General features: G+C 37.1%; 56 protein-coding genes. 30 read left to right on the top strand and 26 right to left on the bottom strand.

Annotation, left to right across the window (positions count from 1 at the left end; all coding sequences use genetic code 11):
* Positions 1-283: 283 nt before the first annotated feature.
* Positions 284-1,087 (bottom strand): helix-turn-helix domain-containing protein, encoded by an 804-nt coding sequence (locus tag FFS26_RS20325; RefSeq protein ID WP_137905971.1) that lies wholly within the window; start codon positions 1,085-1,087, stop codon positions 284-286.
* A gap of 214 nt (positions 1,088-1,301) precedes the next feature.
* On the opposite strand from FFS26_RS20325, the gene FFS26_RS20320 reads away from it, so the two are divergent.
* From FFS26_RS20320 to FFS26_RS20310, 3 genes are all read left to right on the top strand, one after another.
* Entirely contained in the window at positions 1,302-2,558 is a 1,257-nt protein-coding gene (locus FFS26_RS20320) for a TolC family protein (RefSeq protein ID WP_137905970.1), read from the top strand.
* A 5-nt stretch (positions 2,559-2,563) separates the two neighbouring features.
* On the top strand, positions 2,564-3,610 hold the full coding sequence (locus tag FFS26_RS20315; RefSeq protein ID WP_137905969.1) for an HlyD family secretion protein: 1,047 nt from the start codon (positions 2,564-2,566) through the stop codon (positions 3,608-3,610).
* A 273-nt stretch (positions 3,611-3,883) separates the two neighbouring features.
* Positions 3,884-5,446: a hypothetical protein gene (locus tag FFS26_RS20310; protein ID WP_137905968.1), complete on the top strand. Its 1,563-nt coding sequence runs from the start codon at positions 3,884-3,886 to the stop codon at positions 5,444-5,446.
* A 2-nt stretch (positions 5,447-5,448) separates the two neighbouring features.
* Here the strand turns inward: FFS26_RS20310 and FFS26_RS20305 are convergent, their stop codons facing one another.
* Together FFS26_RS20305 and FFS26_RS20300 are read right to left on the bottom strand one after the other, a co-directional pair.
* The gene (locus FFS26_RS20305; RefSeq protein ID WP_110010285.1) at positions 5,449-5,958 is read right to left on the bottom strand and encodes a hypothetical protein; all 510 of its coding nucleotides are present in this window, start codon (positions 5,956-5,958) and stop codon (positions 5,449-5,451) included.
* 17 nt (positions 5,959-5,975) lie between these two features.
* Positions 5,976-7,655, bottom strand: coding sequence for a hypothetical protein (locus tag FFS26_RS20300; protein ID WP_137905967.1), 1,680 nt, complete (start codon positions 7,653-7,655; stop codon positions 5,976-5,978).
* 190 nt (positions 7,656-7,845) lie between these two features.
* On the opposite strand from FFS26_RS20300, the gene FFS26_RS20295 reads away from it, so the two are divergent.
* Positions 7,846-9,207 carry an aldehyde dehydrogenase gene (locus FFS26_RS20295; protein WP_137905966.1) on the top strand — a complete coding sequence of 454 codons (1,362 nt, stop codon included), beginning with the start codon at positions 7,846-7,848 and terminating at the stop codon, positions 9,205-9,207.
* A 73-nt stretch (positions 9,208-9,280) separates the two neighbouring features.
* Positions 9,281-9,478 (top strand): bacteriocin-like protein, encoded by a 198-nt coding sequence (locus tag FFS26_RS23000; RefSeq protein WP_409193520.1) that lies wholly within the window; start codon positions 9,281-9,283, stop codon positions 9,476-9,478.
* A gap of 39 nt (positions 9,479-9,517) precedes the next feature.
* Here FFS26_RS23000 and FFS26_RS20290 read toward each other — a convergent pair whose 3' ends face one another.
* The gene (locus FFS26_RS20290) at positions 9,518-10,084 is read right to left on the bottom strand and encodes a thioredoxin family protein (protein ID WP_110010288.1); all 567 of its coding nucleotides are present in this window, start codon (positions 10,082-10,084) and stop codon (positions 9,518-9,520) included.
* 80 nt (positions 10,085-10,164) lie between these two features.
* Here FFS26_RS20290 and FFS26_RS20285 point away from each other — a divergent pair, with 80 nt between their 5' ends.
* The 3 genes from FFS26_RS20285 to FFS26_RS20275 all read left to right on the top strand — a co-directional run bounded on the left by FFS26_RS20285 (position 10,165) and on the right by FFS26_RS20275 (position 12,786).
* Positions 10,165-11,049 (top strand): lysophospholipid acyltransferase family protein, encoded by an 885-nt coding sequence (locus FFS26_RS20285; protein ID WP_110010289.1) that lies wholly within the window; start codon positions 10,165-10,167, stop codon positions 11,047-11,049.
* A 6-nt stretch (positions 11,050-11,055) separates the two neighbouring features.
* Complete coding sequence (locus FFS26_RS20280) at positions 11,056-12,033, top strand: glycosyltransferase family 2 protein (protein WP_137905965.1); 978 nt, start codon at positions 11,056-11,058, stop codon at positions 12,031-12,033.
* 198 nt (positions 12,034-12,231) lie between these two features.
* Positions 12,232-12,786 (top strand): 3'-5' exonuclease, encoded by a 555-nt coding sequence (locus FFS26_RS20275; protein ID WP_062675053.1) that lies wholly within the window; start codon positions 12,232-12,234, stop codon positions 12,784-12,786.
* Between the two features lie 66 nt (positions 12,787-12,852).
* Here the strand turns inward: FFS26_RS20275 and apaG are convergent, their stop codons facing one another.
* From apaG to glgB, 9 genes are all read right to left on the bottom strand, one after another.
* On the bottom strand, positions 12,853-13,242 hold the full coding sequence (apaG, locus tag FFS26_RS20270) for a Co2+/Mg2+ efflux protein ApaG (RefSeq protein ID WP_137905964.1): 390 nt from the start codon (positions 13,240-13,242) through the stop codon (positions 12,853-12,855).
* A gap of 80 nt (positions 13,243-13,322) precedes the next feature.
* The gene (odhB, locus tag FFS26_RS20265; protein ID WP_110010291.1) at positions 13,323-14,576 is read right to left on the bottom strand and encodes a 2-oxoglutarate dehydrogenase complex dihydrolipoyllysine-residue succinyltransferase; all 1,254 of its coding nucleotides are present in this window, start codon (positions 14,574-14,576) and stop codon (positions 13,323-13,325) included.
* A gap of 39 nt (positions 14,577-14,615) precedes the next feature.
* A complete protein-coding gene (locus tag FFS26_RS20260; RefSeq protein WP_137905963.1) occupies positions 14,616-17,432 on the bottom strand; it encodes a 2-oxoglutarate dehydrogenase E1 component in 2,817 nt (938 codons plus the stop codon).
* 125 nt (positions 17,433-17,557) lie between these two features.
* Positions 17,558-18,598, bottom strand: a complete 1,041-nt coding sequence (locus FFS26_RS20255; protein ID WP_137905962.1) for an SRPBCC domain-containing protein — start codon at positions 18,596-18,598, stop codon at positions 17,558-17,560.
* Positions 18,599-18,863: 265 nt separating this feature from the next.
* On the bottom strand, positions 18,864-19,826 hold the full coding sequence (locus tag FFS26_RS20250; RefSeq protein WP_110010294.1) for a hypothetical protein: 963 nt from the start codon (positions 19,824-19,826) through the stop codon (positions 18,864-18,866).
* A 308-nt stretch (positions 19,827-20,134) separates the two neighbouring features.
* On the bottom strand, positions 20,135-21,403 hold the full coding sequence (locus tag FFS26_RS20245) for a glucose-1-phosphate adenylyltransferase (protein ID WP_110010295.1): 1,269 nt from the start codon (positions 21,401-21,403) through the stop codon (positions 20,135-20,137).
* A 14-nt stretch (positions 21,404-21,417) separates the two neighbouring features.
* The gene (locus FFS26_RS20240) at positions 21,418-21,954 is read right to left on the bottom strand and encodes a hypothetical protein (protein ID WP_137905961.1); all 537 of its coding nucleotides are present in this window, start codon (positions 21,952-21,954) and stop codon (positions 21,418-21,420) included.
* Between the two features lie 4 nt (positions 21,955-21,958).
* Positions 21,959-23,365 (bottom strand): glycogen synthase, encoded by a 1,407-nt coding sequence (locus tag FFS26_RS20235; protein WP_137905960.1) that lies wholly within the window; start codon positions 23,363-23,365, stop codon positions 21,959-21,961.
* Between the two features lie 3 nt (positions 23,366-23,368).
* The gene (gene glgB / locus FFS26_RS20230; RefSeq protein WP_171006363.1) at positions 23,369-25,315 is read right to left on the bottom strand and encodes a 1,4-alpha-glucan branching protein GlgB; all 1,947 of its coding nucleotides are present in this window, start codon (positions 25,313-25,315) and stop codon (positions 23,369-23,371) included.
* Positions 25,316-25,513: 198 nt separating this feature from the next.
* On the opposite strand from glgB, the gene FFS26_RS20225 reads away from it, so the two are divergent.
* From FFS26_RS20225 to FFS26_RS20180, 10 genes are all read left to right on the top strand, one after another.
* Positions 25,514-26,635 carry an alpha/beta hydrolase gene (locus FFS26_RS20225; RefSeq protein WP_137905972.1) on the top strand — a complete coding sequence of 374 codons (1,122 nt, stop codon included), beginning with the start codon at positions 25,514-25,516 and terminating at the stop codon, positions 26,633-26,635.
* 90 nt (positions 26,636-26,725) lie between these two features.
* A complete protein-coding gene (locus FFS26_RS20220; RefSeq protein WP_137905958.1) occupies positions 26,726-28,141 on the top strand; it encodes a leucyl aminopeptidase family protein in 1,416 nt (471 codons plus the stop codon).
* Between the two features lie 141 nt (positions 28,142-28,282).
* Entirely contained in the window at positions 28,283-29,497 is a 1,215-nt protein-coding gene (locus FFS26_RS20215) for an acetyl-CoA carboxylase biotin carboxylase subunit family protein (protein ID WP_137905957.1), read from the top strand.
* A gap of 2 nt (positions 29,498-29,499) precedes the next feature.
* The gene (locus FFS26_RS20210; RefSeq protein WP_110010302.1) at positions 29,500-29,778 is read left to right on the top strand and encodes a hypothetical protein; all 279 of its coding nucleotides are present in this window, start codon (positions 29,500-29,502) and stop codon (positions 29,776-29,778) included.
* Positions 29,779-29,805: 27 nt separating this feature from the next.
* Positions 29,806-30,519, top strand: a complete 714-nt coding sequence (locus FFS26_RS20205) for an alpha/beta hydrolase-fold protein (RefSeq protein ID WP_137905956.1) — start codon at positions 29,806-29,808, stop codon at positions 30,517-30,519.
* A 53-nt stretch (positions 30,520-30,572) separates the two neighbouring features.
* Positions 30,573-31,526, top strand: coding sequence for a RimK family alpha-L-glutamate ligase (locus tag FFS26_RS20200; RefSeq protein WP_079241894.1), 954 nt, complete (start codon positions 30,573-30,575; stop codon positions 31,524-31,526).
* Positions 31,527-31,558: 32 nt separating this feature from the next.
* The gene (locus tag FFS26_RS20195) at positions 31,559-32,680 is read left to right on the top strand and encodes a carboxylate-amine ligase (RefSeq protein ID WP_137905955.1); all 1,122 of its coding nucleotides are present in this window, start codon (positions 31,559-31,561) and stop codon (positions 32,678-32,680) included.
* 32 nt (positions 32,681-32,712) lie between these two features.
* On the top strand, positions 32,713-33,546 hold the full coding sequence (locus tag FFS26_RS20190) for a type 1 glutamine amidotransferase (RefSeq protein WP_137905954.1): 834 nt from the start codon (positions 32,713-32,715) through the stop codon (positions 33,544-33,546).
* A gap of 227 nt (positions 33,547-33,773) precedes the next feature.
* Positions 33,774-34,952 carry a hypothetical protein gene (locus FFS26_RS20185; RefSeq protein ID WP_137905953.1) on the top strand — a complete coding sequence of 393 codons (1,179 nt, stop codon included), beginning with the start codon at positions 33,774-33,776 and terminating at the stop codon, positions 34,950-34,952.
* Positions 34,953-34,975: 23 nt separating this feature from the next.
* A complete protein-coding gene (locus FFS26_RS20180) occupies positions 34,976-35,434 on the top strand; it encodes a hypothetical protein (RefSeq protein WP_137905952.1) in 459 nt (152 codons plus the stop codon).
* 185 nt (positions 35,435-35,619) lie between these two features.
* Here FFS26_RS20180 and FFS26_RS20175 read toward each other — a convergent pair whose 3' ends face one another.
* The 3 genes from FFS26_RS20175 to cphA form a co-directional block, all read right to left on the bottom strand.
* Positions 35,620-36,039, bottom strand: a complete 420-nt coding sequence (locus FFS26_RS20175) for an N-acetylmuramoyl-L-alanine amidase (protein ID WP_171006362.1) — start codon at positions 36,037-36,039, stop codon at positions 35,620-35,622.
* 270 nt (positions 36,040-36,309) lie between these two features.
* Positions 36,310-36,459 carry a bacteriocin-like protein gene (locus FFS26_RS22660; RefSeq protein ID WP_171006361.1) on the bottom strand — a complete coding sequence of 50 codons (150 nt, stop codon included), beginning with the start codon at positions 36,457-36,459 and terminating at the stop codon, positions 36,310-36,312.
* Between the two features lie 171 nt (positions 36,460-36,630).
* Positions 36,631-39,261, bottom strand: a complete 2,631-nt coding sequence (gene cphA, locus FFS26_RS20170; protein WP_137905950.1) for a cyanophycin synthetase — start codon at positions 39,259-39,261, stop codon at positions 36,631-36,633.
* Between the two features lie 201 nt (positions 39,262-39,462).
* On the opposite strand from cphA, the gene FFS26_RS20165 reads away from it, so the two are divergent.
* The 3 genes from FFS26_RS20165 to FFS26_RS20155 all read left to right on the top strand — a co-directional run bounded on the left by FFS26_RS20165 (position 39,463) and on the right by FFS26_RS20155 (position 41,818).
* Positions 39,463-40,350: a cyanophycinase gene (locus FFS26_RS20165; protein ID WP_002979057.1), complete on the top strand. Its 888-nt coding sequence runs from the start codon at positions 39,463-39,465 to the stop codon at positions 40,348-40,350.
* 289 nt (positions 40,351-40,639) lie between these two features.
* Positions 40,640-41,482, top strand: a complete 843-nt coding sequence (locus FFS26_RS20160) for an isoaspartyl peptidase/L-asparaginase (RefSeq protein ID WP_110010930.1) — start codon at positions 40,640-40,642, stop codon at positions 41,480-41,482.
* A gap of 99 nt (positions 41,483-41,581) precedes the next feature.
* Complete coding sequence (locus tag FFS26_RS20155) at positions 41,582-41,818, top strand: YtxH domain-containing protein (protein ID WP_110010931.1); 237 nt, start codon at positions 41,582-41,584, stop codon at positions 41,816-41,818.
* 92 nt (positions 41,819-41,910) lie between these two features.
* Here FFS26_RS20155 and FFS26_RS20150 read toward each other — a convergent pair whose 3' ends face one another.
* From FFS26_RS20150 to FFS26_RS20120, 7 genes are all read right to left on the bottom strand, one after another.
* On the bottom strand, positions 41,911-42,702 hold the full coding sequence (locus FFS26_RS20150) for a class I SAM-dependent methyltransferase (protein ID WP_137905949.1): 792 nt from the start codon (positions 42,700-42,702) through the stop codon (positions 41,911-41,913).
* A gap of 60 nt (positions 42,703-42,762) precedes the next feature.
* A complete protein-coding gene (locus FFS26_RS20145) occupies positions 42,763-43,299 on the bottom strand; it encodes a PH domain-containing protein (RefSeq protein ID WP_137905948.1) in 537 nt (178 codons plus the stop codon).
* A gap of 63 nt (positions 43,300-43,362) precedes the next feature.
* Entirely contained in the window at positions 43,363-44,010 is a 648-nt protein-coding gene (locus FFS26_RS20140) for a GNAT family N-acetyltransferase (protein WP_137905947.1), read from the bottom strand.
* A gap of 17 nt (positions 44,011-44,027) precedes the next feature.
* Positions 44,028-44,876 carry a PH domain-containing protein gene (locus tag FFS26_RS22830; protein ID WP_110010934.1) on the bottom strand — a complete coding sequence of 283 codons (849 nt, stop codon included), beginning with the start codon at positions 44,874-44,876 and terminating at the stop codon, positions 44,028-44,030.
* A 99-nt stretch (positions 44,877-44,975) separates the two neighbouring features.
* The gene (hisS, locus tag FFS26_RS20130; protein ID WP_110010935.1) at positions 44,976-46,346 is read right to left on the bottom strand and encodes a histidine--tRNA ligase; all 1,371 of its coding nucleotides are present in this window, start codon (positions 46,344-46,346) and stop codon (positions 44,976-44,978) included.
* A gap of 123 nt (positions 46,347-46,469) precedes the next feature.
* A complete protein-coding gene (locus tag FFS26_RS20125; protein ID WP_228406545.1) occupies positions 46,470-46,925 on the bottom strand; it encodes an HRDC domain-containing protein in 456 nt (151 codons plus the stop codon).
* A 14-nt stretch (positions 46,926-46,939) separates the two neighbouring features.
* Complete coding sequence (locus FFS26_RS20120; protein ID WP_062675086.1) at positions 46,940-47,272, bottom strand: single-stranded DNA-binding protein; 333 nt, start codon at positions 47,270-47,272, stop codon at positions 46,940-46,942.
* 350 nt (positions 47,273-47,622) lie between these two features.
* Between FFS26_RS20120 and FFS26_RS20115 the strand changes: the two genes are divergently transcribed.
* On the top strand, positions 47,623-47,997 hold the full coding sequence (locus tag FFS26_RS20115; RefSeq protein WP_228406546.1) for a helix-turn-helix domain-containing protein: 375 nt from the start codon (positions 47,623-47,625) through the stop codon (positions 47,995-47,997).
* A 195-nt stretch (positions 47,998-48,192) separates the two neighbouring features.
* Here the strand turns inward: FFS26_RS20115 and FFS26_RS20110 are convergent, their stop codons facing one another.
* The 3 genes from FFS26_RS20110 to FFS26_RS20100 form a co-directional block, all read right to left on the bottom strand.
* The gene (locus FFS26_RS20110; protein WP_137905946.1) at positions 48,193-49,224 is read right to left on the bottom strand and encodes a methyltransferase; all 1,032 of its coding nucleotides are present in this window, start codon (positions 49,222-49,224) and stop codon (positions 48,193-48,195) included.
* Positions 49,225-49,324: 100 nt separating this feature from the next.
* Entirely contained in the window at positions 49,325-49,600 is a 276-nt protein-coding gene (locus tag FFS26_RS20105; protein ID WP_137905945.1) for a hypothetical protein, read from the bottom strand.
* 26 nt (positions 49,601-49,626) lie between these two features.
* On the bottom strand, positions 49,627-50,115 hold the full coding sequence (locus FFS26_RS20100) for a hypothetical protein (RefSeq protein ID WP_137905944.1): 489 nt from the start codon (positions 50,113-50,115) through the stop codon (positions 49,627-49,629).
* A gap of 378 nt (positions 50,116-50,493) precedes the next feature.
* Between FFS26_RS20100 and FFS26_RS20095 the strand changes: the two genes are divergently transcribed.
* The 8 genes from FFS26_RS20095 (at position 50,494) to FFS26_RS20060 (ending at position 56,706) form a co-directional block, all read left to right on the top strand.
* The gene (locus FFS26_RS20095; protein WP_137905943.1) at positions 50,494-51,399 is read left to right on the top strand and encodes an arginase family protein; all 906 of its coding nucleotides are present in this window, start codon (positions 50,494-50,496) and stop codon (positions 51,397-51,399) included.
* Positions 51,400-51,993: an HPP family protein gene (locus FFS26_RS20090; RefSeq protein WP_137905942.1), complete on the top strand. Its 594-nt coding sequence runs from the start codon at positions 51,400-51,402 to the stop codon at positions 51,991-51,993.
* A gap of 5 nt (positions 51,994-51,998) precedes the next feature.
* Positions 51,999-52,343 (top strand): hypothetical protein, encoded by a 345-nt coding sequence (locus tag FFS26_RS20085; RefSeq protein WP_110010942.1) that lies wholly within the window; start codon positions 51,999-52,001, stop codon positions 52,341-52,343.
* 25 nt (positions 52,344-52,368) lie between these two features.
* Positions 52,369-53,274 (top strand): TIGR01777 family oxidoreductase, encoded by a 906-nt coding sequence (locus tag FFS26_RS20080; RefSeq protein ID WP_137905941.1) that lies wholly within the window; start codon positions 52,369-52,371, stop codon positions 53,272-53,274.
* Between the two features lie 38 nt (positions 53,275-53,312).
* Entirely contained in the window at positions 53,313-53,894 is a 582-nt protein-coding gene (gene nudK / locus FFS26_RS20075) for a GDP-mannose pyrophosphatase NudK (RefSeq protein ID WP_110010944.1), read from the top strand.
* Between the two features lie 118 nt (positions 53,895-54,012).
* Complete coding sequence (locus FFS26_RS20070) at positions 54,013-54,696, top strand: DUF2306 domain-containing protein (protein ID WP_171006360.1); 684 nt, start codon at positions 54,013-54,015, stop codon at positions 54,694-54,696.
* Between the two features lie 548 nt (positions 54,697-55,244).
* Positions 55,245-56,009, top strand: a complete 765-nt coding sequence (locus tag FFS26_RS20065; RefSeq protein WP_110010946.1) for a hypothetical protein — start codon at positions 55,245-55,247, stop codon at positions 56,007-56,009.
* 250 nt (positions 56,010-56,259) lie between these two features.
* A complete protein-coding gene (locus tag FFS26_RS20060) occupies positions 56,260-56,706 on the top strand; it encodes a KTSC domain-containing protein (RefSeq protein WP_089692357.1) in 447 nt (148 codons plus the stop codon).
* The last annotated feature ends 186 nt before the right edge of the window (positions 56,707-56,892 follow it).

Genomic DNA, 56,892 nt, shown 5'->3' with positions numbered 1-56,892 from the left:
TATTGCCACGTTTAAGTAAACGTTTATCGGCTAATTCCCTGAAATTTCTTGTCATAATACTAAATAACAATAAATGTATAAAACTAGGAATAATTGTGTCCACACGATAGTCCTCTGGAGGGGAATGTAGGAAAGCTTAACTGCTATTACTCGTTACATAAGCTTTTCGTAACCTTACCTGTAAGAACAGGCAAGAAAGTTTATCCCGCACTATAAAACCCGTTACCTCGTAACACGCACCCCGTAACCCTCAAACCCTCAAACCCTCAAACCCTCAAACTCACTACTTATCCCCTCTCAATTTATGCTGATACTCCGTAGGTGCCATTCCGATTACCTTTTTGAAGATATTACTGAATGACGAGAGGCTGTTGTACCCAACCATCATGGCAATCTCATACATATTGTATTTTCCTTCCAGCATCAGCTCAAGGGAACGGGTAATTCTCAACGCTCTCAGAAAGCGAACGTAATTCATGCCCAGAATCTCTTTAAATTTCCTTGAAAGGGTTCTTGTACTCATTCCGAATTCTTTTGCCGTAGATTCAATCGTGAGGGGCTTCTCAAGGTTAGTATGAATATATCTTGCAATCTTCAGCAATGTTTCATCTTTTGGAAAAGGGTGTTGTATCGGAAATGCCAGATGTTTATGTTTCTTTTCCTGTAAAACTCCTTTAAGAGCTTTGAGAAAATAATATTTTGAGGTATCATTTTTTGTGATTTTTCCATCCCAGTCTTTAGTATAGAAAATCATCTCACGAAGGAGATTATTGACAGAGTAAATATTGATTTCATCAAAAAAGCCACTTTCATTTTCTTCTTTCTTAAAATAAAAGTTATACAAATCGACTTTGGGGCTGGTTGAAAAAATATAATGCGGTGTACCGGCAGGAATCCACATAAAGCATCTGGCAGGAAGATACCAGTGTTTCTGATCCGTAAAAACATGCACAATACCGCCTTCTGCATAGACTAATTGTGCTGAACTGTGATAATGAATCTCTGTGGTAACATTTCCTGTGAGCACATGATAGATGTAAAATTCGGCATCATCTTCTTCTACCGCTTTAAAATGGCTGTCGTTCATACTCTAAAGGTAAGAAGAATTTTTAAATTGGCGTAAATGAGCAAATATTTTTCTGTTTTCACAAATAGGGTCTGTAGCTTCTCATCGTAACTTTGCTGCATCAAAATCATTTTAGCAAAAATCCTTTAATTAATTTATGAATATCATATTGAACGCATGCCGGTATATGTGCATTGCGTTGTGCTTATTATTGAGCAGTTTTTTACATTCACAGATGATCGATTACCAGCATCTCGGCTTACAGCAAGCTGTAGAGATTGGTTTGAAAAATAATAAAAACATACAGATCAGTCATCTGAAACAGGAAATGTCCGTGACCAAAGAGAAAGACCTCAAGATGGAGAAACTCCCAGATATTGAATTTCATACGAGCTATAATCAGGTAACCAACCTGTTCCAGCATCAGAATGGCGTATTTAATAAAGCGACCAAGTACGATGTGATTAATGGAATGTATGATTTTACATTATCCGCTTCCATTCCGGTGTACATGGGAGGAAAAATTAAAAATACAGAAAGGAAAGCGGCTATTGACACTGAAATTTCTGCTTTAAAAACCCATCTTGACGAAAGACAGCTTAAAATGTCCATCATTACGGCTTTTCTACAGATCCATCATTTAAAAGAGCAGCAGAGCCTTATTAATGATAAAATGAAGGAAGATTCCGTCAACATCAGGCAGGTAAAAGCATTGAAAGCTAATGGTGTTGTAACGGTCAATGAAGTCTTAAGAACTTCACTACAGCTATCCAACCATAAAATGAGCTGGACGGAACTGGATAACGATATTCAGATTGCAGAGCACAAACTGAAAACAATTCTTTCGCTTCCGGAAAATCAGGAAATGCACGTCAATACAGAAGATCTTATTTCAGACAATGCTGCTATTCCTTATGTTGATGAGCTTACAGAAACAGCTTTAAACAAAAATGAGTCTGTTGAAATCACCCATAAGAATCTTTCTCTTAAGGAACTGGATCAAAAGATTACCAAAGCGAATTATTTACCCAAAATTACCGCTGGCGGAGAATATTTCCTAAAGTATCCGAACATGATGTTTTTCCCTCCGGAACCTTATGCGTATCGTTTGGGAATGGTGGGGGTAAATCTTACCTATCCTATCGAAAATCTGTACAAAAATAAATACAGAATGCAGGAAGCACGGGAAAATATTGATCTTGCCAAACTTCAGATTGAAGAAAACGAGGAAAATGTAAGACACAATGTTTATGAGGCTTATAAAAAGTTTGAAGAGACAGACCAGAAGGTAAAAATTGCTGAAGAAGCGATTAATCAGGCTAAGGAAAACTACCGCATTGTAAAAACAAAATATGCCAATAAGCTAAGTCTCATCACTGAACTGATAGACGCAGACAATGCTTATCTGGAAGCTGAATCTAATCTTATTTCCGTTAAAATCAACAGACAACTTAAATACTACCAACTCCAATATACGATTGGGAACTTATAAAAACTATGGCACAGAAACAATTGACACAAAAGGAAAAAAGAATCAACAAGTCCATTACTTTACTGGCCTGGATTCTGATCATTAGCGGTATCACGGGAATGATAAGTTTTTATCTTTTTTCGAGAAAGAATGTGACAACGAATGATGCACAGATTGAGCAATATATCACGCCTGTATCCAGTAAGGTATCAGGTTTCATCAAAACGATACGGTTTAACGAAAATCAGTTTGTACATAAAGGCGACACTTTAATTGTCATCGACAACAGAGAGTTTGTCAATCAGGTACACATGGCTGAAGCGAATCTTCACGCTAATAGGGCAACCATCAGTACCATTGAAAGCGGTGTCAGCACCAAAGAAAGTGATACAAAGATTATTGATGCTAAAATTGCCTCTGCAAAAATTGATATCTGGAGAACGGAACAGGATTTTAAAAGATATAAAAACCTTTTGGCAGAAGATGCTGCTACCGAACAGGAATTTGAAAATGTAAAAGCTTCTTATGAACAATCAAAAGCCAATCTTTTAGCATTGGAACAGCAGAAAAATGCAGTAAAAGCCGGAGCGAACGAACAACAAACCAAAGTGGCTCCCGTAAAAAGCCAGATCCAGCAGAGTTCTGCCAATCTTAACAATGCGAAGCTTTATCTTTCTTATACTGTAATTACGGCTCCTTATGACGGATGGGTCGGAAAGAAGACCATTCAGGAAGGGCAATTGATTAAAGAAGGCCAGGCCTTGGTACAGATTGTCAGCAAAGAGAAATGGATCATTGCCAATTACAAAGAAACACAACTTGGACAGATTGATCAGAGCAAGGAAGTAATTATTACTGCGGATGCTTATCCCGATGTTGAGTTTAAAGGGAAAATTCTTTCCGTTTCTCCTGCATCAGGTTCTCAGTTTTCTTTGGTAAAACCGGATAATGCCACCGGAAATTTTGTGAAAATAGAACAAAGATTTCCTGTAAAAATTATTCTGGATAATAACAAAAACAATGAAAAGCTGCTTTCCGGAATGAATGTTCTGGTGAGCGCGAAGAAGATTTAAGTTTGAAAGTGGGAGCATTTTAGGGTTATAGAGTATAAAAATATCATGTGTTATTACCATTTTCAAATTCTCTCATTTTCAAATTTTCAAATTAAATTATTTTTTTAGCGAAAAGGCAAACCGCAAAATAGCAAATCTGCCAATTTTTTCTTCGAGCATATTGGCCGTTTTACCTTTTACTTTTACACCCTTTTACCCTTTGTCTTTTCGCATTTTTCATTCAGATTAAACAGCAGAAAAACGATTTTTTGCTTTTTATCCACCATAAAAATTATGCAACATAATACAGTTTATCATAAATGGGTACCACAATGGCTGAAACTGCCACTTCTTATACTGGCATTGTTTCCCCACCTGATGTTGTTGTCGCTTTTACATTCGAACAGCGCCTTCACATCTTCTTTTATGGATGTCGATTCAGATGACATCCAGTATTTAATGATTTTGATGTACGGGACATTTGTGGTTACCCTTTTAGTATTACAGAGGTTTATGGCCTATTTCAGCGTGAAATACTATGTTTTGCTGATGGCCTCTATTTCGGTGATTATTCTTTATGTTTTATCAGTCACCAATGATTATCATGTCATATTGGTGATCCGGTTTTTAGAAGGAATTTTCGGGTTGCTGGAAGGTGCTATTTTCCTGCCTTTAATTATTGCAGAATTAAAAACAAAGCACGCCAAAGTCTTAGCATATCTTTTTATGTATACGATTATGCTGACCGGAGGAACTATTACGACTTCCCTGTTAAAATCAAGTATTGAAGATTATGATTTCCAACATATGGTTCTGATGATGGTCTACTTCCATGTGTTTGTACTGATCATCGGTATTGCTCTGTTCAACAGAAACCGTTTTTTTCCTAAAAAACCTTTGTATCAATTGGATATTACAAGCTGGTTTCTTCTTTGGGTATGCCTGCAGGCTGGCGGCTATGCCATTATTTATGGAAAAAGACTGATGTGGTTCCAATCTGATACCATTATCATGTGTCTGTTTATATTTCTTCTTTCCGGAGGTTTATTTATGTTGAAACAAAGAAATTCCAAGAGACCGTTGTTCCATTTCGAAGTTTTCAGTTCCAAAAATGTCATTGCGGGAATGATCCTGTTTTTCATTTTTTATCTGATCCGTTCCGGGTTGAATAATGTCTACAGCATCATGGCTACCGTATGGAAATGGCCCTGGGATTATATTGTGAACATCCAGTACTGGAATGTGGCAGGAACTCTTTTGGGTATTTTGTTGTCAGGAATCTGTCTGGTTCGGGGAATTTCCTCAAGGTTTGTTTTCTTTACAGGATTTCTTTTACTGGCCATTGACTGTGCATGGTTTACCTATACTTTTTATCCTGACACTACCCTTTCTACCATCTGTCCGCCCTTATTTCTACAGGGAGCTGCTCAAGGATTATTGTTTACGCCGCTTGTTTTCTTTTTAATTTCAGGAACACCGGAAGAATATGTATCCAATGCTACCGCGCTGGGAACCACCACCCGTTTCTGGACAACCGCTATCGGTTATGCTTTGATGCAAAATCTGATGTTATTTTTAACATTAAAACATTCCGACAGTCTTAGCGCTAATCTCACAGATACGAATCCTGTCTTCTATAACCAGTGGAATCAAATCTTTGGAGCCAATATTTCCAAACTACAGGTTAACGATTCTTTATCCATGACAGCCGGTGCTTTTAAAGCTAAAATAACCGCTCAGTCAATTCTTCTTTCCAATATGGAAATTTTCACGGGTCTGTTCTGGCTGGCTCTTATTACTGCAATTGGGCTGCTGTTGTATCATCCTGTAAAAATTGCGGTACGAAATATCATGTAGAATTATTCTCCCCAAAAAGACCAGACTGTTCCGTTGAAAACTGCTAATTGCTTTTTCTGGGTATCATAAACCATCATACCGGCTGCAGGAGAAATAATATTGAGGTGAGGAGAAGCTACTTTCGGTAAAATCATGGCTTTATTACTGTCTTCAAGCACAAGAATTCCTGAAACGGAAGATGGTGCGCCTACGGAAACTTTTGCATCAGGCTGATCTGCCAGACTATCCTGCAGACTTGTATCCGCAGTACCTGTTGTATCTACGGAAAGATCTTTCCAAAGGTTATTCTGATACACTTTCACCTTCATATCCGAAGTATCAAAAACCAGAGTACCATTCACAGGATTCTGAATGCCCGAGGTATTAGTTACCCAGGGAAGAACAAGCCCGCGGTTCTCACTCCCGAATTCAATAGATGATGAAGCCGATTCTAAAACAGTTTTCCCTAAAGCAACCTGTGCATTCAAAATTCCGGAAGCCGCTATTGTAATGATTAAGACTATTTTTTTCATAACGATTCAGTTTTTGGTTAATCCGGGCAGGTTTGGGTATTGAAACATTTCCAGCCTGCAGCTGTTCCGTCAATATTAACCTGCAGACAATTTTGAGTCGTATTGTAAACCATCATTCCTTCTTTAAGATCTGCCTGTGGAATGGCTGCTACCTGAGCATCGGAAAGTCTGTTAAGAACAAAACCTTTATTTTTTGATTCCAGTACAGCCCACGCTCCTTTTCGTACACCCGGCCAGTTGTTTCCTCCTTTATCTGCCCTGCCTAATGAAGTAATTCCAAAATCCGGAGAAAGAACAGTTCCTGCTGTAGCTGCAGGTTTATAACAAGGTACAGTCCCCTGAATCGTAACGGTTACTGTTGCCGTATCACAATTTGACGGAGAAGCAGTCTGACAGATTTGATAGACTAAAGTATAATTACCTGGAGGCGTTCCCGGAGCTACCAGAATATGTCCATCCGTAGTATTCAATGAAATATTGGGATTTGAGGTGGATACCTGAGATAAGATAACATTGGAAAGGGTTGCCTGTGCTCCGCCATACGTTTCAAAGTCGTTACCCAGTACAATTCCCACAGAAGATCCTCCTGCAGCAATAGTATAGGTATCATCTACCGCCATTGGAGGAAAATCTCCATTAATGGCAGGACAAAATCCGGGATTAATGATCAGAGGCGCACTACAGCTGTTGGTAGAAGCGCAATCATAGGTAACATTCGTCAGAAAACTTGGATTACTGTTCATGAAAACCGTGCCTGGGTCAGAAACACCTGTTGTTCTTCTGAAATCAAGATTGGGCCCCACAGCCACATTTCCCACCTGAATAGGATTTTGCAACACTATATATCCTTTTTTTGTGGATGAAGAAGGTCCCTGAATGGCAGCATTTCCCCCTTGATACTGGTTCAGCGCCAGTTCTCCTTCATTATAAATAACAGCATCAGCAGGGGCATTATTCATATTTCCCGTAGAGGTAAAAAGTCCAAAATTAAAAATTTCGCTGCTGCTTCCGGACAAATTAATATCTCCCCCAACTGTAAAAATTCCAGTATTGATAATTTTACCGCCATTAATATTAAATCCGTTCTGAGAGATAATGGTTCCACAATTGACATATACACTCTGTTCGTTATTCCCGTAATTACCGCCAATAAATATCAATCCGCCTCCTTCATTCCGGAATAAAGTGGTAGCAGAGCTGCTCATATTCAGGTTTCCGTTAATATTCAGATTTCCAAAATTATCAATCTTATTGGTGGAATTATCCCCTAATTGCAAAACTCCCATTTCTATAAGTCCCTCATTGACAATTTCATTGATCTGTCCGTCTATGGTGAGATTTCCATTCCCTCCGCCTACTGCTATATTCCCGGTATCATAAACATGAACATTGAGATTGGCAACACTCGTTATGGTCTGATTAAAATTGAGTGTTCCATGCACTTCAAGGCTTACAGGTGCATTGGCCGCTCCGCTTATACTATTCTGAAACTGCAAGGTAACACCGGAAGCAATGCAAATCTTAGCATTTGTCCCGAACGTCGGATTATTGAATGTCATATCGGAAGTAAAGCAGACTGTTGTATTATCAGGAAAATGATAATTGGGATCGGTAGGGTTTTGAACACCGCAGCCTGTACATTGTGCGTAACTGAAATAATAAAAGAATACAGGGAATAAATAGAGTAATTTTCTCATCCTTACATTTTATATAAATAAAACTACAAAATTTTTATCACCAAATAATGATTTTTATAATATTTATCATTATATTAATTAAAAAATAATATAAGATGATTTTATTCAAATCAATATTTAAATATTATTAATAAATTTCCAACCTATACGATCCTGAAAATAAGAACGTTCAATATTATAAAAGTCACCGATGGAAATTGAGAGTATTCTACTGAAGCAAAGAGATTTTTTCAAAACACAGCAGACCAAAAGCCTTGCTTTCCGGAAAATGTATCTTGAAAAGCTTAAAAACCTTATTATTTTTCATGAAAACATGCTGTATGAGGCTATTAACAAGGATTTTGGAAAATCAAAATTTGACACTTTTACTACCGAATTGTCTTTTATTCTGAATGATATCAATTATTATCTTAAGAACCTAAAATCCCTTTCAAAGCCTAAAAAAGTCAGAACCAATCTTGTCAACCAATTGGGAAGCAGTAAAATTTACGCTGACCCGCTTGGCTGTGTACTCGTCATCGGAGCCTGGAATTATCCTTATCAGCTATCACTTTCTCCCATTATTGCAGCAATGGCTGCCGGAAACTGCTGTATTCTGAAGCCTAGTGAAATAGCAGAGAATACAATGAAAGCAATGGCAGCAATCATCAATGAAAACTTTCCGCCTGAATATCTGTATGTGTATGAAGGTGGTATTGATGAAACCACAGCTCTTTTAAAACTAAGGTTTGATAAAATATTCTTTACCGGAAGCACGAAAGTCGGAAAGATTGTGTACAAGGCAGCTGCAGAGCATCTAACTCCTGTAACCCTGGAACTGGGTGGAAAATCTCCGGCTATTGTTACAAAAAATGCCAATCTCGAAATGGCTGCCAAAAGAATTGTGTGGGGAAAATTCCTCAATGCCGGACAAACGTGTGTAGCTCCCGATTACCTCCTGGTGGAAGAAACCATTCAGGAGCAGTTTCTGGAAATGCTCAGAAAATATATTAAAGAATTCAAATACGATCATGGCTCTGAACAATATACAAGAATTATCAACCAAAGGAATTTTCAGCGCCTTATACATCTTATCAATAAAGAAAAAATCTATTCAGGAGGAAATTTTGATGAAGAAAAACTCTATATAGAACCCACTATTCTGAATCATATAGACTGGAATGATGACATTATGCAGGAAGAAATTTTCGGACCGCTCCTGCCTGTCATCAGTTTTCAAAATTACAATGCAGCTCTTAATTCTGTTTTAGAACTTGAAAAACCGCTGGCCGCTTATCTTTTTACCAATGATTCGGAAGAAAAAGAAAACTTCACCCGTAAATTGTCATTCGGAGGAGGCTGTATCAATGATACCGTGATGCATTTAAGCAATGATCATCTTCCTTTTGGAGGAGTGGGCAATTCAGGGATTGGGAATTATCATGGAAAATATGGTTTCGAAACCTTTTCACACCCAAAAGCAGTTCTTGAAAAAGCAAGCTGGGGAGAACCGAATATCAAATATCCGCCTTATTCAGAGAAAAAATTAAGCTGGATAAAGAAATTAACGTAATTAATCCCAAAATGGAGAATTTTAAAAATAATATTGTACTTTTATTTCTGTTAATCAACAAAATAAAAACATTATGAAAAATTTCAAAAAATTATCCCGTGAAAAATTGAGATCAATTTCAGGTGGAAAATCATGCGCATCTTCTTGCTCCGATGGATCTATGGTATATGTTAGTTCATGCAGTTCTTGCATTAGTTATTCCGGAGGTGCGGCATGTTATGATGCTAATGGAAGAGGAGCAATACATGTAGAATTATGTGAAAGCAATTAAAAAACACCCCCTTTCAAAATTTGAAAGGGGGTTAATATTTTAACTAGGTTTCCATTTTTCTAAGAATTCTTTTACTTTTTCCAAGCTATACCCTTTTCCTTCTTCTAAAACATCGCTTTGCTGAATATGAACTTTTTTCCCATTTTTATCTAAAATAATAAAGAATGGATAAAATTGCTGCTCTTTTACATTGATATACTTCCCGAAAACTGTCTCATTCTTATTCTCAGGAGAATAATTCAAATGATAATATTCGTAGTTTTTATCTACTAATTCCTTCAGTTCAGGAGTAGTCTGTACGTAATTATTAAAACGAAGACACCAGATACACCAGTTTCCACCAGCCTGGATCATCACATTCTTTCCTTCTTTCTTAGCTTGAGCAACCAGTTTATTAATATCAGCCTGAGCATCTGCTTTTGGGTCATAAGGTTTAGGAAGCTTAGCCTTTTCTTCAGCTGCCTTTTTCTGAGCCTCTAATTTTGCCTGTTCTGCAGGCACTATAAGAGCTGTTTTTTGTTTTCCGTTATCAGGCGAATTCTTTACTTCTTGTGAAAAAGCAAAAGCACTTAATCCCAGAGAAGCGAATATTATCAATTTTTTCATAATATAAAAGTAAAAAAATAACATATATCCCTCAGCAAAAATAGAACCATAATTTTATTATCACTAAATTTGCGTGTTTTATGAATTTTCTAATCAAAATATTATTCCTGATCTCAAAGCTTCCGCTGAAAATACTCTATGTTTTTTCGGATGTTATCTTCTTCCTGAATTATTATATTGTGGGATACAGAAAAGAGGTTATTACTCAAAACCTTAGAAACTCTTTTCCGGATAAATCTGAAGAAGAAATTAAAAAGATCCGAAAGAAATTCTACCTTAACTTTTCAGATTATCTGGTAGAAACGATTAAATCTTTCAGCATTTCTGAAACAGAATCCAGAGTGAGAATGCAGCACATCAATCAGCATTTATTTCACGAAGCTAAAGAAGAAGGTAAAAATATTATTCTTTTGGCAGGCCACGTTTTCAATTGGGAATGGATCAATGCACTGGCAAGAATTATTCCTCAGGCGCACTGCCATCCGGTTTACAGAAAAGTAAACAGTGATTTTTGGGAGAATCAGATGAAGAAAGTCCGGAACAAATTTGGAAACGAAGCATTGGAAGCCAATGAGGTTATTCTGAATATTTTCAGATCTAAAAACAACGGTGACTCAGCGTATATGTTTGTCGCTGACCAAACGCCTCACCATGCTCATGTCACTTACGGATTAGAATTTCTAAATCAACGTACTCCTGCTTTTATAGGCTATGACAGGCTTGCCACAAGAATGGACCTTGTGTTCATCTATTGTGAAATGAAAAAGGTAAAACGGGGTTATTATCAGGTTAATTATCACAGAATATATCCGGATGGTGAAAAGTTTACAGAAAATGAGGTCGTGAGAAAATTTCATAAATTATTGGAAAACACTTTACACAAATATCCTGACAACTACCTTTGGTCACATAGAAAATGGAAATATCAGGACTCTATCAAAAACTTTGATTCCGAAAAAAAATAGGTTGACATGCAGAAAAAACTGGCAGTTGCCATCTTAAACTGGAACGGCAGAAACTGGCTTGAGAAATTTCTTCCGGGTGTAGTTCAATTTTCTCAGAATGCGGACATCTATGTGATAGACAATCTTTCTACGGATGATTCTGTTGAGTTTCTACAAAAGAATTTTCCCACAGTACATATTATTAAAAATGATAAGAACTATGGGTTTGCAGGCGGCTATAATGAAGGACTGAAATCCATCAGACATGAATATTACTGTCTTCTCAATTCCGACGTAGAAGTTACTGAAAACTGGACAGAACCTGTGTTGGAATTGTTAGAAAACAATCCAGCTATATCCGCAGTACAGCCCAAAATTTTATCTTTTCATAACAGAAGTTATTTCGAATTTGCCGGAGCTGCCGGCGGATTGATAGATAATCTTGGGTATCCGTACTGTAGAGGAAGGGTTTTTGATGATCTGGAAGAAGATAAAGGCCAGTATAATGATGAAACAGAGATCTTCTGGGCATCAGGATGCTGTTTTTTTATCCGTTCAAAAGATTTTTGGGAGCAGAATGGTTTTGATGCCAGATTTTTTGCCCATCAGGAAGAAATTGATCTTTGCTGGAGGCTTATTAATTCAGGAAAAAAGATTTATTATACAGGAAACTCCAAAGTTTATCATGTAGGTGGTGGAACACTCAACAAGCAGAGTGCGCAGAAAACTTATTTAAACATGAGAAACAATCTTTCTATGCTGCTTAAAAATCTTCCCTTTTCACAGGTAATCTGGGTGATTTTTTTCAGATTATGTTTAGATGGTATTGCCGGAGTATATTTTGGAGTTAAGTATGGCATTTCCCATCTGTGGGCTGTATTGAGAGCTCACTTTGCGTTTTATAGTCACATTCCGGGAACTTGGAAACTTCGTCAAAGCCATCAGAAGAAGGATTTTTATCAATCAAAATGGCTGATTTTTAAGCATTTTTTAGGTGGCAGATGAGAGGTTATAGGTTGCAGGTAATAGGTAACAGGGATTAGGGATTGATTGAAAATTACGACTTTCTTACCTATCGTGAACTAAGAATTTATTAGAGTAAAAATTTATAACTTTAATTAATCTTAAGTTCAAAACCTTAAACCAGAGAACCAACAACAAAAAATAACCCATAACCCCGCAATAAATTATAATTTTAAGACAATGGATTTCTGTGCAATAGATTTTGAAACGGCAACACACGAGAAAAGTTCAGCGTGTGAGATGGGGATTTGTATCGTACAGGATTCTAAAATTGTAGAAACAAAGACCTGGCTGATCAAACCGCCGAGTTTTCCCTATTTCAGTAAATTTAACATTGCAGTGCATGGAATTCAGCCGGAGGATGTAAAAGATGCCCCTACCTTTGATGAAATATGGTATGAAGCTCAGGATATGATGTACGGAAGTCTTATGATTGCTCATAATGCAGGCTTTGACGCCTCTGTTTTAAGGGGATGCCTGCAGCATTACGGAATGTTTACTCCCAACTTGAACTATCTTTGCAGTATTCAGCTTGCCAAGAAATCATGGAATTATCTTCCTAAATATGGACTGAAGCCATTAGCAGAATATCATCAAATTGATTTTACCCATCACAGAGCAGGAGCTGATGCGGAGGTATGTGCCAAAATATCTTTACTGGCATTTGAAAAACTCTTCCTCACCAGTAATGATGAAGTAAATGAGTATATGAAAGCAAAAATTAAAAAGCTTTAGTCATCCTACAAACAATAGAACCCGGGTTCTTTGTAAAAACCTGTACTTGGTACAGAAGATCTGTTATTAATTACTCAACACTTCAGACAACAGATTGAATTTTGGAATATCAATTTCAAAAGTTTCCTGTGTCTCCATGTTTTTAACCAGGTATTTTCCGCTCATATTCCCTACTCCGGAACGAAGCATCACATTGGAAAAATAAGCAAAATCTTCATTGGTTCCTATCTCGGGAGTTAATCCGATCACCCCGTCGCCTATAATTTCTGTGTACCCGAATCCGACATCAAAAATCAACCATTTTCTTTTCAATACTTTGATAGGAAAGCTTCCGTCATTTTCTATCGTGATATTATATTTAAAAACGTAACGGTTTTCGGATGGATAACTGTTTTTACTATCATATTCAGGGATTACTGAAACTTTGATATTGGAAGTCATTTTTGAAAACATCATTGTAGTATTTTCTTAATAAATACAAAAATCTCGCCTTTTTTAAGGCGAGATCATATATTATGTTATAATTTTATTAAAAACTATAATCCAAGGCCTTTTCTTTCGTCACCTCCCATTAAAATTTCAACAGGGTTGTCGATACCTTCTTTTACCGCTACAAGGAATCCTACAGATTCTTTACCATCGATAATTCTGTGGTCATAAGACATGGCTACATACATCATTGGTCTGATTACTACCTGTCCGTCAACAGCAACCGGTCTCTGGATGATGTTATGCATTCCTAAGATTGCAGATTGAGGAGGGTTGATGATTGGTGTAGACATCATAGATCCGAAAGTACCACCGTTTGTAATGGTGAAAGTACCACCAGTCATTTCATCAACTGTAATTTTACCATCTCTTACTTTAGTAGCAAGATCTTTGATGTTTGCTTCAACAGCACTGAAAGACATGTTTTCTGCATTTCTCAATACAGGAACCATTAATCCTTTAGGACCTGAAACCGCAATTGAGATATCGCAGAAATCATAGTTTACTTTGAAATCACCATCGATAGATGCGTTTACATCAGGATACATTTGTAATGCTCTTGTAACAGCCTTTGTGAAGAAAGACATGAAACCAAGTCCAACTCCATGTTTCTGAGCAAATTCTTCTTTATATAGTTTTCTCAATCTGAAGATTTCAGACATGTCAACTTCGTTGAAAGTAGTTAACATCGCTGTTTCATTCTTCACAGAAACTAATCTCTGAGCGATTTTTCTTCTTAAAACTGAAAGTTTAGTAGTTGTAGTAGATCTTGAACCTGTTGCAGTAAGAGGGCTTCCTCCTAATGCAGGCACTGCTGCTAATTCAGCATCAGTTTTAGTAATTCTTCCGTCTCTTCCTGTTCCTGAAACCTGAGCAGCATCCATTCCTTTTTCGTCAAGGATTTTCTTAGCAGCCGGAGATGGAGCTCCTGTTGCATAAGTTTGTGGCGCAGCTACCGGAGCAGCAGGTTTTGGAGCTTCCTGTTTAGCAGGTTCAGCAGCTTTCGGAGCCTCTTCCTGTTTTGGAGCCTCAGCAGCAGGTGCAGCACCTTCCGGCTTTTTAGCATCCATATCAATTAAACAAACTACCTGACCTACTTGTACCACATCACCTTCTTCTGCTTTTAAAGTGATAACACCACTTTGTTCTGCTGGCAATTCAAGAGTTGCTTTATCTGAATCCACTTCGGCGATAGGTTGATCTTTTTCTACATAATCACCATCTTTTACAAGCCAAGTTGCAATTTCAACTTCTGTAATTGATTCGCCCGGTGAAGGAACTTTCATTTCTAAAACTGACATATCGAGTATTTTTTATTTTTTAATTGATTATTATTTAAATTAAGCTGTAACGGGTCTTTTTGCAGGAGCATCATCTCTGTCGAAAACTCTGTTGATCACTGCATTCTGGTTTTTCTCAAACATTTTGTGGCTACCTGGAGCCGGAGCACCGCTTGGTACCGGAGCAACTACCTGGATTCCTGTATCTCTGAAGTTTCTCAGGATATAAGACCATGCCCCCATGTTTTCAGGTTCTTCCTGAGCCCACACCAGTTGTTTTCTGTTTTCATATTTGTTGAAGATCGCTTCAATAGCATCTGTCTGAAGCGGATATAACTGCTCGAATCTTACCAAAGCAATGTTTTCACAGTTCAGTTCTTCTTTCTTCGCCAATAATTCGAAGTACAGTTTACCTGAACAAAGAACTAATTTCTCTACTTTTTTAGGATCTGCAGCAGGATCGTCTAATACCGGCTGGAATGCACCGTTTGCAAAATCTTCAAGCGGAGAAACCACTTTAGGGTGTCTCAACAGAGATTTAGGGCTCATTACGATCAATGGTTTTCTGAACGCCCATTTCAACTGTCTTCTCAATAAGTGGAAATAGTTGGCAGGTGAAGTAATATTGGCTACTACCATGTTTTCATTAGCACAAAGGGTAAGGAATCTCTCCAATCTTGCTGAAGAGTGCTCTGCTCCCTGTCCTTCTGAACCGTGAGGCAATAACATCACCAATCCGTCCTGGATTTTCCATTTTTCTTCTGCAGCTGCTAAATACTGGTCAACAATAATCTGAGCACCGTTCACAAAATCTCCGAACTGAGCTTCCCAGATGGTTAATGTATTTGGAGAAGCCATTGCATATCCGTAGTCGAAACCAAGTACACCATATTCTGAAAGGTGAGAGTTGAATACATCAAATCTGTTTTCAGAAACGTGTCTTAACGGGATGTATTCTTCTTCTGTATCTTCTGTTTTTACTACAGCATGTCTGTGAGAGAATGTACCTCTTTCCACATCTTCTCCGGAGATTCTTACATTGTGACCTTCTACAAGAAGTGTTGCATAGGCTAACCACTCTCCTAACGCCCAGTCTAATGAGTTGGCCTCAATAGCTTTGATACGGTTTTCAAAAAGTCTTGTAATTTTATTGATGAACTTTTTGTCTGCCGGAAGTGTAGACATTTTAAGCGCCAGTTCTTTCAGTTTCGCCAGATCATATTTTGTGTCTACCGGTGACTGAACTGCTCCTCTCTTACCAATTGGATAATTTACCCAATCTTCAGCCATGAACACATCCATAACGTTTTTCTCAATCTCTTTAGAAGCATCAAAATCTTTATCTAAAAGAGCCTTAAATTCCGTTTCCATTTTAGCGATTACATCGTTTGAAGTAATGCTGTCCTTAAGCAATTTATCTTTATAAATTTCTCTTGGATTCGGGTGTTTTGAAATGGTTTTATAGAGGTTAGGCTGAGTAAATCTTGGCTCATCTCCTTCGTTGTGACCGTATTTTCTGTATCCTAAAAGGTCGATATAAACGTCTTTACCGAATTTCGCTCTGAAATCAGCAGCAAAATGGATGGCATGAACAACCGCTTCAGCATCGTCAGCGTTTACGTGCATTACAGGAGATTCTGTAACTTTCGCAATGTCTGTACAGTATGTTGAAGATCTTGCGTCCATATAGTTGGTTGTAAATGAAACCTGGTTATTGACAACGATATGAACAGTACCTCCTGTTCTGTATCCTTCCAGCGTCATCATCTGAGCAACCTCGTAAGCAATTCCCTGTCCTGCAATAGCTCCGTCACCGTGGATGATGATTGGCAATACTTTAGAATAATCTTTGTATTTGTCATCTACTTTTGCACGGCAGATACCTTCTACAAGGGCAGCAACCGTTTCAAGGTGAGACGGGTTCGGAGTAAGGTTGATAGACACTTCTTCTCCGGAAGCTGTTTTGATCTTTTTAGATGATCCCAAGTGATATTTAACGTCACCTGAGAATACATCTTCTTCAAATTCTTTTCCTTCAAATTCTGAGAAAATCTGCTTGTAAGATTTTCCGAAAATGTTGGTAAGAACATTCAGTCTACCTCTGTGAGCCATTCCTAATACTACTTCATCTACTCCTAACTGAGAAGATCTTGAGATCAGCTGATCTAAAGCAGGGATTAATGTTTCACCTCCTTCTAATGAGAATCTTTTTTGTCCTACAAATTTTGTGTGAAGATAGTTTTCAAAAGCTACCGCCTGATTTAATTTTAATAAGATTTCTGTTTTTTCGTTGGCAGAAAGACTTGGGTGGTTTTCATTTACCTGAAGCCATCTTTTGATGAAATCTTTTTCCTCAACGTTGTTGATGTGCATGTATTCTACTCCGATAGAATCACAGTAGATGTTTTCAAGGTGCTTGATAAGGTCTGCCAGCGTAGCAGGCTCTTTCATTCCGGTTTCAACCGCACAGTTGAATTTTGTATTTAAATCTTCTTTAGAAAGACCGAAGTTTTCGATGTCTAAAGTAGGGGTATAATGTCTTCTTTCTCTAACCGGGTTAGTCTTTGTAAAAAGGTGTCCTCTCGTTCTGTAAGCCTCAATAAGGTTTACTACTTTAAATTCTTTCTTGATATGCTCAGGAACTTCTCCGTTGGATACTGCCTGAGAAATCTGTTGCTGAACTGCCGGGGCAGCATTGGCTGAAGCCTGAATAAATTGAGTGTTATCGTCATCTCCGTAGTTCTCCAAAGCAAAATCGAAGCCTTGAAAGAAAGCTTTCCATGATGGTTCAAGAGAGTCCGGGAATTTTAAGTACTGTTGGTATAAATCCTCAATTAATTGAGAATGAGCTGCGTTTAGGAATGAAAATCTGTCCATTATTACAGTTTATCTATTTATTAAAATTTATTTGTAGAATTAATCTTCAAATTTAATAAAAAAAACCGAGTTAGAACAGTCTGAAACCGTTAAAAAAACTTAAGAAAAAATAAATTAAAAAAAAATCACTTATACACTGATAATGAGAGCTTAACATTCACCTCCTGACCTTCCATAGGACGTTCAATAAAGGTCTGACGGATATCTCCGAAGCGCATCTCGTCTTTTTTGGCTTTCTGAATGAGCTGCTGAATGGCCCGAATTCGCCCCTCGTAGCTCCCTTTGTAGTAAATTACATAATTTTGAGACGGATTTACGGACCTGAAATTGAAATTATTATCAGACACTCCGATTTTCTTGGAAAGTGGAATTCCGAGGAAATAAGAAACCTCTTTGTCTTTGTAATTATCGGCGTCAGTAATCAGGATCGGGTACCCGAATTCATCGTCTCTTTTCCCGAGATCCATCGTCACAAAATTATAGACTTTATTATAATTCATGACAATATTTTTGTAAAGAGCATCTTTCTTGTTTGAAGTACTTACATTAATTCCCAACAAAAGTTTGTCTTCTTCATTTTCCACCATAAGACTATCATATTTGATAGCCGCCATCTGGTTATCTTTTTCTACTTTATTTCCTAAAGAATTTTTAAGATTCACCATACTTTTGTTGATATTTTCAGCAAAACGGTCTTCAGTCCAGAAGTTTTGCACTCTTCTCCAGACCGCTAATTTGGGGGTGTGAACATACCAGATAATTTTTGTTTTTTCTGCAGAAACTGGTTTGAATTTAACATCAACCAATGTCGGATTTTCGTTTTTATCTTCAAAAAGCTGGTATTTCAACGTTTTATTGAGGTTCTCATATCTGATGAACATTTCTCCATCAGTATCATTTTTAGGATCCGCATAGCTGATGGCACTTCCCTGTCCTTCGTAAGGCGTATAATAATCAATATCTATGGATGGTGAGCTGGTAAAAAAGTTATTCCATCTTGTAAAATTCTGAAGATTATTAAACTGGGAAAAAACCTTATCTACAGGATAATCGATCTCTTTTTCAATCGTAAAGTTTTTACTTTCGTCCACAAAATAGTACATGGAAGCAGCATAAGCTCCCCCCAAAAGGATAATAATTACAGCTAAGATTTTAAAAATACGCATCGCACAAAAATAATACAAATATAAAGAGTGACCAATATGCTGACCACTCTGATTATATGTTTAACAATAATTAACCTTGTTATAGGCTGGAAGCAGGGTGAGGGAAGCTGGAAGTCACTATTGTGCAGATCATTACTATTTTTTTTGATTAAAACATCCGAACTTACCCAATAAACCTGAATTTACATGATTAGACTTCTAGTTGTACTCCGTTCATTAATAACTTCCATCTTCCAGCACCCAGCTTACTTTCTTTTTTGTTAATCTATTCTTTATTTTTCTCACAAATCTCCTTCCAGATTTTCACTAAATCTTCTGCATATCTTCCCATTATTGGAATTGCTTTGTGATCCTTAATATCATAATATTTTTCAGGAAACTTATATGTTCTTACTTGAGCTATTTGCTCTTCAGTTAAATTATAAGGCAAATCAAAATTGACAGATTGATCAAAGTCTATTTTAGAAGGTGTATATTGGTCAAGTTGGTATATCTGTTCTGCTTTAGGCTTCACTGGGGTTGCCCATCTTCCTTCAGCTGTTTTGTATAAAGGAAAAAACTGATATTTCAAATGAATTAAATCACCACAGTATTCCCCTACAAAAATCAATACATGATCATAGTTTCTAAAATCAAATTCATACTTGCTGTTGTGGTCATAAGATGTAAAAATAATTGTTGAAGAGGGATAATGTTCAGAAAACTCCTGTTCAATTTTATATTCAGCTTTATATTCGCTGTCCATCATGTCACCACAATATTGCGATGTGTCTACAGAAGTAACATTTATTTTTTTCCCCACGAAAATATATAACTTTGATGGGGTTTTCTGATCACATTCTTTATTAGGAATACATGGTGCCCGTTTTAAAAGGACCTGAATATTATCCCTTATTATATCCGCAACTTTATATTTTTGGGTGACATGCTTCTCTTTAGAAAAATACAGCGTATCTGAAACTTTTGCTGTTATGACATAATTCCCCACAGAATCAGGTATTGTGAAAAGATTTTTATTATTAGCTAGCGCATCATACCCTTTCCAATCTTTATTTTCAAATGCTTTGTCTCTAAACTTTCTTATTGTATCATTTACGCTAATTGCTATAAGATTATTTAAAGAATCTCTGGCTATTCCTCGGACGGTAACTGTTTGTGATGGATAACATTCAGCCATTAAAACTGTTAAAATTAGGAGTGTCTTAAAAAGAATTTGTTCATATTTCATCTGGAATAGCTTTCTTTTTTTAAATTGTGTTTTTATGTGTTGATAAGAACCAGAATTATCAAATTGAATTGTATTTCTTTACAATAAAAAGAGTGAACAATATGCTGATCACTCTGATTATATGTTTAACAATAATTAACCTTGTTATAGGCTGGAAGCGGGAAGTTATTATTTGACAGATATTGCTACCCGATTTTTGATTGAAAAATTCTTCAAACAAATAAAATAGGTCAGGATTTCTGTGAAAAACTAACATTTCTATTCCGACATTCATAACTTCCAGCTTCCATCTTCTTACTTCCATTCTCCTATCCAATATGTGTTCCCGGGGCAATGACAGCGCCTTTCTTTACTACCACAATCCCATCCTGAACAGAATAGGTTCCATAATCTCCGTCCGGAATATGTTTTCCACCGATAATCTTCACATTGTCCCCAATATAACAGTTTTTATCCAGGATTGCTTTTTCTATATAGCAGTATTTTCCGATTCCCATATTGGGACGTCCTCCTCTGTCATTGATGACGATTTCTGTCGTATTCTGGTAGAAATCAGCTCCCATAACGTAGGAGTTTACGATGGTACTTCCTTTGTCAATTCTGGTTCTGTTTCCAATCACCGAATTTTCAATTTTATCTGCCATGATGATACATCCATCTCCAAAAACAGCTTTGCTTACATAGGAACCATTGATTTTTGACGGCGGAAGCATCCTTGCTCTGGTGTAGATCGGAGATGAAGAAAAAAGGTTAAACTGCGGCAGATCAAGGCAGAGGTCAAGATTGGCTTCGTAGAAAGATTCAATCGTTCCGATATCCGTCCAGTAGCCTTCATACTGATAGCTTAATGTCTTATATTTTCCAATGGAACTTGGAATAATATCTTTTCCGAAATCATCACCTGCCCCTTCATCAAACATCTTTTTAAGGATATTCTTTGTGAAAATATAGATCCCCATGGAAGCCAGAAACTCTTTTCCGGTGCGTTTATTTTCTTCTGAAACTTCAGATTTCATGCCTGCCAGCATATCAAAATCCGGTTTTTCATGGAAAGAAGTGATATTCCCTTCGTCATCAGATTTTAAAATTCCAAAACCGGTGGCATCTTTTGCATTGACCGGAATGGTAGCGATGGTAAGATCTCCCCCGTTTTCAATATGGAAATCCAGCATTTCCCTGAAATCCATCTGATACAACTGGTCTCCTGAAAGAATCAGGATATAGTCGTAATCATATTTTTCAAGATGCTTCATCGACTGGCGTACAGCATCTGCAGTTCCCTGATACCAGCTGTCATTTTCCACATTCTGCTCGGCTGCCAGAATATCGACAAAGCCTTTGCTGAAGATGTCAAAGTGATAAGAATTTTTAATATGTGAATTGAGAGAAGCAGAATTAAACTGCGTTAACACCAGAATTTTATTCAATCCCGAGTTCAGACAGTTTGAGATAGGAATATCTACCAGTCTGTATTTTCCTGCAATAGGAACAGCCGGTTTAGATCTCGTATACGTTAACGGGAATAATCTTGTTCCTCTGCCTCCTCCTAAAACAATAGAGATTACATTTCGATTCATAAATATCTTGCGTTTTATTTTATTAAGTTTACTGTTCTGTTCTTAGTGTTTACTGCTACTTTAAAGCATTCTTTGTTTTCATATTGGAGTTCGTTTTTATAAACAGTCACACGAAACTCATCTTTATCATTCAATACTAAAACCTCTTTATCCAGGTTATAGATCTCAATATTATATTTTTTAAGCTCATTTCTGAAGAACGGATTTGTAATAAGTACATCCATCACATCAGCACTCTTCATTACAAAGCCGTCGACATCTTTACGATACTTTTCTCTCCAGCCTTTCCCATATTTTCTTTCTATGGCATTATAAGTCCTTTTATTAAGAGCATCTATTCTCTTCATCTCGTCAGGCTCTACCAGACAACCAGCTACAGAGTAATGCTTTATTTTCCATTTTTCGGAAATAGCAGCCATCGCTTCATACCTTTCCGTTGCCGGAAGACCGTAGCCATAGATCCAATAATAACCTCCATGATAGCTTCCTCTGTCTTCTTTACATGAAAACAGCATAAACATTATCACAGAAAGAAATCCGAAAATCTTCACTCTATCAGCTATTATATAAAGCTATGTATTTTTCTGCAGATTTCTCCCATGCAAAATCAAAATTCATATTGGCATGGATAAGATCTTCCATAACCCCTTTTTGATTATAAATCGCCAATGCCCTGTTCATGGCATGTACAACATCATCTACACCCGGATAAGTAAAGTTCAGTCCTGCTCCACCTGTTGAAATATCTTCTACCGTATCTCTGAGCCCTCCTGTATATCTTACCACAGGAACGGTGCCATATCTCATGGAATACATCTGGTTCAGTCCGCATGGCTCTACTCTTGAAGGCATCAGAAGAAAATCTGCCGAGGCATATATCTTATGGGAAAGATGCTCTTTATATCCGAGATCCAATGCAAAATTGGTGTACGTATAATCGTATTCTTTCAGTTTATTTTCTATATAGGTGTTCCCTGATCCGAGAATCATAATATTTAAAGCGCCATAACTCTGCTTAATGCTTCTCCATACAACATCCGGCAGCAGATCTGCTCCTTTCTCTGTTGCGAATCTTCCGATAAAGGCGAATAAAGGAAGTTCAGGTTTTAATCCATATTCTTTACAGAGATTTTCTTTATTTTTTTTCTTTTGAGCGACTGCATTTGTGCTGTTAAAATTAAAATCAAGCATCGGATCGGTTTCAGGATTCCAGACTTCTGTGTCAATACCGTTGATGATTCCATATGCCTTTCCAAATTCCTGACGAACGAGGCTTTCCAGTCCGCGGAAGCTGATAAAGAGTTCTTCAAGATATCCTTCCGAAACAGTGGTAAAAGCATCAGCACATTTGATCATGCTGGCCAGAGGATTCATCAGTCCGTTCCAATCCATCAGTCCCCATTTGTACCCATCAAAAGAAGGCATATACTGTGCCATACTCCAGCTCATCATGCCCTGATATTCGCCATTATGAATAGTTCCTATTGTTTTTACTCCTTTTAAGAATTCAAATTCATAGCAGTTTTCTACCATAAAAGGAACGAGACCGGTATGATAATCATGGCAATGAAGTACATCAGGACGGATTTTCATCGCAGAAAGCCAATGCAAAACGCCATGCTGGAAAGCCAGAAACTGGAAGCTTTCATCCTGGTACCCATAAGGGTTGTCCCTGTCCAATAATCCCGGAATTCTTACCATATACAGCTCAAATCCCAGAATATTGGTCTTCTCTTTCAATACCTGAACCTGCAGCATATTGGCTGCCTGATGAATAAATCCGTCAAAAACCAGATCAAATTCATGATCATATACAAAGGATTTGTTGTACCAAGGCATTACCACCCTGGCTTCTACTCCTGCTATTTTATTCTGATATTTTGGTAACGCTCCCACCACATCTGCCAGACCGCCTACTTTTGCGACAGGATAACATTCTGTACTTAAATGATAAATAACCATTCTTTATCTCTTATGTTTAATTCTGTGTAATTTATATTTTTTATCTTTTTTCTGACGTAAAACTATTCCGGCCAACGGCGGCAGCTTCACGGTCATTGTTTTTGGATAATTTCTCCATTCTTCATACTTCTCTCCCAGGATTTCAGGTTCTACTCCGCTTCCACTGTACTTTTCATCATCTGAATTCAAAACAACCTCCCAGTGGGTGCCAGCAGGAATCCCTATTTTATAATCCAATACATTCGGTGCCAGGTTTAAAGCTACCATCAGGACATCATCTTTCTTTTTTCCTTTTCTGAGGTAGACATACACCGAGTTTTCCAGATCATCTGCTTCCACCCATTCAAAACCATTTCTATCAAACTGATTTTCATAAAAGGCAGTTTCTGACCGGTACAAATGGTTCAGTTCCTTCACCATTTCCTGCATCCCTTTATGAACAGGGTATTTCAGCAAATGCCAATCGAGGCTTCTTGTAAAATTCCATTCACTGGTCTGCCCGAATTCATCGCCCATAAAAAGCAGCTTGGCTCCGGGATGGGTATACATATAAACATATAAGGTACGGAGATTGGCAAATTTCTGCCATTCATCCCCTTTCATTTTATAAATAAGACTTGCTTTTCCGTGTACGACTTCATCGTGTGACAAAGGCATCATATAATTTTCATTATACATATACATGGAAGCGAAGGTCAGTTTATGATGATGAAATTTACGGTTAATAAAATCTTCTTTGAAATAATCCAGCGTATCATGCATCCATCCCATCATCCATTTCATCCCGAATCCTACACCGCCGTCATGAACAGGTTTTGTAAGCATGGGAAAATCTGAACTTTCTTCTGCGATGGTGATGATATTATCTCCAAATTCTTTGTAGACAGCTGTATTAAATTCCTGTAGAAAGGCTTTCGCTTCAAGGTTCACATTGGTTCCATATATATTAGGTTCCCACTCCCCTTCATTTCTGGAATAATCCAGATGAAGCATTGAAGTCACGGCATCCACGCGCAATCCGTCAGCATGATAGCGATCCAGCCAGAACATGGCATTTGAAATCAGAAACGATTTAACCTCATTTCTTCCGTAATTAAAAATATGCGATTTCCAGTCCGGATGAAACCCTTTTCTAGGATCTTCGTGTTCATACAGATAAGAGCCGTCAAAACGGTGAAGCCCATTGGCATCTCCCGGAAAATGGGACGGAACCCAATCCAGAATAACGCCTATGTCATTGTTATGAAGTTCATCAATAAGAAACATGAGATCCTGTGGTGAGCCAAAGCGCGAGGTTGCTGCATAAAACCCGGTAATCTGATATCCCCAGCTCGGCTCGTAAGGATATTCCATCACGGGCATGAATTCTACATGGGTAAACCCCATTTCTTTGATATAAGGAACGAGCTTTTTCACAATATCCCTATAGTTTAAAAAACGTTGAGGCTGATCTTCTTCCCTTACCCAGGAACCCAGATGTAATTCATATACCGATAGCGGAGCTTCCAGCCTGTTTTTTTTCCAGCGGTTATCCATCCATTCCTGATCATTCCATTCGTACCAGGTTGTAGAAACCAGAGAAGCTGCCTGAATATTCTGTTCCCAGCTCAATGCATAAGGATCACTTTTTTCAAGAATTTCGCCTCCTTGGGTTTCAATAGCATATTTATATAATGTTCCCCAGGTTAATCCTTCAATAAATCCTTCCCAAATCCCGGATTCATCCCATCGTGGAAACAAAATATGATCTTTATGATTCCAGTTGTTAAAATTTCCGATCACGGAAACTTTCTTTGCGTTAGGAGCCCAAACGGAAAAATATACGCCTTTTACGCCTTCTTTTTCTGCAGAATGTGCTCCAAATTTACCATACAGCTTATAGTGCCTACCTTCTTTAAAAAGATACACATCATGATCGGTGAAAAGCGTGTAGGTCTTAACAGAATTCATCAAGATCAGTTTATATTTATATTTTCCCTGAAACTACGAAAAATACTGACAATAGCGATGAATTATTCATCAAATAATTATCAACATCATTTCATGTTTTGTCTATCTATCAAATATATCATTTTTTAACTCACATTTTTATGATTTCAAAACAATCTTTTTTTATAAATTTAACATCAATATTATTAAACACCTATGATGAGGTTTGAACTTTATACAGCAGAAATAGATGACAGGCCGGTATTTATCACCGGAAATTTCAATAGCTGGAATCCCAAAGATTATAATTTCCAGCTTAAACAAATTGATCCTTCCGGTTATTTTATAGAAATCGAAGATCAGCTTCTTCCTGATGATATTGAATACAAATTCACAAAAGGAGGCTGGGAAAACGTAGAACTGGATCAATATGGAAATATCACTCCCAACCGGAAAGCGAAAAAATCTGCTGGTAAAACGTCCGACTCTGTAGACAAATGGAGACTGAACTGGGGACCGTTCAAAGAAGAATATTATCCTATAGCAGAAGTTATTTCCGAAAATTTTTACATTCCGCAGCTTGATCGTTACCGCAAGGTTTGGGCACTGCTTCCCTACGACTATCACAACACAGAGAAACGGTACCCTGTTTTATATCTTCAGGATGCACAAAATCTTTTCAATGAAGGAAGCGGTTTCGGGAATTGGGAAATCGACAAAAAATTATCCATCCTTGCTGAATACGGGCGCGGCGATCTTATCATCATTGCGATAGAACATGGCAGTGAGGAAAGAATCAAAGAATATATTTTTGATAATGATCATGTAGCCAACGGTTCTGAAGGAAAAAAGTACATCCGTTTTATTGCAGATACTTTAAAGCCTTTTGTGGACGAAAATTACAGAACTAAAAAAGACCGTGACAATACCGGAATCGGAGGCAGTTCATTGGGAGCATTGATCAGTATATACAGCGGATTTCTTTATCCTGAAGTGTACTCCAAACTACTGATATTCTCACCTTCTCTATGGGTAGAACCCAATAACAACTTTCCGATGATGAATTTCCGGGTTCCGTTTAAAACGAAGATCTATCTCTACGGCGGCGGCCAGGAAGGTTCTAAAATGGTCAAAAGAATTCATATTTTTGAAGAATATCTGAAAAGATGGGAAGAGAAAAAGCTTTTTGATTTTGAATTCAAAACCAATATCAATCCTGAAGGCACCCACAATGAGTTTTACTGGTCTCAGGAGTTCCCAAGGGCTATAGAATGGCTGTTCTATGACAACACAGAAAATCCTGTAGAAGTAAAACCACAACAAAAAAGCATCAGAAACTAAATGCATAAAACTGCTGCAGAAAATGTAAGCCGGACAGGGACAAAATGAAGGCGGCACTCTTTATGAATTTAGAAATTATAACATCTATTTATGAAACTAATCAATAAAAAAAACAAAAATTACACTCAGGTTTTCCAACTGTTTACGGAGGAAGAATGGACGAAAACCAGTAAAAATTTCAACAAAAACATTTCCAATTTTTTCACCGGAAAGAAATATGAAGTTTTTGTCAATGCTCATGAAGAAGGAATTACGTATTTCATTGGATTAGGAAAATCTGCCTTACAAAATTTTGAAATCCAGCAGGTGGCGGCTAAATTTTCACAGACACAGAAAGAAAAACTGCTGGCCGTACCTACATTAGCCCTTGCTGACTTCCTGAATGAAAAGCAGTTCGAAGAGTTTGTAAAAGGACTTTTAACAGGAACTTACAACTACCCTTTTGATAAAAAACACGCTTTCTGGAATACGAAATTTGAATTGCACTTTGAAAATTTAAGCCAGAAAAAATTAGATTATATCAGCCAAAAAGCAGAAGCTCTGATTAACGGGCAGTCTGCCTGCCAGGACTGGCTCAACAAACCAGCCAATCTTAAAAAACCGGATATCTTAAGCGCATACCTTAAAAATCTGGCTAAAAAATATGACTTAAAATATACTGCTTTTAACAGAAAGAAATGTGAAGAGCTTGGATTAGGCGCTTATCTTTCTGTGAACCAAGGAAGTGCTTACGATGCAGCCTTCACTATTTTAGAATATAAAACGACAGTAAAAAATGCCAAGACTTTCGGATTAGTAGGAAAATGTATTCTGTTTGACACCGGAGGAATATCAATAAAAAGCTCTGCCAACCTGCATTATATGAAATCTGACATGGGCGGAGCAACGGCTGTTTTGGGAACGTTAATCTATGCCGCAGAAATGCAGCTTCCGGTAAACATCGTCGCTGTTCTTCCTATTACTGATAATGCTGTTTCAGAAAAGGCTCTGCTTCCAAGTGATGTGATCACAGCCTACAACGGGAAAACGATTGAAGTACTTGATACTGACGCAGAAGGCAGATTAATTCTTGCAGATGGTTTGTCTTATCTTTCTAAAAACTACAAAACTGATTTCCTTATTGACCTGGCTACCTTAACGGGAAGCTCAGTGAGAATGTTCGGAGATACCTGTGCTGCTATGTTCTCCAATAATGAGGAGCTGAAAAACAACTTAATCAAAACCGGTGACCAGACCAATCAGAGGGTTTGGAATCTTCCTTTATGGGATGTTTGGAAAGATGATATCCAGTCTGATGTAGCGGATATAAAAAACATCTCTCTAAAGCCTGTGGGAGACTGTATTATTGCTGCAAAATTTTTAGAGCAATTCATTGAGAACCATCCTAAATGGGCGCACTTAGACATTGCAGGAGTAGCCTTTGGAAGTGTGGGCTATGCAAAAGAAAAAGCAGCAACAGGTTTTGGTGTTCAGCTCCTGGTGAATTTAATTGAAAATTATCACTAAAAATTAGTTTTTTACAAAAAAACTCTGTATAATTGATTAGTGGATTTTCAAAAACGCACAATATTTTATTTTTTGATATTAATAAAATAATATATAAATGCTTTTATTTTTGAAAATTCACTAAATCTTAAAAAACATTATATGGAGAAGAAAACTATTGTGTGTATTTCGTGCTATTACAAAGGCTACGATTTTATGGACGAAATGAAGAAGCTCGGCAATAAAATCATCCTTGTAACCTCCGAAAACCTCAAAGAAAAAAACTGGCCCTGGCACGCGATTGATGAAACATTCTATATGCCCGAGCTCAAGCCTTCCGTATGGAATCTAGAGCATCTCATTCAGGGATTTTCCCACCTGATGAAGACCAGAAAAGTAGATGCTGTGGTGGCTTTGGATGATTATGATGTTGAAAAAGCAGCGTTAATCAGAGAAACATTCCGTATTCCCGGTATGGGACAGACAACCCATCGGTATTTCAGAGATAAACTTGCCATGAGGCAAAAAGCAAAGGATTCCGGGATCAGCGTTCCTGAATTCACAGCTGTGTTCAATGATAACGAAGTGGATGAATTTACAGACCGCGTTCCTGCTCCATGGGTACTGAAACCCCGCTCCGAAGCATCAGCATCAGGAATTAAGAAAATAACCTCTAAAGAACAGCTTCTTGAAGCTCTGGAAATACTGGGAGAAGAACGTCATCTTTTTTTACTGGAAAGCTTTAAGCCGGGAGACGTTTACCATGTAGACAGCCTTACTTTTAATAAAAAAATTGTTTTTACTTCTGCTTCAAAATATCTTGCTCCTCCGATGCAGGTTTCTCACGAAGGCGGGGTTTTCAGATCCAAAACATTAGGAAGATATTCCGAGGAGTTTAAGGCACTGGAAGATATAAATGCCAGAGTTCTTTCCAACTTCGGACTTGTCAACGGAGCCACCCATACAGAATTTATCCGTGGAAAAGAAGACGGAAAATGGTACTTCCTTGAAACCTCATCCAGGGTTGGCGGCGCTCATATTCCGGATCTGGTTGAAGCATCAAGCGGGATCAATATCTGGAGAGAGTGGGCTAAAATTGAAGATGCTCTTCTTAGAGGTCATGATTACAGCGTTTCTCCGCCTACAGGGTATTATTCAGGCCTGATTGTAGCTCTGATTAAAGATAAAGAACCGGATTACAGCAGCTTTGAATGTGAAGAGGTTGTCAAATTTCTTCCCATAGATTATCATGTCGGAATTGTTTACAAATCCGGAGATGCCTCTGTTGTACAGGACAGGCTGGATTCTGCTGCTGAAATGATTCATGCGGATATGCTGAACATTCTGCCTCCGAAAGGTAATAAATTGAGTTCTTAACAATGAAACTTGACATTGACATTCAAAATGTTATTGAATTCATAATATACAGCCTACCCGAAGATTCCATCCTAAAATGTAATTTAGAGAACATAAGTCCCGGAAAATGGCACAGCAAAGCATATTATCAGTTCGTTGACTCAACTCATGCCAATACACCAGGATCAAAATGGATCTTTAAAGAAAATATAATCCTCGAACATCCGAAATTAGGAACACTCGTACTGGATATTTTAGAAAAAGATCAACTTGGAGGAATTGAATTTTATGAATTACTATAAAACCTAAATTAAAACTAAACAAGGAAAATGCCTCACATAGAACATACAGAGTATTATTCAAATATATTGGGAACAAGTCTCAAAGTAGAAGTGACCGGGCATTACGGCCATCCTATCATTATGTTCCCAACTTCCCAGGGACAATATACCCAGAATCATGATTTTCATCTTAACGGAAGTATCAACTGGTTTATAGAACAGGGAAAGGTAAAGCTTTACAATGTACAGACCATCGACAGCTGGAGTTTTTATGATGAAAAAATCTCGCCTCAGCAAAGAATAAGGAATTATGAACGGTATGTACAGTTCCTGGTCCAGGAATTCGTGCCTTATATCCAAAAGCTTCATAAAACACATCGTGTAGCAGTGGCCGGAGCCAGTTTCGGAGGCTATCATGCCGCTAATTTTGCTTTCAGATTTCCGGATTTGGTTTCTCATCTGTTTTGCCTTTCCGGCGCCTTCAGTATAAGGAATTTTATGGATGGCTACACTGATGATCTGGTATACTTCAACTGTCCAAGAGAGTTTGTAAGAAATGATGAAGCCTGGAAGTACAAACATATGCATATTGTACTGAGCACTTCTGATCAGGATATCTGCAAGGATAAAAATGTTGAAATGGCTGAAATCCTCAGGATAAAAGGCATAGATTTCTGGTACGATGAAAGAAAATGGATAGGCCACGACTGGCCGCTATGGAGAATGGTCTTCCCTACTTTTATAGGAGCCTTTTTCTCTTAAAGCAATAAAAAGACAAATAGAAAAAATATACACCCACCTTAAAAACAAAAATTATGACAAAAAAAGTAGGAATTCTTTTCGGTATGGAAGACACGTTTCCCTGGGCATTTATAGACAAAGTAAATGAAATGGGAGGTGGAGATATCATCGCTGAACCCGTTACTATTGATAAACTGGAACAGGGTGCAGATTATGGTTATGCAGTGATCATCGACAGAATTTCACAGGACGTTCCCTTTTACAGAGCTTATTTAAAAAATGCCGCCCTTAACGGCACTTATGTCATCAACAATCCATTCTGGTGGAGTGCTGATGAGAAGTTTTTCAACAATGCCCTGATGTCAAAACTGGGAATTCCGCTTCCTAAAACGGTTTTACTTCCATCACACGAAAGACCGGACAATACTTCAGAAACTTCCTTCAGGAACCTGAAATTTCCTCATGACTGGGAATATATCTTCAATTATGTAGGGTTTCCTGCCTATATGAAGCCTCATGATGGCGGCGGCTGGAAAAATGTGTACAGGGTAGAAAACCCGGATGATCTTTGGAACAAACTGGGAGAAACCGAGCAGCTGGTGATGATGGTACAGGAAGAAATTATCTTTGACGATTATTACAGAGTGTACTGTCTGGGCCAAAAATATGTCCACATTATGCCTTATGAGCCAAGAAATGCACCTCACTTGAGATACGCCACCACGCATCAGACCCAAGGTGAAGAACTTGAAAAATTACTGAAGACTATTCATGATTATACGATTAAAATGAATCAAGCTTTAGGATACGATTTCAACACCGTGGAATTTGCTGTAAGAGACGGTATTCCTTATGCGATTGATTTCTGCAACCCGGCTCCTGATGCAGACCGCAATTCTGTAGGAGAAGAAAACTTTGCATGGATCATAGAACATGCTGCCAAACTGGCTATTGAAAAAGCTAAAGAATATGTTCCGGGGAAACCTAACATTGCCTGGGGAACATTCGTGAAGGATTCCATTAAATAACATTGAAAAAGAAATTAAAAAACACAAAATAAATGCATCATCAGTTTACTATTGGGATTGAAGAAGAATATCAGATCATCGATGTGGAAAGCAGAGATCTGGTTTCTCACGTTTCAAAAATCATTGAAGGCGGCAAAGCGGTTTTAAGTGAAAACTTAAAGCACGAAATGCACGAATCCATGATTGAAATGGAAACGGGAATCTGCAAGAATATTCAGGAAGCCAGAGCTGAATTAACGAATTTAAGGCGTCATCTTATCAATATCGCCCATGAACAGGGACTTCGTGTTTCCGGAGGTGGCACTCACCCATTCTCTCACTGGTCTGAAAACAATATCACTCAGGGAGAAAGATACATTAAAATTGTTGATGATATGGGAGATGTAGCCCGTGAAAATCTTATTTTCGGACTGCATGTTCATATTGGAATTCCTAATCGTGAAGAAGGCGTAAGAATTCAGAATGTGATGAGATATTTCCTTCCTCACGTATACGCTCTTTCTACCAATTCACCTTTCTGGATCGGAAGATATACAGGTTTTAAATCGTACAGACAGGAAATTTTCGTCAAATTCCCAAGAACCGGGATTCCAAGTTATTTCAACTCTCTGGCAGAATTCGACAGTTATGTGGATCTTCTTGTAAAAACAGGAACCATCGACAATGCCAAGAAAATCTGGTGGGATTTACGCGTACATCCGTTCTATCCAACTATCGAATTCAGAATCTGTGACATGCCGTTAAGAATTGACGAAACCGTTTGTCTTGCGGCCATAATGCAGAGTCTTGTTGCCAAAATCTATAAACTGCATCAGCAAAATCTCAGCTTCAGAAGCTATAGAAGATTACTGCTGAACGAAAATAAATGGCGTGCCTCGAAAAGTGGTATCGAAGCCCATCTCATCGATTTTGGGAAAGAAGAATCCGTTCCTTATCCTCATTTATTGAAAGAGCTTTTAGAGTTTATTGATGATGTGGTAGATGATTTGGGATGTCGTAACGAAGTGGAATACGCCTGGAAAATCCTTGAAAACGGAACCGGTGCAGACCGGCAGCTTCAGATCTTTAAGGAAACAGGTGATCTGACGAAAGTAGTTGATTATATGATCTCTGAAACAGAATATGGCATCACCCATGGTGAACCTGCTTCATAATATTTTGGTAACTTTGCAAAAAATATGATGTAATGAAAGATATTCGAATTGCTCTGCTGGACATGAACAACAATCATGTGAATCAAGGTTTTAGAAATATTAAAGAAATTTCCGAAACTTTTCAGCAGAACTCTGAAGAAAATGTGGTGATCAAAACGTTTGATGTAAGGTATAAAGATGAAATGCCTGAAATAGGTGACTTTGATATTTTCATTTCTTCAGGCGGGCCTGGCAATCCACATCGTGAAGGTCTGGCCTGGGAAGACAGATTTGCCCATTTCCTAGATGCTGTTTTCGAGCATAATCAATACCATGAAGATAAAAAGTACCTTTTCCTGATCTGCCATTCATTCCAGCTGGCAAGTATCCACTGGAATCTGGGGAATATCTGCAAAAGAAGGTCTTATTCCTTCGGGGTAATGCCTGTTCATAAAACAGAGGAAGGTAAAGAAGAATTCTTATTCAAAAATCTTCAGGATCCTTTTTATGCGGTAGATTCGAGGGCCTACCAGTTTATTGAACCGGATCATGAGCGTTTTGAAGAACTGGGTATGACCATCATGGCCATTGAAAAATTCCGTCCTCATATCAACCTGGAAAGAGCGGTAATGGCCGTTCGTTTTTCGGAGGAGATATTCGGAACACAGTTTCACCCGGAAGCCAATCCTGAATCTCTGATCGAAAACCTGAAGGATGAAAAGAACAAGGAAGCCATGATCGAAAATTTCGGGATGGAAAAGTATCTTGAAACGATAGACAGAATAGACGATGAAGATAAAATCATTCTGACCAGACATCAGATTCTTCCGAGATTCCTTCAGTTTGCAAAAAAAAACATTTTGAAAGAAGCTGAATCTTTGGCTTAATCAATACAAACCACAAAAGTCACAAAAGGGATTTGGGTATTACAATCATAAAAGCTGTTGAAAAGAACACATAAGCTTTCTTGAAAATCAAAGATTTCCCAATTAAATAGGTATTTTATAAAAGTCTATTGTAAACTTTTATATTCTAAAAACTTTTGTGCCTTTTGTGGTAAAATCAAATTGGGCATAAACGTCCGGTTTCTTTACCATCACAAAAGAAAAAAAATATGATCCCAGAATACAGAAAACAGTTCAATCAGGAGTTTTCAGATGAAAAATACCATCAACTCAAAAATATACTGACTGAAAAAGGTGGAACAGCACCTGGTTTCAGAGTTTCAGAAAGTCCGATTTTTCTGACTAAAGAGTTTGAGAAAAAACTGATAGACGCCAGTGAAAGTATCATCAGCCAGATTAAAGCAATGCCGGCCGAACTCCTTCAAAAAGCCATTCCTGAAAACTGCAGGGTTCCCAATGATACCCATCAGCCTCATTTTTTCACCATAGATTTTGGAGTCTGCAAAAGTGAAGACGGAGCAATAGAACCTCAGCTGATAGAACTTCAGGCATTTCCTTCTTTGTATGCTTTTCAGAAAGTATATGAGGAAACGTATTGTGAAGTCTACCCTTTCCTTTCGGAGATCAGAAATCCTATGCCGCATGAAACTTTTAAAAACTATTTGAAGGAACTGATTGTAGGTGATGAACATCCTGAAAATGTAATCCTGCTTGAAATCTTTCCGGAAAGACAAAAAACGGCTATTGATTTTGCTTTGACCGAGAAACTGCTAGGCATCAAAACACTATGTCTGACGAAAGTAAAAAAACAGGGTAGAAAACTGTATTATGAAAATAATGGTAAGCTAACCGAAATCAAAAGAATCTACAACCGTGTGATATTTGATGAACTGGACAATATTCCGGATCTGCATACAGAATTCGATTTCCGCGAGGAAGTGGATGTAAAATGGATTACCCACCCAAACTGGTTCTTTAAAATTTCAAAATTCCTTTTGCCTTTATTACAACATCAGTTTGTTCCGAAAAGTTATTTTCTGCATGAATTTCCGGAAAATGAAAATCTGGATGATTTTGTACTGAAACCTTTATTTTCATTCGCCGGAAGCGGAGTTAATCTGAATCCGACAAAAGAAGTTACAGACTCTATTCAGGATAAGGAAAACTATATTTTGCAGAGAAAAGTCTATTATGAACCCATTTTTGAAGATATCAACGGAGATTTTTCAAAAGCAGAGATCCGTTTGTTGTATATTTGGCGGGAAAATGACGAACGCCCTATCCTATTGGAAAATCTGGGAAGAATGACTAAAGCCGCCATGGTGAATGTAGACTTCAATAAAAAAGACGCCATCTGGATTGGTAGTTCGAATGCTTTTTTCGGATAAAAAACTGATAAAACTAATACAACATGGCAGAAAAGCCAACCGCTTTTGCAGAATTTGAAAACCACACTTTAACACGGAGAAGAGATCTATTACCTGTCTGGATTAAAATTTTCCTATGGATCTTTTTAATCGGAGGCGCAGTAGCTGCGGGTTTATTGATAGCAGGGTCTCTGATCACTCAAACCTCTTTATCATTATACGGGATGAATGCCAATCATCCGTATTCAATGACCGGACTTTTGATCTGTGTCTTGTTTTTATTTAAAGGGATTGTAGCATACGGACTTTGGTTTGAACAAAAATGGGCGCCACAGGCTGCCATAGCAGATGCCATTATCGGGATTGCTGTCTGCCTTATTATGATGGCCATTATCCCGTTTATGTACCCATCAATCAGCTTTACCCTCAGGTTAGAACTTATTCCTTTGTATTTTTACCTAAAAAAAATGCAGAGTATAAAAACAACCTGGGAAAATTTATAGAAACAAACCTCCGAAATTCCGGAGGTTTTATTTTTTACTCTTGAAGTCCTCTCCAAATCATAAAAAATCCTCCTACAAAGGAGGAAAAAATTGACATGTATGCTGTGTTTTCACAAACATCGTAAATATACAAATTGACTAGAGGCATACTCTACGGGAAACCGTAATGATTGATTTTTAATTCTTCAACTTACTAATAACCCAGAATACTCTCTCTTAGCATCAAAACTAGGGCAGGCTTTATGAACATTGGGAAAATCTCTATGCCCCTGAATTGTAGCTTTAGGAAATTTTGATTTTAATTCTCTTAAGAGCTTTATCATAGATTTTTTTTGTTCTTCCGTTCTTGTATCTTTTGGATGTTTGTTTTTATCAATGCCTCCAATGTATGATATATTGATTATTTGGGAATTCCACCCTGCAACGCCATTGGATACCTGATCAATGGGCAACGTGTTTACTATTTTTCCATCAGCTTTTATCATATAGTGATAACCAGGATTTTTCCATTTCAGGTTTTCCTTCCAATACCTTTTAATGCTATCTATTGTAACATCTGGTTGTGTGGCTGTACAATGTATAACGATGTAATTAATTGTTCTCATGGATTTCAGTTTAATTATTGTTGAGCAAAATTAAATCTGTAACTCCCAAAATAATGAGGGAAAAACACCCTATTTACATTGCTGTGATTAATTCCTTTAAGCGTTTATAACAACTTAAAAACAAACCTCCAAAATTTTAGAGGTTTGCTTTTTTATTTATTCTTTTGATTTTCAACAAATTGAACTTATTTTAAAAAGTATAATCTGGGGAAGAAACTCAAAAAGCCTTAAGAACAGTAACAAAAAATCCCTCACAGTGAGGGATAATTTTTATAATTCCGGACATGCCATCTGATTGTCATGAGGAATGCATACCTTTTCATTCCATGGCACCGGACAATCATGAAAGCCTGGAGGGCAGCCTCCTTTTCCGTTGATACTTCTTAATTTCTCCTTAGAGATTTTCTTTAAATTTTTCATGGTTTTGATTTTAGTTTAGAAATTAAATATATAAAATATTCTCCAATAAGAGATTTAACATAAAAAAATAATCGTTATTGTTTCTGTAAGCAAAAAAATAACAATAGATAAAAAAATTGCAATACGTTTTCATTCCGTATTGCAATTGTCATAAGTTTTATAAGGATGTATTTATATGTTTTTATCGTCTTCCAGCAATTCCTTGGCCTGATATTCCTGAACCAGATCAATAGCATTGGAAATAACATCACTTAAAGCCGTGATAAATGTTCCTTCTTCTGCCATTCCTATCGCATGCTTTAAAGCTTCAATTTCTTTAGGAATGATCTCATAACTGACATCTCTTCCTGCAGAATTAATCCCATCAATAATCAATCCGTTGATTTCATCTTCCGTTCTTCCGCGAAGGTGCTTTTCGTTTCGGATGATAATATAATCGAACATTCTTCCGGCAATTTTTCCGCATTCTCTGATATCGTTATCTCTACGGTCTCCGACACCGGAAATAATACCGATCTTTTTTGTAGATTCTACATTTCTAAGATAATCTTCTATGGCTTCGTATCCTGAAGGATTGTGGGCAAAGTCGATCAGCACCTTAAAGTTTTTGAACTTAAAGACATTCAGTCTTCCTGGAGTAAGCTGGGCACTTGGAATAAAGGTTCTTAATGAATTGGAAATATCCTCAATTCCAAATCCGTAAAGGTAACTTGCCAAACTGGCTGCCAATACGTTTTCAATCATGAACCTGGCCTTTCCTTCCATCGTAATCGGGAAGTCTTTGGCTTTTCCTATTCTGATTTTCCAGTCACCTTTTTTGATGGTTACAAAACCTTCTTCATACACGCAGGTGATCTTTCCTTCTTTGGCAAATTTTACAATATGCGGATTGTTTTCATCCATACTGAAAATCGCCACATTAGAATCGAGATCATTCACAATCTTCATGGAGTATTCATTATCTGCATTCAACACACTCCAGCCGCTTTTTTTGACACTATCCAGTACAACACGCTTTACCTTGGTAAGATCTTTTAAACTGTGAATATCGTTCATTCCCAGGTGATCTTCCTCGATATTAGTCAAAACTCCGATATCACATTGAGAAAAACCAAGACCGGAACGTAAAATACCGCCTCTTGCGGTTTCCAGCACTGCAAATTCTACGGTAGGATCTTTTAAGATAAACTCTGCAGAAAGCGGCCCTGTAGTATCTCCTTTTGACAGCATGGTATTTTGAATATAAATTCCGTCCGAAGTTGTAAATCCTACTCTGTAGCCATTACTTTTTACAATATGAGAAATAAGTCTTGTCGTGGTTGTTTTTCCATTGGTTCCTGTTACTGCAATGATGGGAATGGTAAATGGTTTCCCCTGAGGATAGAGCATATCAACCACCGGAGCAGCTACGTTTCTTGGTAAGCCTTCACTTGGAGCAAGATGCATTCTGAATCCAGGCGCAGCGTTTACTTCAATAATAGCTCCGCCGCTCTCCTTTAAAGGCTGGGTAAGGTTTTCTGCCATCACGTCAATCCCGCAGACATCCAATCCAATAATTTTAGAAATTCTTTCAGCCATTGTGATATTTTCCGGGTGTACCATATCTGTTACATCGATGGACGTTCCTCCGGTTGAAAGATTGGCTGTTGATTTCAGGTAAACCACTTCTCCCCTTTGAGGAACCGTTTCCAGCGTGTACTGAAGCTTATCCAGTAATTCTAAAGTGTCTTTATCCACTTCAATTTCAGTAAGGACATTTTCATGGCCATAGCCTCTTCTAGGGTCTTTGTTTTCTTTTTCAATAAGCTGCTGAAGGTTCAGTTCTCCATCGCCTACAACATGGGCAGGAACTCTCCTTGCAGCGGCCACCATTTTATTATTGATCACCAGTATACGGAAGTCGTAACCTGTGATATATTTCTCAACAATTACTTTTCTTGAATATTTCTGAGCATGTTCAAGGCCTATTTTAGCAGCATCCCAATCGTTGACATTAATGGAAGAGCCTTTTCCATGGTTTCCATCCAAAGGTTTTAAAACAATGGGATACCCAATTTTTCTGATGACTGCATTTAAATCTTCTTCATCTGTTACCAAATCTCCAATCGGTACGGGAATAGCTGCATCATGAAGCATTCTCTTTGTTAATTCTTTATTACATGCGATATCAACAGCAATAGAACTGGTGTTCCCGGTAATGGTAGCCTGAAATCTTTGCTGGTTCACACCATAACCAAGCTGTACCAATGAGTTTGTGCCCAGCCTGATCCATGGGATTCTTCTGGATGCCGCTTCTTCTACAATACTTCCTGTGGAAGGTCCTAAACGAACGCGTTCCCTGATTTCTTTTAATCTATGGATACAAGCATTCAAATCATAATCTTTGCCTTCAATCAGTGCTTCTGCAATTTTTACAGATTCTTCTGCCGCAAAGATCCCAGCATTTTCTTCGATATAATTGAATACTACATTATATACTCCCGGAGTTTTTGTTTCACGGGTTCTTCCAAACCCCACATCCATTCCTGCCAGGGTTTGTATTTCCAAAGCGATATGCTCAATGACATGTCCCATCCAGGTTCCTGTTTCCACTCTATGGAAAAAACCTCCCTCCACTCCTTCCGAGCATCGGTGCGTTATCAATGATGGGATTAATTTTTCAATCCTTTCCCGGAATCCCTCAATTTTGTTGGTAGGATAATTCTCCATTTCTTCTAAATCCAACCTCATCTGTATCAGCTTCTTTCTTCTGATGCTCCAGATGTTAGGACCTCTTAGTGCCTGAATCTTTTCGATTTTCATAGTCTATTGGCATTTTAACAGTTAACAATAACTCCTTTCATAGCCAAAGATAATGTAAAACCCTAAACGAAACTATACCACATTTAAAGATTCATTAAAAAAAAATTAATTTTAATTAACATTCCTAAAACATTAAAAATCAACTAAAGATGGCATGAAATTGGCCAAAGAATGTGAATTATTTTTTAATTTTGCACAATGATGAAACCTGTTGGAAAATTAATAGTTATCGGAGGCGCTGTAAACAAAGGAAGTTTTGCTGAAACCGATTATGATCAGAATATAGAAAAGAATCTTAATTTTTTTGAGCGTGGGATCCTGCGAAAGATTATCAACGAATCAAAACTAAAGGAAAATTCTGTCATTGAAATTGTAACAACTGCCTCTCAAATCCCTCAGATCGTAGGTTCCGAGTACAAAAAAGCATTCGAATTTCTTGGAGCTAAAAATGTAAATGTTCTGGACATCCACAACCGTGAGGAAGCCAATTCTGATGCAATGGTCGCAAGGGCCAACGCTGCCGATGTGATGATGTTCACCGGGGGAGATCAGCTGAGACTGACCTCTATTCTTGGAGGAACAAGATTTCATGATACGGTTTTATTAAAATACCAGGAACAGGATTTTATTTATTCCGGAACTTCTGCGGGTGCTGCAGCAGCTTCTGAAAATATGATCTATCAGGGAAGCAGTTCTGAAGCTTTATTGAAAGGAGAAATCAAAACTACTCAGGGATTGGGGCTAATCGATAATGTTATTATTGACACTCATTTTGTACAGCGGGGAAGAATAGGGCGTCTTTTCCAGGCGGTTGTCAACAATCCGAGAACGCTGGGAATCGGATTGGGTGAAGATACAGGACTTTTCATTCATAATGATGTAATGACTGCTGTAGGTTCAGGTCTTGTTATTCTGGTAGACGGAAGGTTTATCAAAGATACCAACCTTACCAATATCAACCTTGGAGAGCCGATTTCTATTGATAATTTAACAGTACATGTAATGTCTATGAATGATCATTATGATCTTACAACAAAAACGCTGACGATTGAGAATTCGCAGTTTAATCCTATTCCACAGGATAAATAGAACAACAAATACAGCTATACAAACGGGACCTTGGTTCCGTTTTTTATTTAACATTCATTTTAAGTTGGGCTAAAGCCAATGGATTTAAAACGTTTATTGTAAGGCGGGCTTTCTTCGTCTCCGCTCAGAATTATAGCCCATCCCTATTGATGTTGATATCCAGATGCATAATAGTTGCTTAACAACAACATCTTTTATCTTTTATCTTTTATCTTTTATCTTTTATCTTTTATCTTTTATTAATTAACTTCGTAAAAGAAATCATTTATCAACCATCATCTATAATTTTATGAAAGTAATTATCCACGGCGGTTTTTTCTCTGAAAGCGATCAAAGTCATGAAGTAAAAACAGCAAAACAGGAGTCATTAAAACAAATTGCTCAAAAGGCATTCGATTATCTTAAGACCCATTCGGCTTTTGATACTGTTGCTTATGCTGTTTCATTGCTGGAAGATGATCCGTTATACAATGCAGGAACAGGTTCTCAAATCCAGAGTGATGGTGTTATCCGTATGAGTGCTGCCATTATGAACGGAAATACCCAGAAGCTAAGCGGCGTAATTAACATTGAGAATGTACAAAACCCGATTTTTGTTGCTAAAGATCTTATAGGTGAAGATGACAGAGTCTTAGGGGGAAATGGTGCTAAAATCTATGCTACGGAAAATGGTTTTGAAAATTTTTCTACAGAAATTCCCCAGAGAAGAAAAGAATATGAAGCTAAATTAGCCAACGGAGGTAAAGGAACTGTAGGCTGTGTTGCAATTGATCATGAAGGAAAACTGGCTGCTGCCACATCTACCGGAGGTAAAGGCTTCGAGATTCCCGGAAGAATTTCAGATTCTGCCACAGTGGCCGGAAATTATGCCAATGCTTTCTGTGCGGTAAGTTGTACCGGGGTTGGTGAAGATATTGTCAGCAATGCTACGGCTGCAAAAATTGTAACAAGAGTTACGGATGGAATGAGCCTTCAGCAGGCTTTCGATAAAACATTTGAGGAGCTTAAAACCATTGATGGGTTTGCAGGCGCCATCGCCATTGATAAAGATGGAAATGTACATCATCAGGATTCGTATCCTACTATGGTTTTCGCCAGTTTTGATGGTGAAAAACTTGAAGTCTTTTCCTAAATTTAACATTTATTTATAAGTCCATTTATTTTTTTGGCACGTATTTTACATTATTCATAATAACAAATTTTAATATTAATACTTAAAAAAATAGAAATCATGGGAAACAAGACAAAAGGCTTATTAGCTTTACTAGGATTAGGTGCATTAGCTTACTGGAAATATAAGAATTCAAGCCCTGAAGATCAACAAGCGGTAAAAGATAAGATCAATACAGCTAAAGATAATCTTAACAAATGGGGAAATGACCTTAAGAGCAAAGCCAATGATGTTGCTTCCCAGGTTCAGAATAAAGTGGACGAAGCAAAAACAAAAGCTGAGGACTCCCTGAGCTAACAACACAGAGCAGTTTTTTTTAACATTCATATATAGGAAAAAGTCATCGTAATAGTAATTACGATGACTTTTTATTAGGATTAAAATAAATCTTATATTTTCTCTGCAATCAAAGCGAACACCAACGGTATTTTATTTCCGAACTGTGGAATTCTCCATTTTCCTTTTTCAAATTCATCTACATGTCTGAAGCACGGATAAGGTGACCAGTCAAATTCCTGAAAAGTCTCCAGCTTCAAACCTTTTTTCATTAAATTGTCCAGCACTTCTGCTAAGGAGTGGTTCCACATGACATACTCCTGTACAATAGGGGCAGACTGATCTGCATACGTTCCTTCATAGGTTTCAACAATCGGTTTTTCATTGAAGTAATTATATGCAACTTTTGTAAAGTCATCATCAAACATCCAGACGACAGGATGAAACTCTGCCATAATAAACTGCCCTCCCGGCTTCAGAAAATGATTGATAATTTCCGCCCATTTCTCAAGATCAGGAAGCCAGCCAATGGTACCGTAACTTGTATAAACGATGTCAAACTTATGATCCAGAACACTGGGCAGGTTATATACATCTGAACAGATAAATTCTGTGTCTGTACCGCATTTTTGTGCAAGTTCTCTGGCGGTATCAATCGCTTTATCAGAAAGGTCAATTCCGGTCACTTTTGCTCCCATTCTTGACAGGGAAATAGAATCCTGTCCGAAATGGCACTGCAAATGCAGAATACTTTTTCCTTTTATATCTCCAAGAAGCTCCAGCTCTATGGAGTTCAGCGAAGTTCTGCCTTTTAAGAACTCATCTACAAAGTAAAAATCCGATTTCAGATGAGGTTCTACTTTGGCATTCCATGATTTTTTATTAATTTCTAAGTAATTTTCCATTGCTTTAGTTTAAAAATGGGAGTTCCACCCATCAAGTAATTTCATTATTCAACACAATGATTACAATTTCTCCATTAATTTCTTTTTTTGATCCAGAAATTCTTCCTCACTTAGAACTCCGGATTCCTTTAATCTTCCCAATTGTTCCAGCTGATCTAAAATACTAGGTTCGGATTTACTCTGAAAATGTTGTTCCGGACGGGATATGAAATCTCTTACTTTTTCACAGAACAGTTCAGCATGGTACTTTCCTACTCCATCAATTTCTACCACGTCATCAGTCACCTGAATATCTATTGAAGCTAATAAAAATTCTGTTTCATATTGTATGGAGCTTATTTTGCTGTAAGAAAAGTCTTCTACTTTCAATCCGTACATGAACTCCTTATCTACAAAAATCAGTCTTCTGTCTGTGGCTACCAGGATGATATGATGGTTGTTCAGTTTATTTCTGCCTTCTACGAGATAGACAATTCTTTCGTCCGGTGAAAGGATATCCGGTAATTCACGAATTTCTTTCCGGGCAAATATGGTAGGGCTGATATCCAGTTTTTTAAGTTCTTCTTTTATTTCGTCAAGTCTTGATTTTTCACTCATAGCGTTAGTTTTTGGGTCTAAATTACTCTTTATAAGTAATAAAAATTTAATTCAATAAAAATATTAGTCTTCTGATGGTATCACAATGGAAGTATGCAAACAGTATAGCTTCCAGCCTAAGGTTTCATACAACAGCTTTCCTTCTTCCGTTGCCACTAAAATATTCTTGTAAAAACCTTTGGATAAAGCGATCTTCTCCAGTTCTTTCAATAAAAAACGGGCAAGTCCTTTCCTTTGATGACTTTTTTCGGTAATAATCCTGTCATACACAGCAACATCATCTATAAGAGAGATACGTCCTATAGAAGCCTGCTCACCATTCTCCGCCACAATCGTAATAACAAAGGTTGTATTGTACTCAGAAAATTCCAGATGGTATCCTTCTGTAAGACTTGTGTCCGGAAATTCCATTGGATGAAAACAGGTCATCATATATCCCTGCGATTGTAGTTGCCATCTTTCAGGGATTTTACTGATCAATTCATCAGGAGAAGTTGATACTTTCAGATAAATCCAGGGCTCGGTAATTGAATTGGCAAGCTGAAAAAAATCATCATTAAGCTCAGGAAATACAAAACGTTCTTTTTGTTTTTCATCTCCTACATTGACATTAAATCCTGATTTATATGAAACGGGAAAAGGTACTTCTCTTGATAAGCACCAGCCTTTAAGCCAGCTTTCTACTATTTTTGCAGATACTTTATCTTTCATGATTGGGTATAAAATTTTTATGGTAATTGCTCCAGCAGCTTCTTTTTTTGCTCTGCAAATTCGGCATCGGTTAAAATTCCGTTTTCCCTCAGCTTACCAAGTTTTTCAAGCTGATTCAAAATATCGTCTGATGAGACTGCAATACTTTTTCCTGCTTTACCCATTTGTTTTGGAGATTGATCCTTAGAATTATTATAAATGGTTTTTATTGTATCATAGAACTTCTCTGCATCTTCCTTATCCATATAGCATTCAAACTCAACTATTCTTTCATCCAGATGCAGTTTAATAATCGGAGATCTCGGATGGGTTACAAAGCTCACCGACTGTATGTTTTCATTAGGGTAAATATTGATCTTTGCGACACCAAACATTCCTTTTGATACAGAAATCATCCTTTTGGGCGTTGCTACCAATACTCCGGCATCCAATGTATTGACAAACTGAGCGTCAGTAATCGCTGTAATCTGTTCATCTTCTGAAATCAGATAAGGAAGCTCTTTGATTTCTCCTTTGGTAAACATGGACAGATTAGCATGAAGCATTTCCAGTTCGTTCTTTATTTTCTGATGTCTTCGCTTATAAACCTCTTTTGAGATTTGATGAGAATCATAGAGTATCGCTGCAGGAAGATTCTGCTCTCTAGTCATCACAGCCTGCACGTCTTCAGCTTTTTCTGCACTCAGCATTTTATTGATATCCTTAATGCTGAATTTATTAAGATTGTAAAGCAATTCTTCATTAATATCGCTCACTTTATTCAAACATTTGTTGCATAAAACATTACCATCCGAAAGCGAATTCGCTCCCAGAAGCGTATCCATAGATGTTAATTCTGTATTACACAACGCACAATTATTAGTCATTCCTTTTTTATTCAAAAGTATTTAAATTCTCAACATCCATCAAAAAAAAACAACCACAAAAGTAATTTTGCAGTTGTTCTGTTTTTATATAATTAAAAATTATTCTCCTAAAAATTCTTCTAAAGAAACCGTTTTCTGTACTCCCGCTTCAAGATCTTTAAAAGTAACCGTATTATTTTTAATTTCTTCTTCACCCAGGAAAACCAGATTCTTTATGCCTTTCTTTTCTGCATACGTAAACTGCTTGTTGATCTTTGCATTTTCAGGGTATAGTTCTGCAGAAATCCCTTTAGCTCTTAGCTTCATGATCAGCTTTAATGCATCCGTGATTCCTTCACCTCCAAAGTTAGCAAACAGATATTCTATTTTGGCTGATGCTTCTTCCGGGAAAAGGTTGAGTTCTTCCATGACCAGATAAATTCTGTCTAATCCGAATGAGATTCCTATTCCTGGAATATTTTTAACTCCAAAAACTTCAGTAAGATTATCGTATCTACCGCCACCTCCGATGGACCCCATAGCAACTTCATCCGCTTTCACTTCGAAAATAGCCCCCGTATAATAATCCAGACCTCTTGCCAGGGTAATATTGAAGACCAGGTTTTGAATATCCACACCAAGGTTCAAAGATTGGGTAAGAACAAATTCCAGCTCTTCTACCCCTTTTAGTCCGATTTCGTTCCCTGCAAATTTTTCTTTTAACTGAAGAAGATTTTCCAATGCATCATCCGACTGGCTGAACAGGAAATCCAGCTTATCAATAGATTCCTGAGAAATTTCTCTTTCCAAAAGTTCTTTTACAACTCCATCTTTTCCAATTTTATCCAGTTTATCAAGAGCAACAGTGAAATCAATCAGTTTATCTGTGATTCCTGCATATTCTGCCAATCCGGACAGAATCTTTCTGTTATTCATATGAATGGTTACAGGAACTTTAAGATCTGCAAAAGATTTCAGATACAACTGAACCAGCTCCACTTCCTGTAATAAACTCTCACTTCCTACTACATCGGCATCACACTGATAAAATTCTCTGAATCTTCCTTTCTGAGGTCTGTCTGCTCTCCAAACCGGCTGGATCTGAGAACGTTTGAACGGGAACGTCAGTTTACCATGATTCATCGCTACGAATCTTGCAAAAGGTACGGTAAGGTCATAACGAAGAGCTTTATCTGTAAGACTCTCTGCACTGAATGGTTTTTCCAATGCTTTTTGAAAGTCATGAAGCATCTGAGTTTTTTTCTCTTCTTTCGCTTCGTTGATGCTTGAATTTAAAATTTTAAAAATCAAGCGGTCACCTTCTTCTCCGTATTTTCCTGTCAACGTAGAAAGATTTTCAAAACTAGGTGTTTCCAAAGGCTGAAACCCGAATAATTCAAAATTATTCTGTAAAATATTGATGATATATTTTCTTCTGGAAACTTCCTGTGCCGTAAAATCTCTCGTCCCTTTTGCTAAACTTGGCTTCATTTGTTGTATGTCATTTTGATAAATGCAAAAGTAAGGAATTGAAAGGAATTTTACACAGTATAAAAAGCTGAAGAAAGTGTTTCCCCCAGCTTTTCCTTTACTATTATCAATTATTCCAAAAAATCATACGCTTTCAAGAATCTCAAGAATCTCTTCACCGTAATTTTCAATCTTATGCTTTCCGAACCCTTTGATTTCAAGCAATTCTTCCTTCTTAGCAGGCTTGTACTTGGCTACAGATATCAGTTCTTTGTTGCTCGCGATGAAGTAAGTGGGCAGGTTCTGTTCTCTGGCTTTTTCCGATCTCCAGAATTTGAGAGCATCCAGAATTTTTTCTTCATCGGTATTCAAAAGATCAGTATCTGCAGAGTATTTTACTGCCTTTGGTTCTTTTACTGTACTTTTTGTGGGCTTTAATTCTTCAAAATACAATATAACAGACCAATAACGTTCTTCGTTCACAAAAGCTGTTTCTACTTTCATAATCTCATTGGCGTCCAGGAAATCATCCAGCATTTTCTGATCTTTGTAGAGAAATTCTTCCGGAAGCCTGATTTTAAAAACTTTTACTTTCATCATTTGTGTTTTTAGAATTATTTACCTCCTAGTAACAGGATTTCATCTACACGAATTTCCGTGATATATCGCTTCACCCCATCCTTATCATCATAAGATCTGTAGGTAAGTTTTCCTTCAACAGCTATTTCTTTTCCTTTGGTAACATACTTTTCAAAGATTTCTGCTGTTTTCCCAAAGGCAATCAGATTGTGCCATTGTGTTTCTTCTACTTTTTCTCCTTTCGCATTCGTGTAATGATCGCTGGTAGCTAAAGATACACTTGCTTTTACGTTTCCATTGTCGAAGTTTACCATTTCAACTTCTTTACCTGTGTAACCAATTAATGTTACTTTGTTTCTTAGTGACATAACTTTTAGATTTTAAAGATTAATAAATTCAGATAAGAGACGTTCACTGTTTTTCTCAAATCTCTGTTGCAAAGATTGCGATGTTCCGGTAAGACAGTCGGTTATAAACTATTTAAATCCGTTTGTAGTCGTTTGTAAACGGATAGGAAACTAAATAGAATTCTTTATAAAACACTATTTATCAAGTTTAAAAAGCAATAATCTTCACTTTTAAAGTAAAAATTAAACAATGAAAAGCCTTATCCCAAAATAAAATTCTTCTTTAAAAAACATTGAAAAATAGATGTATGACAAGGATTTTTTTTCTTTTTAATTTAATTTTTTTTTGCAAATTTGTAAAAATGTCTGATATGCAAAAAGAAAAACTCCGTACAGTAAGAAAGATGAAAGGTTTCACTCAACAGCAAATGGCTGAAGTGATCCCTACCGACGTCTCCAACTATAGCAGAAAAGAAAACGGTACTGTATCTATAACACAGACAGAGTGGAACAAACTTGCCCAGTTTTTAGAGGTTCCTATCGAAGAGATTTACGAAGAAGAGGAAGCTAAAATTGTTATTGAAAATCCTGTTTTTAACGACAGTCCGGGCGCAAATGTTGGCAATAGTGGTTTTTCAGCTAACAATATGGGACAAATTACAAATGAATTAAGCATAGAAATCATCAAGACGATGCAGGAATATATAGGTCTGCTGAAAGAAGAAATCAACAGATTGAAAAAGTAACAATACAAATATTAATTACGAATAGGGGCTATCGCTAAAAAAATAAATTTATATTTTTCAGCGATAGTTTTTTTTAACAATATCAACCACAAATTTTTAATTTTTCTTTTTTACAGTAAACAAATTAAAAAAGCGCTCAACAAAATTGTTGAGCGCCTCCTACTTAATCATGCAACTAAAAATAAAAATTGAAACTTATATTTTTTCACATTCAATAATGCTTTTTGCATCTGTTCCGATGTGAATAATCTGAGTAAAGTGTAATCCTGCTTTTTCAATAAGCATTTTAAACTCACTTAAAGTTCTTTCTTTTCCCGTAAGGCTAGCCAGCATAACAATGTCCAGAAGTTTGGCGATATGGGGCTTATTTAAAGAATCGTCCGGGATAACTGCGTCTATAATTAATAGTTTTGCTCCTTTAGGCATTGCATCATAGCAGTTTTTAAGAATTTGTACACATTTATCATCATTCCAGTCATGCAGGATCCATTTCATGGTATATAAATCTGCACCTTGCGGTACTTCATCAAAAAAGCTTCCTATTGCTGTAGAACACCTTTCATTAAGATTTTCAGGAATCATTGTGATCGTTTTTTCAATAACATTGGCTTCATCAAAAATAATCCCGGAGCTTTGCGGAGCATTGTTCAGAATGGTATGGATCATGACCCCATTACTGCCTCCTATATCAACAATTTTTTTATAAGGTTTAAAATCATAGTTTTCTATAATCCCTTTTAGTTCCATACCGGACATTCCTGTCATTCCCTTTCCAAAGTTTTCACCTGTTTCGGGAAATTCTTTATAAAAGCCCCAAAGATCTTTTCTATGAATTCTTTCAAAAGGAATTTTGCCTGTCTGAACAGCATAGGTCAACTCTCCATAGCCCGGAAAATGTTCATTCATAATGGTCAGGACAAAATTTTTTACTGTTCCGGGAACATCGGTTTGCAGGGCAGCTCCGAAATCATTCAAAATAAAAGTTTTGTTTTCTGATTCTTCAAATATTCCGGCACCACATAATGCTCTCATTACCCGGTACAGCTGGTCTTCACGCGATTGTGTTTGTTCTGCAAGGAAAGAAATAGTTTTCGGACCAGAGGCCAGCCAATCAGCAATACTGAGCTCAGCAGCTGTTTTTATACATCCGGTGAGCCATAAACCACCTAGCATTTCAAACATTTTAAAAGTAAACTCCGGTTTAATGGGTTGTTTTTCTATAATCATATTGGATTGTTATCTACTGCGTGTGAAAACAAGAACAAACTGATGAGTTTGTTCTTGTCTGACATGTGTCAAATTTGAAATTAAGCTTTAAATAATGAGATTAGTCTTTTGCCTGAGAAATCCTTGTTACACTGCTGATTGTAGCATCCAATGCGGTATCAGATTTTATTTTAATAAGATATCCGCTGCCTATAGATAAAGGATCGGCAACACTCACCAGGTAAAAAACAAGATCTCCGGAGGTTACCCCATTGGGTGCAACAGCGGTTTGATCTATGGAGAATGTTGAAGGCGGAACGGGATTGGAAAGGTTTACCGTTACAAAGGCTACTGAACCATTATTTTTATTGGCATAGCTTACAATAACCCTCCACATATGAACCTGTCCGGCAATAGGGTTTTCTAAAAATCGTCCCGTTGCCGGATCATATTATCTCCGGGTACGGGGTTGATAATATTTTCCGGCCATGTGGTTGTAGGAGATGATGCAAAGTCTGTCACAATATTCATTGGAGTTTGATAGACTACGTTTTGGTACGTCATTAAAGGAACTCCTCCGGAAGCTCTGAATGCAAATGTGGGTTTTACTCCTGCCCCGCTATTGAGCTTAACAACTCCTTCATTAGCGGTTGTTAATGTCAGGGAAGAAATTACGGTACTCCACTGGGTTCCATTATAATACCTTAAGGTTTTATTGGTGGTATCGTAGATAATCATTCCTGCTGTGGGTGTTGTCACATTGGCCGGAGGATTGGCATTTCTGGAAAGTATGACTGCAGAATTTGCAGAAGTAACATCCAGAACTCCTTGTGGAGATGTCGTGTTAATCCCTACCTGTCCAAAAATAAGCGAAGAGCATAAAATGCTGAGTAATAAATTGGATTTTTTCATGGTTTGTTTTTTTGATGCATTAAAATTACAAAAAACCACAATACAGTGAAATAAAAATTCAAATTATTCATTGAAAATAAGACTGTTATACATAATAATAAACATTTATTTATAAAAAATTCATTTAAAACACCGATAAATTCTAAGTTTTTCAAAATAGAGTGAATTACATAAAAGATATACTCTTTCCAAAAAAATAGCTTTAGTGAATATATTCTTTACCCTGGACTCAACTATCCAACACAGGTACAGCAACTACAATATTTCAACTCTTAAAAAATAATAATCCTGCAGGCGAGTTTATCTCACCATCTTTTTTCAACCCAGCGGTTATCCATTTGCAAACGGATAATTCTGTATCTTTGTGAAAATTCTTCTATGAAAAGGAATATCAATATTTTTGAATTCCCTCTGAATTTGGGACTTACAAAAAAGGAGCATGAGACAGAACCAGGAGTACGAAAACTTCCGGACTGGCTCAGAAAATTTGGTTTTCATAGCAGAATTGATCCTGCCAACGTTTTCAGATTGGAAGCTCCGGAATATTCTATTGATTTTGACAGAGAATCAAAGGTCAGAAATGCAGATCAGATTATTGAATATGCTAAAAAACAGGCTGACTGTATTTTCCACCATTACCAAAAGAACACATTCAATATTATTCTTGGAGGTGACTGCAGTATTCTCATAGGAAATGCCATCGCCCTGAAAAAACTGGGAAATTTTGGCCTTTTTTATCTTGATGGCCATACAGACTTTATTCCTCCTGAACTTTCTGAAACCGGAGGTGCAGCAGGAATGGATCTCGCCATCATTACCGGTACCGGACACCAAAAACTGACTGATATTAATGGTTTAAAACCTTATTTCGCTGAAGAAAACATCTTTTGCTGCGGAAATGCAGAAACTGATGATAAGGAATATGTTGATCAGATTATCAATTCCAGTATTCATTATTTTGACCTTTATCAGCTAAGAGAAAATGGTTTCAGAAGAACAGCAGATGATTTTCTGAAAATGGTTGAAGAAAAAGGGCTGGACGGATTTTTCATTCATTTTGACGTAGATATTCTGAAAGATGAGATTATGCCTGCCGTAGACAGCAGAATGGAGGATGGAATCAGTTATGATGATCTCAGGGAAATGCTGGAACCCTTGATCGGAAATTCCCTGTGCTTTGGAATAGAGATTACCATTTTAGATTCCGATTATGATAAAAATGGAACATACACCCATCCGTTTGTAGACAATTTAATTCAAATTATAAAAAATAAAGAAGAGTAAATGAATAAGACATTCAAAAGAACATTCAGAGTTTCAAAGTACGTAATCTATAAGGAAACGCTTGTTGATTATAAAGAGCATTTCTGGTCATTTTTAGGTGCATTTTTTGGAATCGGCATTATTGCATTTATCCAGTCCCATTCACTGGCAGAAACTGAGAATATATTCCTGATCGGTTCTTTTGGAGCATCCAGTGTTCTTATTTATGGAGCTATTCAGAGTCCTCTGGCCCAACCCCGGAATCTTATAGGCGGACATGTGCTGTCGGCATTGGTAGGGGTAACTGTATATCAGTTTGTTCCGGATATCATCTGGCTTTCGGCACCTTTGGCAGTAGCATTTTCCATTGTATTGATGCAGTATACGAAAACATTACATCCACCAGGTGGCGCTACAGCGCTGATCGCGGTAAGTTCTACAGGAAAAATTCCTGAATTGGGATATTGGTATGTTCTCTCCCCTGTTCTATCCGGATGCATTATTCTTTTGATTGTTGCTCTGTTTTTTAATAATATTACACCCAACAGAAGTTATCCTGCTCACAGCATGTTCAAAAAGCTGTTGAAAAAAAGACACCACCATCACTTAAAATAAAAATTATGAATTGTCTGGAATGCGGCGAGAAAATCATCGGAAGGTCTGATAAAAAATTCTGCAACGATGCCTGCCGGAACGCCTATAATAATAAGCAGAATAAGGATTCTAACAATCTGATGCGGAATGTTAATAACAAACTCCGTAAAAACTACCGCATTCTGATGGAAATCAATACCGATGGTAAAACAAAAGTCCCCAGATCCAGACTGGATGGCTTGGGTTTTGATTTCGATTATTTTACCAACCTGAAAGTTTATAAAAATGGTTCTGAATACAAGTTCATTTATGATTACGGTTATAAACTTCTGGAAGATGATTTTGTACTGATAGTAAAAAATCAGGCATAAACCCACCCACTACAAATATAGTATTATGAAAGAAGTTGTCCTGATCACCGGCGCCAGCGGCATGATCGCTAAAGAACTGGCAAAAAAAATAGGGAGCGAATACGAGATCAGATTTCTGACCCGGAAAAAAAAACATGATGATGAGTATGAATGGGACATCAAAAAAGGAAGTATAGATGAAACAGCCTTTGACAATGTTTCACACATCATTCACCTGGCAGGTGCCAATATTTCAGAAAAGCGGTGGACCCCGGAAAGAAAAAGAGAACTGATTTCCAGCCGTGTAGATTCCGCAGAATTGCTTCGAACCACTTTAAGAAAAAATAAAATCAAGCTTACTTCTTTTATTTCAGCTTCAGGAATAAATTTTTACGGTACAAAAACCTCAGAAAATATTTACACAGAAAATGATCCTCCGGGTAATGATTTTCTAAGTGAAGTGGTGATTTTATGGGAAAGAGCTGCTGATGATTTCAAGGAACAGGATCTGGCAGAAAGGGTTGTCAAAATAAGAACTGCCGTAGTTCTTTCTGAAAAAGACGGAGCTTTAAAGAAAATGATCCCTCCTATTCAGTACTATATCGGTTCTCCACTGGGAAGCGGCCAACAATATATGCCATGGATTCATATTGAGGATATCTGTTCTATTTATGAATTTGCATTAAAAAATCCAACAATGGATGGTGCTTATAATGCTGTTTCTCCACAACATGCCACCAATAAAGATCTGACAAAAAAAATTGCCAAAGTACTTGGAAGACCTTTATTGATGCCCAATATTCCCGGATTTGTTCTGAAACTGCTATTCGGAGAACTGGCAAATGCTATTCTGGAAGGTTCCAGAGCTTCTTCAAAGAAACTTCAGGATACAGGTTTCCATTTTAAATTTCCTGATCTGGAGGAAGCTTTAAAGGATTTATTAAAAAAGTAATTTCAAGAAAACATTTATTATAACACAACAATATTCTAATGAAAAACCCGAATATAACCTTATTAAACACGGAAATCCTTTCAGATAACTGGTATACTTTAAACAAAGTTACCTACTCTGTTTTAAAAAAGGACGGAACTACAGAAACCCAGAGCAGAGAAGCTTATGACCGCGGAAACGGAGCCGTAATCCTTCTTTACAATAAAGTCTCCAACACCGTTATTCTCACCAGACAATTCAGATTACCGACCTATATCAACGGAAATTCTACAGGCATGCTCATAGAAGCCTGTGCCGGACTTCTGGATAATGATAATCCTGAAGACTGTATCAAAAGAGAAACCGAAGAAGAAACCGGATATAAAATTTCCAAGGTTGAAAAGGTTTTTGAAGCCTATATGTCGCCCGGATCTGTGACGGAAATTCTTTATTTCTTTATTGCAGAATATTCTCATGAAATGAAAATCAATGATGGAGGCGGACTGGAAGAAGAAGGGGAAAATATAGAAGTTCTTGAATTATCTTTTGAAGAAAGCCTGAAAATGATTGACACAGGAGAAATCAAAGATGCAAAAACCATCATGCTTCTGCAGCATCTGAGGATCAAAGGAATCTTGTAAAATAGAATATGAGTGATGATTGATTAATGATGATTGATTAATGATGATTGATACAAAAAAACGTCTATTTGAATAAAAGCAATAAATTAACTCCGGTAGTTTATATGATATGAAGTCTTTGGGAATACAGATAATTAAAGTTAGTGCTTTATTTTTAGTCCTCCTTTTCAGTATCCTGATGCTGAAAGTGATTTCCCAATATACTTCTTTGGATAAAAACACCGGATTTCTGGCTTTCAAACAACAGGTAGTTGATAATCCGTACTGGATGACTTTTTTCTACATTCATATTTTTTCAATAACACTTTGTCTGCTCGCTGGCTTGACACAGTTTTCGAACCGGTTTTTAGCGGAAAACAGAAACCTTCACAAGCTTATCGGGAAAATATATGTGTACAATATTCTGATCATCAATGTTCCCGCGTGTTTTGTACTGGGACTTTTTTCAAATGGAGGGCTTATCGGAATTACAGGTTTTCTGGTACAGGACGTACTTTGGGCTTATTTCACTTTTGCTGCCGTATTTTCTATCAAAAAAGGAAATGTGAACAGACACAGAATGTATATGGTCTTCAGCTATGCCGTCACCACTACAGCGATTACTTTCAGAATTGTTAAAAATCTGTTTTATAACGAAGCTTATCATGACTACGGGCTTTTTTATGGTCTGAATGTCTGGGCTTCCCTTTTTATCAACCTTTTCCTTGCTTATTTAATTCTTAGAAAAAACTCCTGGTTAACGGGAGAAATCAAGGGTAGAAAAGAAAATATACAGACTGAGAAACGACACCAGAAAAAATGAAGCAATAAATATGAAGGTGTTAAAAATAAGTTCATATTTGCTTTGCCTGGTCCATTTACCGAAAAAACGCATGATGAGGTAAGAAATGCCTCCAAAAACAGCGATAATAAAAAGAAGAAAAAAATAATAGATCATGGTTTTGTGTTAATTGATGTAAATCTATTATTTTAAATTTAGAAAAACAACCAAACTGGAGAACTGATCCCAACTAACTTTATTTGAGACAAAATTCATAATTCCAGCAAGGTTAAAATTATAAACGGATCTGTAGGAAAAATCTAATCCTTTTTATTTTCGTAACCGGATTACAGTCTTATTGGAGTAAGCAATTATCATTAACAAAAACACCTCTGTATCAGTTTATAACCGTCTATTTTTCAGAATTTAAAACACCTGAATTCTGAAAATACAAAAACGCAAGTATAAAATCCATATAAAATTTGCAAAATCAATTGAGAAAATCTATTTAATCCTTTATATTTTGAATTTAAAGCTTTAATTTTGCACTGAAATTCAGAAAATTCGGATTCTTTCAACAGGTTATGTACATGAAAAAAATGATGATCGGGCTTGCTTTGGCCTTATCCATTACTATTTGGGGGCAAAAAACTCCTGCAAAAGCAAACAGTCTGACCCCTTACAGCTATCAGACCTTTAACTGTGACAATAAAGGGTATTTTGACCCGGCTAAATATAAAAAGGAAGAAATAGACGGTGTCAATAAACTTTTGTATCAGTTCAATGGGGTTGTATTTGATACCCAGCCTGTTTTTAAAATTGCCCAGCTTGAAGAAATCCGTAAAAACAGAGAAACGTATTTACAGGAACTGGAAAAACAGTATGAAGAAAAGAAAAAAGAATTGTACAGCCTTAAAGTAATTGATCTTCCGAAATGGAAAAAATTAATGGAAGAAACAATTGATTCTTTTGAAAATGAATACCAGCTTAATAAAGAAGAAATCCTTGCCTATTCTGATCCTACCACATTGAGAAACAGTAAATATTACAATACCTGTAGAGAACAGATTGACGCCATCTCCTCTCCCGACAGAGAAAAGATGTTTGCCGCATGGCGAGCGTATACTGAACTTAAAAGCAAAAATAATGCTGACCCAAAAGGTGTAATGGCAAGATTTGAGGCCAAAATGAATGATCCTCAAAAAGAAGATTATGCTTTAATCGATATGATTGGTTTAGGTTTTCATAACTGTGCCAACAGCAGTTTCAGACAAAAGCGTGATAATGAAGAGAGTTCTTACAAGGATTTTGATAAGATTTTCACCAAGCTGAAAAGAACTTGTGATGAACCTTAGGATTGATGTAAAACCTGAAAGATTAAATATAGCGGCACTCATATTGGGCGCTGTTTTTTATGTATTCCCACATTGAATAAAATTATGATCAGAGTTTAATCGGCTGTGAAAGTTAACAATACAGATTCTACAGCAGTTAATCATCCTGATTTAATGCTTTAAAAACAGCTAAATAAATTAATAATGAATAAGTTATGGTTTATCAGATTTAAATCCGTAATTTTGCACCCCGAAAATAAGGATTAGAGATATGAAAAAAATTGGTGAGCACAGAACACTTCTTGGAGTCGATAAAAACGTTACTTTAAAAGAATTAAAGACGATTTACAGAAATGTGATGAAAGATACCCATCCTGATAAATTCATTAATGATGAAGCAGGAAAGCAGGAAGCTGAAGAAAAAAGCAAATCTGTGATTGAAGCCTACCACTTTTTGGTAAGTATCAATCCGGAAACGCAGGAAAAATATAAGGAAGAATATACTGAAACCATTACAAAATCCAATATTCAGGATTTTTATTTGGAGAAATCAATTTTAACGGTTCAGCATCTGAACGGGAATATGTATGAATATATGGGCGTTCCAAAAAATACGTATATCAAAATGATCAATGCTGATTCACCAAGCCGTTTTGCAAGAAGACACATCTACGGAAACTTCGTTTACAGAAAGTCTGGAGAGGCTATGGCAGATTAATCTTTTCCTATTATAATATACAAAGCTTCCAGTTTTGCTGGGAGTTTTTTTTGTTGCCAAAACATGGCTTTATGTTTTGGCTCCTATGTTTGCAAAAGAATAAATTTACATACAAAGCAAAAGGGGTGAGAGAACAGTTTTGGCTAAATAACTCAGGAAGTATATTGTGCTTTAGAAATGTCCTCA

The sequence above is a fragment of the Chryseobacterium sp. 2VB genome (genome assembly GCF_005503635.1).
Lineage (GTDB): Bacteria > Bacteroidota > Bacteroidia > Flavobacteriales > Weeksellaceae > Chryseobacterium > Chryseobacterium cupriresistens.
The sequence above is the reverse complement of the archived record's forward strand: the minus strand, read 5'-3'. Positions and strand labels throughout refer to the sequence as shown.

Bases quoted from the DNA above. Each gene is read 5' to 3' on its own strand.
- FFS26_RS20325 (WP_137905971.1), bottom strand. From the start codon at position 1,087: ATGAACGACAGCCATTTTAAAGCGGTAGAAGAAGATGATGCCGAATTT.
- FFS26_RS20320 (WP_137905970.1), top strand. From the start codon at position 1,302: ATGATCGATTACCAGCATCTCGGCTTACAGCAAGCTGTAGAGATTGGT.
- FFS26_RS20315 (WP_137905969.1), top strand. From the start codon at position 2,564: ATGGCACAGAAACAATTGACACAAAAGGAAAAAAGAATCAACAAGTCC.
- FFS26_RS20310 (WP_137905968.1), top strand. From the start codon at position 3,884: ATGCAACATAATACAGTTTATCATAAATGGGTACCACAATGGCTGAAA.
- FFS26_RS20305 (WP_110010285.1), bottom strand. From the start codon at position 5,958: ATGAAAAAAATAGTCTTAATCATTACAATAGCGGCTTCCGGAATTTTG.
- FFS26_RS20300 (WP_137905967.1), bottom strand. From the start codon at position 7,655: ATGAGAAAATTACTCTATTTATTCCCTGTATTCTTTTATTATTTCAGT.
- FFS26_RS20295 (WP_137905966.1), top strand. From the start codon at position 7,846: ATGGAAATTGAGAGTATTCTACTGAAGCAAAGAGATTTTTTCAAAACA.
- FFS26_RS23000 (WP_409193520.1), top strand. From the start codon at position 9,281: ATGAAAAATTTCAAAAAATTATCCCGTGAAAAATTGAGATCAATTTCA.
- FFS26_RS20290 (WP_110010288.1), bottom strand. From the start codon at position 10,084: ATGAAAAAATTGATAATATTCGCTTCTCTGGGATTAAGTGCTTTTGCT.
- FFS26_RS20285 (WP_110010289.1), top strand. From the start codon at position 10,165: ATGAATTTTCTAATCAAAATATTATTCCTGATCTCAAAGCTTCCGCTG.
- FFS26_RS20280 (WP_137905965.1), top strand. From the start codon at position 11,056: ATGCAGAAAAAACTGGCAGTTGCCATCTTAAACTGGAACGGCAGAAAC.
- FFS26_RS20275 (WP_062675053.1), top strand. From the start codon at position 12,232: ATGGATTTCTGTGCAATAGATTTTGAAACGGCAACACACGAGAAAAGT.
- apaG (WP_137905964.1), bottom strand. From the start codon at position 13,242: ATGATGTTTTCAAAAATGACTTCCAATATCAAAGTTTCAGTAATCCCT.
- odhB (WP_110010291.1), bottom strand. From the start codon at position 14,576: ATGTCAGTTTTAGAAATGAAAGTTCCTTCACCGGGCGAATCAATTACA.
- FFS26_RS20260 (WP_137905963.1), bottom strand. From the start codon at position 17,432: ATGGACAGATTTTCATTCCTAAACGCAGCTCATTCTCAATTAATTGAG.
- FFS26_RS20255 (WP_137905962.1), bottom strand. From the start codon at position 18,598: ATGCGTATTTTTAAAATCTTAGCTGTAATTATTATCCTTTTGGGGGGA.
- FFS26_RS20250 (WP_110010294.1), bottom strand. From the start codon at position 19,826: ATGAAATATGAACAAATTCTTTTTAAGACACTCCTAATTTTAACAGTT.
- FFS26_RS20245 (WP_110010295.1), bottom strand. From the start codon at position 21,403: ATGAATCGAAATGTAATCTCTATTGTTTTAGGAGGAGGCAGAGGAACA.
- FFS26_RS20235 (WP_137905960.1), bottom strand. From the start codon at position 23,365: ATGGTTATTTATCATTTAAGTACAGAATGTTATCCTGTCGCAAAAGTA.
- glgB (WP_171006363.1), bottom strand. From the start codon at position 25,315: ATGAATTCTGTTAAGACCTACACGCTTTTCACCGATCATGATGTGTAT.
- FFS26_RS20225 (WP_137905972.1), top strand. From the start codon at position 25,514: ATGAGGTTTGAACTTTATACAGCAGAAATAGATGACAGGCCGGTATTT.
- FFS26_RS20220 (WP_137905958.1), top strand. From the start codon at position 26,726: ATGAAACTAATCAATAAAAAAAACAAAAATTACACTCAGGTTTTCCAA.
- FFS26_RS20215 (WP_137905957.1), top strand. From the start codon at position 28,283: ATGGAGAAGAAAACTATTGTGTGTATTTCGTGCTATTACAAAGGCTAC.
- FFS26_RS20210 (WP_110010302.1), top strand. From the start codon at position 29,500: ATGAAACTTGACATTGACATTCAAAATGTTATTGAATTCATAATATAC.
- FFS26_RS20205 (WP_137905956.1), top strand. From the start codon at position 29,806: ATGCCTCACATAGAACATACAGAGTATTATTCAAATATATTGGGAACA.
- FFS26_RS20200 (WP_079241894.1), top strand. From the start codon at position 30,573: ATGACAAAAAAAGTAGGAATTCTTTTCGGTATGGAAGACACGTTTCCC.
- FFS26_RS20195 (WP_137905955.1), top strand. From the start codon at position 31,559: ATGCATCATCAGTTTACTATTGGGATTGAAGAAGAATATCAGATCATC.
- FFS26_RS20190 (WP_137905954.1), top strand. From the start codon at position 32,713: ATGAAAGATATTCGAATTGCTCTGCTGGACATGAACAACAATCATGTG.
- FFS26_RS20185 (WP_137905953.1), top strand. From the start codon at position 33,774: ATGATCCCAGAATACAGAAAACAGTTCAATCAGGAGTTTTCAGATGAA.
- FFS26_RS20180 (WP_137905952.1), top strand. From the start codon at position 34,976: ATGGCAGAAAAGCCAACCGCTTTTGCAGAATTTGAAAACCACACTTTA.
- FFS26_RS20175 (WP_171006362.1), bottom strand. From the start codon at position 36,039: ATGAGAACAATTAATTACATCGTTATACATTGTACAGCCACACAACCA.
- FFS26_RS22660 (WP_171006361.1), bottom strand. From the start codon at position 36,459: ATGAAAAATTTAAAGAAAATCTCTAAGGAGAAATTAAGAAGTATCAAC.
- cphA (WP_137905950.1), bottom strand. From the start codon at position 39,261: ATGAAAATCGAAAAGATTCAGGCACTAAGAGGTCCTAACATCTGGAGC.
- FFS26_RS20165 (WP_002979057.1), top strand. From the start codon at position 39,463: ATGAAACCTGTTGGAAAATTAATAGTTATCGGAGGCGCTGTAAACAAA.
- FFS26_RS20160 (WP_110010930.1), top strand. From the start codon at position 40,640: ATGAAAGTAATTATCCACGGCGGTTTTTTCTCTGAAAGCGATCAAAGT.
- FFS26_RS20155 (WP_110010931.1), top strand. From the start codon at position 41,582: ATGGGAAACAAGACAAAAGGCTTATTAGCTTTACTAGGATTAGGTGCA.
- FFS26_RS20150 (WP_137905949.1), bottom strand. From the start codon at position 42,702: ATGGAAAATTACTTAGAAATTAATAAAAAATCATGGAATGCCAAAGTA.
- FFS26_RS20145 (WP_137905948.1), bottom strand. From the start codon at position 43,299: ATGAGTGAAAAATCAAGACTTGACGAAATAAAAGAAGAACTTAAAAAA.
- FFS26_RS20140 (WP_137905947.1), bottom strand. From the start codon at position 44,010: ATGAAAGATAAAGTATCTGCAAAAATAGTAGAAAGCTGGCTTAAAGGC.
- FFS26_RS22830 (WP_110010934.1), bottom strand. From the start codon at position 44,876: ATGACTAATAATTGTGCGTTGTGTAATACAGAATTAACATCTATGGAT.
- hisS (WP_110010935.1), bottom strand. From the start codon at position 46,346: ATGAAGCCAAGTTTAGCAAAAGGGACGAGAGATTTTACGGCACAGGAA.
- FFS26_RS20125 (WP_228406545.1), bottom strand. From the start codon at position 46,925: ATGATGAAAGTAAAAGTTTTTAAAATCAGGCTTCCGGAAGAATTTCTC.
- FFS26_RS20120 (WP_062675086.1), bottom strand. From the start codon at position 47,272: ATGTCACTAAGAAACAAAGTAACATTAATTGGTTACACAGGTAAAGAA.
- FFS26_RS20115 (WP_228406546.1), top strand. From the start codon at position 47,623: ATGCAAAAAGAAAAACTCCGTACAGTAAGAAAGATGAAAGGTTTCACT.
- FFS26_RS20110 (WP_137905946.1), bottom strand. From the start codon at position 49,224: ATGATTATAGAAAAACAACCCATTAAACCGGAGTTTACTTTTAAAATG.
- FFS26_RS20105 (WP_137905945.1), bottom strand. From the start codon at position 49,600: ATGTGGAGGGTTATTGTAAGCTATGCCAATAAAAATAATGGTTCAGTA.
- FFS26_RS20100 (WP_137905944.1), bottom strand. From the start codon at position 50,115: ATGAAAAAATCCAATTTATTACTCAGCATTTTATGCTCTTCGCTTATT.
- FFS26_RS20095 (WP_137905943.1), top strand. From the start codon at position 50,494: ATGAAAAGGAATATCAATATTTTTGAATTCCCTCTGAATTTGGGACTT.
- FFS26_RS20090 (WP_137905942.1), top strand. From the start codon at position 51,400: ATGAATAAGACATTCAAAAGAACATTCAGAGTTTCAAAGTACGTAATC.
- FFS26_RS20085 (WP_110010942.1), top strand. From the start codon at position 51,999: ATGAATTGTCTGGAATGCGGCGAGAAAATCATCGGAAGGTCTGATAAA.
- FFS26_RS20080 (WP_137905941.1), top strand. From the start codon at position 52,369: ATGAAAGAAGTTGTCCTGATCACCGGCGCCAGCGGCATGATCGCTAAA.
- nudK (WP_110010944.1), top strand. From the start codon at position 53,313: ATGAAAAACCCGAATATAACCTTATTAAACACGGAAATCCTTTCAGAT.
- FFS26_RS20065 (WP_110010946.1), top strand. From the start codon at position 55,245: ATGAAAAAAATGATGATCGGGCTTGCTTTGGCCTTATCCATTACTATT.
- FFS26_RS20060 (WP_089692357.1), top strand. From the start codon at position 56,260: ATGAAAAAAATTGGTGAGCACAGAACACTTCTTGGAGTCGATAAAAAC.